The organism is Mammaliicoccus sp. A-M4, assembly GCF_022386955.1.
In the GTDB taxonomy this organism is placed as follows: Bacteria; Bacillota; Bacilli; order Staphylococcales; family Staphylococcaceae; genus Mammaliicoccus; species Mammaliicoccus lentus.
Map to the genome: position 1 here is coordinate 57,672 of NZ_JAJNHH010000005.1, position 57,671 is coordinate 115,342.

Below are 57,671 nucleotides of genomic sequence, written 5' to 3' on the forward strand. Positions count from 1 at the left end.
TAAAAAGAATATTAAACAAATAACTGTAAATGAATGTAAAGAGGCATCTATTAACCTCGAAGGTACTAAACAATTGAAGATGACAGATATTGTTTATACGATTTTTACTTCGGGGTCCACGGGGCTACCTAAAGGCGTTCAGATTACATATGATAGTTTATTAGATTTTACTGAATGGATGCTAAAACTCAATCAATTAGGCGAAGGTAAGAAATGGCTGAACCAAGCACCATTTTCATTCGATTTATCTGTAATGGCAATTTATCCATGCTTAATGTCAGGTGGTACTCTAGAGCTTGTTGATAAACAAATGATTGAGAAACCAAGAGAACTTTATGAAATGTTAAATGATAGACATATTGAGAGTTGGGTCTCTACGCCATCTTTTGTTGAAATGTGCTTATTGTTACCAGGGTTTGACGATAATACGTATCCTAACTTAAAACAATTTTTCTTCTGTGGTGAGATATTCAGTCACAAAACTGCTCAAAAACTTATAGAGAAATATAAAGAAGCAACTGTTTACAATACATATGGTCCAACAGAAGCTACAGTCGCAGTGACGAGTATACAAATAACTCAAGATATACTTGATTCATTTAACCCTTTACCAGTTGGGAAAGTAAGGGAACAATCAGAGCTTAAATTAGCTGATAATGGAGAGCTCATTATTAGTGGTAGAAGTGTTAGTAAAGGTTATTTAAAAGATAAGGAAAAAAATGAAAAAGCTTTTAGAATTGAAAGCGATACAAGACATTATTACACAGGAGATAAAGCAGAGTATAAAAAAGGTTATTGGTTCATACAAGGTAGAATAGATTTTCAAATAAAGATTAATGGATATCGCATGGAATTAGAAGAAATAGAATTAATTTTAGAACGTTTGCCACAAGTTAAGCAAGCTGTTGTATCACCAATTAAAAAAGGTGAGAAAGTTCAGTATTTATATGCGACGGTTGTTTTATTAGAAAAAAGTCTTGAAAGTGATATGGAATTAATACACAAGATGAAACAAGAACTTAAACAACATTTACCAGAGTATATGATTCCTAGAAAGTTTAAATTTACCGATCATTTACCGTTAACACCAAATGGTAAATTAAATCGAAATAAAGTATTAGAGGAGTTAGAATCATGATTCCATATGGCGATTTTACTTATTTCTTTATTACTTTATTGTTGATGTTACCAGTCATAATACTAGGGTTAATTGGTAAAAGAAGTCTTATATATAATAGGTTCATCACAATTGTTATGCTCGTTCTTATTTTCTCAGACGATAATAAGAATATATTTGATAATAAGTATTTGAGCTATCAACTTATTTTCTTTACTTTATATGTTATTTATCAAGTGCTGTTAATAAAAAGTTACATTAATATCACTAAAAAAGTAAACGAATTTAAGATGTTTGCTTTTATGGTATTTCTATCAATATTACCTTTAATACTCGTTAAAGTACTTCAAAGTAGTTGGCTAGGTGAATATCAAATAACGATACATGGAAATAAAGTGATAGAATTTATAGGTTTCTTAGGGATTTCTTATATCACATTTAAGACAGTCCAATTAATAATGGAAATACGCGATAAAAGAATTAAATCAATAGAAGTATTAAAATTAATAGATTTTATCACTTTCTTTCCAACTATTTCATCAGGACCGATTGATAGATACAAAAGATTTATTAAAGATGAAAATAAAATTCCATCAGGTGAGGAATACTATAATCAGTTAATCAAAGCTATCCATTTGGTATTTATGGGATTTTTATATAAATATATTATCGCATTTTATATAAATGAATTAGTCTTAAAAACGATACCAATTGAGACAGATCATACGTTTTTAAATTACTTATTTTATATGTATGGTTATAGTTTTTATTTATTCTTTGATTTTGCTGGTTATAGCTTATTCGCTATCGCATTTAGCTATATGTTCGGTATTCAAACACCTGTCAACTTTAATAAACCTTTTCAATCTAAGAATATTAAAGATTTTTGGAATAGATGGCACATGAGTTTGTCATTCTGGTTTAGAGATTGCGTTTATATGAGATTTGTATTCTTTGTTTCAAAAAAGAAACTAATTAAAGATAAATTGCTTATTTCTAATTTAGGATTTTTATTAAACTTTGCAATTATGGGTGTGTGGCATGGAATTGAAATAAATTACATACTATATGGTTTATATCACGCAATGTTGTTCATAGGTTATGGCTATTACGAACAATGGCGAAAAAAACATCCACCTAAATTTAATAATAAAGTAACCAATTTTATAGCGATACTAATTACATTCCATAGTGTTGCATTTGGATTTTTATTATTCTCAGGAAAGTTAATACATTAAAAAAAGGGAGTTAAATTATGAGTTTTGAAGAAAAAGTTTTAGATATATTAGCAGAAGTTGCAGAAAATGATATTGTTAAAGAAAATCCAGATATTGCAATATTCGACGAAGGTATAATAGATTCATTCGCTACAGTTGGATTATTAATAGAAATTCAAAATAATTTAGGGATTGACGTTACAATTACTGATTTTGATAGAGATGAGTGGGCAACACCAAATAAAATCATAGAAGTGCTTAAGGAATTACAATGAAAATAAAGCTAATATTACCATTAATTTTTAGTGGTATACTGTTTGGTCTATTTCTATTAATGCCAGTAGAATGGTTTTCTGCGTTTTCAAAAAGTGAAAATATCAATAAAGAAGCTACCTCATTAAATGATTCAATATTAAAAGGTGTACACTCGCAAACTGAAATGTTACAAAGTAGAAAATACTATCCCATTTTTGGTTCTAGTGAATTAGAGAAACAAGATATATTTCATCCTGCGTACATACTGAATGATAAAAATGCTAAACTCAAACCTTATTTAATTGGTACAGGCGGGTCTACTGACTTGATTCATGCTGTAAATATTGGGAGCCAATCTCATAACCTAAAAGGGAAAAAATTAGCGATTATTATTTCACCTCAATGGTTTACGAATTATGGTTTAACTAACGATAATTTTAGTGCGAGATTCTCTCCATTACAAGCAGATCATTTATTTGTTAGTGAAACATTAAGTCCTGAAATAAAGAATAGATTTGCTAAACGATTGATAGAATTTAAACAATTAAAATCTGATCCTTATTTAAAATCTATTATTAAATCGAAAAATCATCAATATAAAGAAGGCACTTTCATGAATAATTTTGAATACAGTATTCATGAAAAGCATGATGCATTGAAATCTCTTTTTGGTAAAGAAAAATCACCTTTACAGCACTCGCACAATAAACATTTTCAAAAAATGGATTGGGAAACAATGAAATTATATGCTTCTCAATATGGTGAGCAAAATTCAACCTCTAATAAATTTGGTATGAACGATCAATATTGGAGTTTATTAAAACAACAAAGGAAACGTTTTAATCGAAGTTATGAATTTAATAAAAACTCAGTAGAATTTGATGATTTACAGTTGTTAATAGATACATTGAAAGAAGCAAAAGCAGATCCGTTATTTATTGTTATACCTGCTAACGGTAAATGGTATGATCATATACACGTTGATAAAATGAAGAGAGAAGCGGTATATCAAAAAATAAATCATACAATCACTTCGAATAATATGAAAGTTTATGATTTAACTGACAAAGAATATGAACCTTATGTAATCACTGATGCAGTCCATATTGGATGGAAAGGTTGGGTTTATATTAATGAGCAAATGTTGAATCATATAAACGGAGAATACAACGAAAATGTGAGTAGAAAATACAATTAATAATTATGACAGAAATAATTATCACTACAAAAACAGTAGAAATTCATTATAAATATTGAATTTCTACTGTTTTTTTATTTAAAAAATATTTTGAAAGCTTGAAATTAAAAAAGGATTTATCCATTAGATATTCTAATGGATAAATCCTTGACTCTCTATAGATGTCTTATATATTTAGGTTCATTATTTTATGATTAAGTTAGAATACTTGTTCGACTTCAACGACACCAGGTACTTCTTCTAATAAAGCACGCTCTATGCCAGCCTTTAATGTAATAGTAGAACTTGGGCAAGTACCACAAGCTCCTAATAGGCGTAATTTAACAATACCATCATCCACGTCTACTAATTCACAGTCGCCACCATCTCGTAATAAGAATGGTCTTAATTTCTCAAGTACATCACTAACTTGATCAAACATTGTTTGTTGTTCGGTAGTCATATATTAATACTCCTCTCATCAAGTGTTATTAGATACATTAATCTTATTAATCTATTATAATAGAAATAACGTAAAAAATCTATTTATGGAACTAGGAGGATTTTATAAATGTCCAAAGCAAGTATTGTCGTATATGGTGCAGATGTTATTTGTGCCAGTTGTGTGAACGCACCCTCATCAAAAGACACTTATGAATGGTTGCAAGCTATACTAGGGAGAAAATATAATCATATAGACTTCGAATTTACGTATATTGATTTTATGAAACAAACTGAAAATTTAACCGATCATGATCAACAATTCATTGAAAGAATAAAAGAAGATGAATTATTTTATCCGCTTGTTACAATCAATGATGAATTAGTTGCAGATGGTTATATTCAACTCAAACCTATTACAAAATTCATAGATGAACACGTGGATGAGAAATAAAAAAGTAGCAGAATTCTGCTACTTTTCTTATCCGTTATGATATTTATATAACCATAGAACACCAGACTTAATAACTCTTGCTAATCGACCGGTAACAGTCTGTTCCATTAAGTAGGCAAAGCCTTGTTTTTCTCCTAATGAGCCCACAAATCCTTGTGGTTTAAGTTCTGGCATTTTTTCTGGTAATGGTTTATTTGCCCATTTTAGTTTCATTACTTCAGCAATTTGATCAGCTTGTATTTCTGCTAAATATGCACTCGGTGCATGTGGTAAAGCTGCACAATCACCAACAATATATACATTTGGATATGTCGGAATTTGATGATATTGATTGACGATAACTCTACGGCCGTCATTAGTATCGACCGGTAAATTTCGAACGATTTCTACTGGTTGAATACCAGCAGTCCAAACTACTAAATCTATGTCTTGAGCATCATCGTTATTGTATAATTTACCCGGCTCAACTTTCGTTATATTTGATTCAGGAATGACTTCAACATTATGTTTAGCAAACCATTTTTCTACGAATTTACTTAATTTTTCTGGAAATGCTGGGAGAATTCTTGCACCTCTATCAAATAATTTAATTTTGATATCTTCTCTGCTCTCACGTAGTTCACTTGCTAATTCAATGCCGCTTAAACCGGCTCCCACAACCCCAACAGTAGAACCACTTGGTAAGTCAAATATTGCTTGGTACGTTTTTCGTGCATTTTGGATAGTTTGAATACTGTGTGTGTATTCTTTTGCGCCAGGAACATTGTGATATTTATCTTCACAACCCAGACCAATTACAAGTTCATCATAGTCGACTCTTGTGTCTCCTACAGAAATAATTTGATTGTCTAAATCAATATCTGTAATTTCCCCATATACGGTATTGATTTTCTTGTCATTTGGAAAATTTACTCGAATTTCTTTGTCTGGTTTTGTACCTGCTGCTAAAGTATAAAATTCAGTTTTTAAACCGTGAAATGGCATACGATCAATCAGCGTAATTGAATAATCGGAAGGTAAAGCGTTAGGGATAATTTCCTTCATCAAACGCATATTACCGTATCCGCCCCCTAATAATACTAAGCTTTTCATCGTTATTCTCCTTTGTCCATAAATCAAATTTCTATAAATTTGTATGTATATATTTTATAATATATAAGTATACATTTAGTATAATCGTTTTTGGCATAAACTACAATGAATGTTAAAATAGATAATGAAACGAAAGTGAGTAGGTGAATACATTGAACCCGATTGTCGAATTTTGTATATCAAACTTGGCTAAAGGCGCTGATGTAGTGTTTAACAAGCTCGACAATGATCCAGATGTAGACGTACTAGAATATGGTTGTCTACAAAATTGTGGACCATGTGCAAGAGGGTTATATGCATTAGTAAATGGCGATATGGTCAAGGGCGAGACACCGGAAGAATTACTAGAAAATATATATAGTCATATAGAAGAAAATTGGATTTTTTAAGGAGGAATAAATTATGTCAACAGTAATTTTAACTGAAGCAGCAGCATATGAAGTTAAGGATATGATGGAAAGTAATGGTATGCCAGACGGTTACTTAAAAGTTTCTGTTAAAGGTGGAGGTTGCACAGGTTTATCTTACGGAATGTCAGCAGAAGAAGAACCATCTGAAAATGACATGGAATTAGAATTTTATGGTGTGAAAGTCTTAGTAGACAAAGAAGATGCACCAATTTTAAATGGCACTACAATTGATTTCAAAACATCATTAATGGGTGGCGGATTCTCTATTGAAAACCCGAATGCAATTGCTTCATGCGGGTGCGGAAGCTCATTCAAAACTAAAACTGTAACAGGTACACCAGAGAATTGTTAATCCCTTAATATTAATAGTGTGTGACACTTGAAATTATATTGATAAAAATATACAATATACTTTGTATGTAAAGAGTATTAGAATTGCTTGTGACAAAAAACACAAAGTGACACGACATCCCTTCAGGTGTCAAACAATATTTAGAAAGTATAGGTGAAAATAATGGGATTTGAACGCAAAAAAGTTCTTGTATTAGGGGCAGGATATGCAGGCTTACAAACTATAACTAAATTACAAAAATTAGTTTCTAACCAAGATGTTGAGCTTACACTTATTAACAAAAATGACTACCACTATGAAGCTACATGGTTACATGAAACTTCAGCAGGTACGTTAAATTATGAAGATGCTTTATACCCAATAACTTCAGTAGTTGATAGAAACAAAGTAAACTTCGTAAAAGCAGAAGTAACTAAAATTAACAAAGATTCTAAAAATGTTGAAACATCAAATGGTGTATTTGATTACGACATTTTAGTTGTTGCGTTAGGATTTGAAAGTGAAACATTCGGAATTGAAGGTATGAAAGAACATGCTCTTCAAATCGAAAACATTAATACTTCTCGTCGTATCGCGAAACATTTAGAAGATAGATTTGCAAATTATGCTTCATCTAAAGAAAAAGATGAAAATGATTTAGCTATTCTTGTAGGTGGCGCAGGATTTACTGGTGTTGAATTATTAGGTGAATTAACTGAGCGTGTTCCTGAGTTGTGTAAAAAATACGGTGTAGATCAATCTAAAGTGAAAATCACTTGTGTTGAAGCAGCACCAAAAATGTTACCAATGTTCTCAGAAGAATTAGTTGATTACGTTGTTCAATACTTAGAAGCTCGTGGTGTAGAATTCAAAATCTCAACTCCAATCGTTGCTTGTAACGAAAAAGGCTTCGTAGTAAAAGTAAATGATAAAGAAGAAACATTAGAAGCTAACACTGCTATATGGGCTGCAGGTGTTAGAGGTAGCAAACTAATGGAAGAATCATTTGATGGCGTTAAACGCGGTCGTATTGTTGTTAAAGACGACTTATCAATCGATAACTATGACGATATCTTCGTTATTGGTGACTGTTCAGCAGTTATGGTTGGTGAAGGCGACAACAAACGTCCATTACCAACTACAGCACAAATTGCTATGCAACAAGGTGAACACTTAGCAGAAAACATCAAAAACATCTTCAATGGTGAAAAAACTGAACCATTTAGTTACGATGACAAAGGTACTGTTTGTTCTCTAGGTAGCCGTGATGGTGTTGGTGTTGTTATGGGCCGTGAAATCACTGGTAAAAAAGCAGCATTCATGAAAAAAGTTATTGATACTCGTGCCATCTTCAAAATCGGTGGACTTGGTTTAGCCTATAAAAAAGGTAAATTTTAATTGCAAGATAATTAAGTAAGAGACCTGCATTAGGCGGGTCTCTTTTTTTAAAGGAGGTTAGCCATGATATCTTTACCACAAGTCATTATATCAATGGCATTGTTTTTCGTATTATTCTTTGGTATTGCTTTTATATTGAACATGCTACTAAAAACAACATGGTTGATGGTTATATTATATCCATTGGTTATATTTGCTATCGTTGATAAAATATCAACAACAATGTATTTCACTAATCCTTCTACAGCATTTTCAAAGTTATTAACTGGAATAACACATATACATACTGCAGATATTTTAATGCTAGGTTCTGGATGGGTTGGCGCAATAGTAGCTGGTTTTGTTATCCGTAATTTAAGAAGAAGCGGTTATTCAATGTTTTAAAAAAGGGGAAATATATATGAAATTACAAATTGAAAAACAGTATTCTACAAATAATCATCCGATTGTTATAGGTTGTCCGAGTCATTTAAATCAAATGCAAAATTTTGATGAAGTAAATAACATATTAAATAACCAATTAGATGATATGAAAAAACAACAAGTTATAAGCAGTGAATTAGGAGAAATTACGTCTTCTGCTGTCATCATCGATAATCAAATTGTTAAATTAATATCTGTTGGTTTAGGAAATTTAAAAGAAATCAAAGAGAAAGATTATCAAAAAATTTATGGTCAATTAAGTCGTTATTTAAGCTTGAATAAAATTGAACAAGTTAATTTATTAGATAACACATTCGTTTCTCAAAATGTCACGAATGAATCACGCTTATATCATCTTGGGTGGATGTCTCAACAATCAGTATTTAATTTTGATAATTATAAATCTAATAAATCTGCTCCAATTGAAACTAAAGTCACGTTTATAACAGAAACGAATGATGATATTTTAACGAGTTTCAAACAAGGAGAAGTGCTAGGAGATAGCATTAATTTAGCACGTACTTTCTCTCAAACACCTCCAAATATATTGACGCCTGAATATTTTGCTAATCAAATTAAAGTAAACTTTGAAGATACGAACGTAGAAGTTTCTATTAAAGATGAACAAGCTATTAATGAAGAAGGTTTCGGTCTAATAGACGCAGTTGGTAAAGGATCTATTAATCCTCCGAGGTTAGTAACGTTAGAATATAAAGGTTCAGCTGATGCTCCAATAGCATTAGTTGGTAAAGGGGTAACGTATGATTCTGGCGGTTACCAAATTAAATCAAAAACAGGTATGCCTTCAATGAAATATGATATGAGTGGTGCTAGTAATGTAGTTGCAATGGTGAATGCTGTAGCTCGTTTAGAATTGCCAATTCATATTGTAGCAGTGTTGCCATTAGCAGAAAATATGATATCTAATAAAGCTATGAAACCAGACGATGTATTTACATCCTTAAGTGGTGAAACGGTTGAAATTACGAATACCGATGCTGAAGGAAGACTTGTACTAGCAGACGGGGTCACTTATGCTAAACAATTCAAACCAGAATTAATTATGAACTTTGCGACGCTAACGGGTGCTGTTGTAGCTGCGTTAGGACTTGGTAAAACAGGTATATTCTCTAGTGATGCCGACCAATATTTAGATGCAGTTAAAGAAGCTTCTAAATATTCAAATGAAGTGAGCTTTGAGTTACCAATTACTGATGAAGAAAAGCAAGATATTCAATCTTCGGATGTAGCTGATTTAACAAACTGTGTTTTAAATAAACATGGTAAAGCGTTATTTGCAGCAGCTTTTGTGACGCATTTCAGTGAAGACGTACCTCATTTACATTTTGATATTGCTGGTTCTGCTGATACAGAAAAAGATACTTATCGTGGACCAAAAGGTGCAACTGGTGCTATGATTCCTACTGTACTTCACTTTTTGAAAAATAAAATAAAATAAAATAAATTATAAAAAGTAATCCTGTTCTATTAATTTGTCGAGCAGGGTTATTTTTTTATAGTATTTATCTGAAAATTTAGAATTAAGCAGCTGTTATTGACATGTTTTCAATCAACTGATATGATAAGTTCATCATTTTACTTTATCATGGTAGAGAGTTAAAGAACAGGAGAGGTTTTTTTGGAAATAAATGCAGTGTTAGTAGCAGTTATTATTATGATTATACTTTGTTTATTAAGATTAAATGTAGTATTAAGTATATTTATTGGTGCTTTAGTAGGCGGATTATTAAGTGGTATGTCTCTAGACAAAGTGATTGCTACTTTTGGAACGTCTATTGTTGATGGGGCTGAAGTTGCTTTATCATACGCGCTATTAGGTGGATTTGCAGCTTTAATATCATATAGCGGTATAACAGATTATATCGTCGGAAAAATCATACAATCAGTGAAAAAGGAAAATTCTAAAGATAGCAGAGTAAAAATAAAAATCATTTTAGTTGCAAGTTTACTTGTTATCTCAATATTGAGTCAGAATATTATTCCTGTTCATATTGCATTTATTCCAATTCTTATACCTCCATTAATCAGTTTATTTAATGAATTAGAAATGGACAGAAGACTTATTGCTACAGTAATTGGCTTTGGACTATGTTTCCCGTATATATTATTACCATACGGATATGGTCACATATTCCAGTCCATCATTTTTGATTCATTTGAAAAAACAAATATTGATATTGCTTTTAATGATATTTGGAAAGCAATGCTCATTCCAAGTATGGGATATGTATTTGGTTTAATTTTAGCCATAATCATATATTGGAAACCTAGAAAATATAAAAAAATTAAAGTCGAAGAAGACGAAGAAATTGGAAAATTAGAAACATACCCTCTAGTGGTTACGGTTATTGCCATTTTAGCTACTTTTATAGTGCAGACTTTTACAGAATCTATGATATTCGGTGCGTTAGCAGGTATTTTAATCTTCTTCTTCTCTGGATTATATAAATGGAGAGACTTAGATGCTAAATTAGTAGAAGGTATTCAAATTATGGCTTATATCGGTGTCGTAATTTTATCAGCAAATGGATTTGCAGGTGTTATGAATGAGACACATGAAGTTGGTGCGCTTGTTAAGAGTTTAGCGACTATTACAGGAGACAACAAAGCGTTTAGTATCATTATGATGTACTTAATAGGTTTAGTTGTAACGTTAGGAATAGGATCATCATTTGCGACAATTCCTATCATTGCAAGTTTATTTATACCATTTGGTGAAGAAATAGGATTAAGTGCAATGGCGCTTATAGCTGTCATAGGTACAGCAGGGGCATTAGGTGACTCAGGTAGTCCAGCGAGTGACTCAACATTAGGACCAACTGCAGGATTAAATGTAGACGGGGAACATGACCACATTAGAGATACGTGTATACCTAACTTCTTAATTTATAATATTCCTTTAATCATATTTGGTTTCATTGCTGCTATGGTATTATAGTGGTGAATGGGGGATAAAAATATGAATTTATTAGATCATCTTCAAATGAAGACATTAGATGTTAAACATGGATATATTGCTATTTCAATGCCAGTTACCGATAACGTTAAACAACCATTTGGATATTTACATGGAGGAGCTACAATCGCTTTAGCAGAAACTGCAGCCTCTATGGGAGCAAATGCTTCTTCTAAAGAAGATGAAATACCACTTGGTTTAGAGATTAATGCAAATCATATTAAATCTGTACAAAGCGGTACTGTAACTGCAATAGGAACAGCATTACACATTGGTAAGACAACACAAGTGTGGGATGTTAAAGTTACAGATGAAGATAATCAGTTAATTTCAGTCATTAGAGCGACTATCGCTATTAAAAAAATTAGAAAATAAAGAGAGCAAGACAGAAATCTTATTTAAAAAAGATTTCGTAGTTCTGCCTCGGCAAGGTTGACTATAATTGAAAAAGTCTAGTATAAGCTCAATTATAATTCAGTTAACTACTGCCAATATAACAAAAACGAGTCTGAGACATTAATTATGTCTCAGGCTTTTTATTATTTTAAAAAACGGGTATATAAATATTGTGGATGATATGTAGAATTCAAAGTAATTGTATTTCATTCATCTTTTAAAGGAGTGTTATTAAAATTATGAAAAGATTAGAAAATAAAATTGCAGTTATTACAGGAGCTAGTACTGGTATAGGTTTTGCTACAGCTAAACAACTAGCTTCTGAAGGCGCTGACGTTATTTGTATGGATATATCCGATGAATTAGAAAAATCAGTAAAACAAATTAATGATGAAGGATATAAAGCTACTTCAATGAAAGTTGATATTTCTAAAGAAGATGAAGTAAGAAAAGCAATAGATGAAATCAAAGAACAATATGGTAAAGTTCATATTTTATTTAATAATGCAGGGATTGACCATAAAGCAGGAAGAATTCATGAATATCCTGTAGAAGTATTTGATGATTTAATGAATGTGGACTTAAGAGGTACTTTCCTTGTTACGAAGTTCATGTTGCCATTAATGTTTGAAGAAGGCGGTTCTATTATTAATACAGCTTCGTTCTCTGGACTAGCTGCAGATTTAAATAGATCTGGTTACAACGCTGCTAAAGGTGGCATTGTAAACTTCACAAAATCAATTGCGATTGAATATGGTAGAGAAAATATTAGAGCAAACTCTATAGCACCTGGAACGATAGAAACACCATTAGTTGATAATTTAGTAGGTGATAAAGAAGATAAAGCAGGCGAAGAATTTAGAGAAAATCAAAAATGGGTTACACCTTTAGGTAGATTAGGTAAACCAGAAGAAGTAGCTAAACTCGTACAATTCCTAGCCTCTGATGACAGTTCATTTATTACAGGTGAAAATATAACAATTGATGGTGGCGTAATGTCATATACTTGGCCAGGTGATATGCTTAGCGATAAAAGTTGGAAAGAAACAACGAAATAAAAATTATTAATAAAGAGAGTCCGGCACATTAACAGTTGTATCGGACTCTCTTCTTATATTGGATTAAAACGTTATTGAATGTTGTTGGATTAATTAAGCTGAAAATCCAAGTAGAAGCTATTTTGTTGGATTAATTACGCTGAAAATCCAAGTAGAAGCTATTTTGTTGGATTAATTAAGTCAAAAATCCAATAAGAGCCTATTTAGTTGGATTAATTACGCCGAAAATCCAATAAAGCGCATTTAGTTGGATTAATTAAGTCAAAAATCCAATAAGAGCCTATTTAGTTGGATTAATTAAGTCAAAAATCCAATAAGAGCCTATTTAGTTGGATTAATTAAGTCAAAAATCCAATAAGAACGTGTTTAGTTGGATTAATTAAGTCGAAAATCCAATAAGAGCCTGTTTAGTTGGATTAATTAAGTCGAAAATCCAATAAGACCCATTTTGCTGAATTAATTAAGTAATAAACACATGAAATGAGTCTAGCAAAGTCAAATTCACATAATTATCATACACTTTGACAAAATCAGAAATAAATAACCTCACAACCTGAGATTTAACTCAAAGGTTGTGAGGTTTTATTTTAAGAAAAGTATTTATTTTGCGTCTTTTAAATCGTCTCTAACTGTTCGTTCTGTTGGTTTGACGCCCATATAATATGCGCTTCTTGTTACTAAGTGACCGGCTAGTGGTCCAGTAATAAAGATAAATATAATCCCTAACAACAGTTGAACATTAAAGTGACCTTCTTTACCGATAAAGTAAATGAGTACACCGGTTAATATTAACATGACACCTAAAGTAGAAGCTTTTCCTGATGCATGTGCTCGAGAGAATACATCTGGCAATCTTAGAATACCTAACGCAGCAAAGAAACTGAAACAAGCGCCTACGACCATCATAATAATTGAAATACTAATAATTATCGTCTCTATCATTTTCAATGATCTCTCCTTTGTCCATAAATTTCGCAAATGCTGCAGTACCTAAGAATGCTAAAATACCTATTAATAACAGAATAACGAATAAATATCTTGTATTCATCACTACGGAAAATAAAGCAATCATAGCCATTAAAGTAATACCTAATGCATCAAGAGCAATAACTCTGTCAGCTAAAGTAGGACCGATTATGACTCTGGTAAGTATGCCTATCATAGAAAGTGCGACGATGATGATTGCAATAATTACGAATATATTTATCATCGTACGCTCACCTCCTTGATTGCTTTTTCAAATGAATCTTTAATAGTACTAATTTCTGAATCAATATCAGAAAAATCTATTGAATGAATATATAGTGTTTTTTGATCATCTGAAATTGCAACTACGATTGTACCCGGCGTTAATGTTATTAGTTGAGAAAGTAATGTGATTTCCCAATCTTTTTTTAATTCTGTCGGATACGCAAAGAATGCGGGTTCATTTTTTATTTCTTTTTGGATGACAATTTTAATGACATCTATATTTGCTAATACTAATTCTTTCATGAATATACCGGCTAAAACTATCGCTTTCCAAACTGGTCTTAAATATAAATGTTTACCCGGTAGTAATGGTAAAGCAGCTAAAACGAATAAAATACCAAACAAATATCCAAATATAAATGCGCCAAATGTGTATGTTTCTGAAAGCATCATCCAAAGTGCAGCTAATAGAACATTAATGAGTACTTGTATAGCCATTAATAATCGCCTCCTAACGCATTTACATATGTTTCAGGATTGTAGAATGGTAAAGCAGCTTTTTCAATTAAAGGATATAACATGTCGGCACCAAGACCAAATAATATCGCGATTATTGTGATAGCAATACTTGATATCATTAATTTCTTCATTGGTAATTTTGGATTATACGTATAACCTTTTTCTTCTCCCCAAAATGCCATTAAGAAAATACGAACTACTGAATATAAAACAAATAAACTAGAAAGTAGTACGACGATACCACTTATATAATAACCATTATCAAAGGTCGACATGACAATCATGTATTTACCATAAAATCCGCTTAATGGTGGAATACCTGCTAATGAAAGTGCAGCAACGAAATAGAACCAACCTAATACCGGATAATTCTGTATAAGTCCGCCGAATTTTCTTAAATCAGGTGTTCCAGTAATTTTTATAATAATACCAATTAATAAGAATAAAGCAGCTTTAATGATCATATCGTGAAGTAAGTAATAAATACTTCCTATCATACCTGTTTTGTCCATCATAGCTGCGCCAATTAAAATTACACCTATTGCAATCATAATATTATAAATAATAATTTTCTTAACATCATAATAAGCAATTGCACCAATACAACCCATAATAATTGTAAGTATGGACAATACAATTAAAGTGTTAGTAATAAATTCACTATTTGCTGAATAGAATAGGCTAAATGTACGCATAATTGCGTATACACCTACTTTTGTTAATAAAGCTCCGAATAAAGCAATGATAGGTATCGGTGGAGCATAATAAGCTCCAGGTAACCAGAAGTATAATGGGAACATACCTGCTTTTGTAGCAAATACAAATAAAAACATTATAAAAGTGATAACAACGATGTTTAAATCTGTGTTCGATAGTTCTGCTAATTTAACATGCAAGTCTCCCATATTTAAAGTTCCAGTTATGGAATACAACATACCGACTCCAGTTACAAAGAATGCAGAAGTTAACACATTAACAAGTATGTATTTAATACTTTCTTGTAACTGAATCTTTGTTCCTCCAATAACTAAGAGTAGGTAGGAAGACATTAAGAATACTTCAAAGAATACGAACAGGTTAAATAAGTCGCCTGTCATAAAGGCACCATTAACACCTGTTACCATCATTGATATACCGAAATAATAGAAATATTTTTCACGATGCAATCCGATAGACTGATGAGAATATAATATTACAATTAGTGTTATTAATAAGCTGACACTTACTAATAATGCGCTGAGCATATCAACGTAAATGACAATGCTGTAAGGGACAGGCCAACTACCTAAGTTTAATGTTTGTGTCCCGTACAAATAAATCATGTTGATATTATATAAACTAACTAGAAACGCTAATACAAATCCAACTAAAACGATTTTTCGTTTTAAATATGGTCTGTGACCAGCAAAAATCAATGTTACAGCAGTTAAAAAAGTAATGACAAGAGGTACAATAATCATGTTACTTATCATCTTTCGGTACCTCCTTCATTTCTTCAAGATTATCAGTTCCTAGTTCTTTATAACTTCTGAAGGCAAGAACTAAGAAGAATGCAGTAACAGCAAATGAAATAACAATTGCTGTTAAAATTAGCGCTTGAGGAAGCGGGTCTACATAGCTTTTTATACCTGATTCTTCAATAGGTAATGCGCCTTTTTTTAATCCACCCATAGTTAATAGCATTAAATGCACACCGTGGGAAAGTAGGGTAGTACCAATAATAATCCTAATTAAACTCTTAGAGAGAACTAGGTATACTGATACAGAAATGATAATACCTGCAACGAAAATCATTAATATTTCCATTATTCATTCTCTCCAATCGATAATATGATTGTTATCGCCGTACCGACAACAGCTAATAAGACACCTAAATCAAAAATCATAGCAGTATGCCAATGTACTTCACCAAAGATTGGTAAATGTAATTCACCGAACGCATGTGTGAAGAATGTCTTACCATATGTCCAACTTAGGATAGGTGTTAGAACACATAAAAACAATCCAGTAGCTGTTATAATTTTAAAATCAAACGGAAACATCTTTTTTAATGTTTTAGTATCAAATGCGATACCAATGATGATGACTGCTGAAGATAGTAATAAACCACCAACGAATCCACCACCTGGTGTGTAATGACCACCAAAGAAGATAGAAACAGCATACATCATAAGAATTAGAAAGATGATAATGGCGTTAAACTGAAAGAATACATCATTCGATTGTTTCTTCATGTTCTTCACCTCCATCTTTACCTTTATCTCTTAATTTAATTAATGTGTATATACCTAAACCGGCAATACCTAATACTGCAGATTCAAATAATGTATCAAAGCCACGGAAGTCAACTAGAATAACGTTTACCATATTTTTACCTGCAGCAAGGTCGTATACATTATCTTTATAATATTGTGAAATAGAATCAAAGTGTCTATTACCGTAAGCAATTAAGCCAAGAATAATTACCCCAATACCTACACAAATTGAAATAATGAAATTACCTAATTTAAATTTACGATCCTCATCATGCCTACTCATCTTAGGTAAGTGGTAGAAACATAATAAGAATAAAGCAGTTGATATCGTCTCAATCGATAATTGAGTTAACGCTAAATCTGGCGCTCCGAAAAATACAAAGAATAATGCAACAGAATAACCTACTGATGCAAGCATAATAATGCTGAATAATCTTGATTTTGCTAGTACGATACAAAAAGTACTAATAAGTATTAAAGCAATTAAAATAAGTTCATAAGGTCTAATACTGCTTATATTATCAAATACAAAACTAACAGGATGTGTAAATAGTGTTAGAGCCGTGATAATAATAAAGAATGCAAAAATGTACATAAGATAAGATCTAACAAAACCTGTCATATAACTTTGTGTGATTTTGTTTGAGATATACGAACTAAGCTGAATACCTCTGTCGTAATAATAATTAAACGTTAAGTATTCAGGTTGTATATCATAAACACCAACCCATTTTTGAACATTTTTAAATAGTAAAAATCCTACAACAAACACAATAATCGTTCCGATTAGCGCTGGTGTAATACCATGCCAATATGAAATATGTACTTCAGGTTCACTTGCAAATGGAGCAATTGCTCTTACTGCTGGTGCAATAATAGAATTGCTTAAAATGTTTGGGAATAAACCAAATACAACAACTAGTAATGTCAATATACCTGTTGGTAAAAGCATTAAAATTGGTGCCTCATGAGCTTTTTTAGGTAAAGCTTCGGGTTTATATTCACCAAAGAAAATTTCATGAACATATTTGAACGAGTAAACGAATGTGAAAATACTTCCTACTATAGCAACAATCGGTAATAAATAACCAAGAGTTGAAAGTGAAAATACGTCTGCGCTATGTGCATCGAACATTGCTGTTAAAAATAGTTCTTTAGATAAAAAGCCATTAAATGGTGGCACGCCAGCCATGCTTAAAGCTGTAATAATCGTAAATGTGCATGAAATTGGCATAATGGTCATTAAACCACCTAATTTTTTAATATCACGTGTTCCAACTTCATGATCAATCGTACCTGTAACCATAAATAATGCGCCTTTAAATGTCGCATGATTAATAAGATGAAAGACTGCAGCAATTATACTCGCTAAAAATAATTGGCTTGATTCACCAGAATAGTGATAACTAACTGCACCAATACCTAGCATAGACATAATCATACCTAACTGTGAAACAGTAGAGAATGCAAGTATGCCTTTTAAGTCTTGCTGCTTTACAGCATTAAATGATGCCCAAAATAGTGTGATTAAACCTATTGCTGTAACAGTCCAAACAAATCCGCCACTAATGGCAAATATTGGTGTTGTTCTTGCAACTAAATAAATGCCGGCCTTAACCATTGTAGCTGAGTGTAAGTATGCACTTACAGGAGTAGGTGCTTCCATTGCATCTGGTAACCAGATGTGGAAAGGAAATTGGGCTGATTTTGTCATTGCTCCAATTAAAATAAGCACCATAGCTAAAATGAAGTAAGGTGACGATTGTATCGTGTCAGCATTCTGTATAAGTGAAGTAATACTCCACGAATTTCCTGCTAAATAAAGTGAGATAAACCCACCTAAAAGCATTAATCCTCCAAATACTGTTATTAATAATGATTTTTGCGCGCCATAAATAGATGATTGTTTATCTCTCCAATAACCAATTAATAAGAAACTTGAAATTGAAGTAAGTTCCCAGAATAAATAAAGCATGAGTAAATTGTCAGATAAAACAACGCCTAACATTGCACCCATAAACATTAATAAGTAACAATAGAAATTCCCTAAAGACTCACTTTTACTTAAATATGTAATAGAGTAGAGTACGACAAGGGCTCCAATACCAGTAATAAGTGATGCAAATAATAAACTAAGTCCATCTAGATGAACGGCAAAGTTCATTCCAATCCTGGGCATGAAATCCCAAATTACAATAAACGGTTTGTCCGAATCGGGTACATTTATGTATGACATGAAATAAATAAATATAATGACGGGAATCGGTAAAACAAACCAACCTAGATGAACGCCTTTGTAAAATCGATATATTATGGGTATAACGATTGCAAAGATTAAAGGTAATAAAATCATAATATGCATCAAACTCATTAAATAACCTCCCTTCGAAAATACCTAGTTATCATTATACACAATAATCTTAAAGCTTGAAAACACTACCGTTTCAATATTTCAGAATTTTTGTGTTATTTTTAAATATGAAGAAACACGTAAAAATATTTAAAAATTTCTTTTATAAAAAGTTTAAAAATCACTTTTATATTGTCGAGAATAATCTTTTTTTAATTGTTCGATACATTTTAAAGCTTGTTCACTATAAGCATTATTACGTTCTTTCATTTTTTCTTCTAATTCATACAAAGAATTTTTAAGAGATTCAATGTAAGAAGGAACATCTGCTTGATATTCTTTTAAAAATTGAGCTGTCGTATATCTTTTTTCGTATTGACTAAGCGCTTTTCTTTCATGGAAAAATACATTATCTACTTCATTTGGATTGTGTAAATCTCCTTGTCTAGGATGTTTGAGAACAGCAACGACTTTTACGAGCAGTTGATCTCCTTTTTCTTCAATAATTTCTACAATATATTTTCCGGTTTTGTGTGGGAATTGATATAACATGTATGTGTCCCCTTTCTATTAAATTATGTTATGATATCACTATTGTAATTATTTTAACATGAATGGAGAATTATAAATGACAAACTATCCTCAATTAACAAATGAAATACTTGAAGGTGAACGCGTAGTCGAAATGAAAACAACTAAAGGGAATATGACTTTTAAATTATTCCCAGAACTTGCACCTAAAACTGTTGAGAACTTTATTGGTTTAGCTGAGAAAAAATATTATGATGGTATTACTTTCCATAGAGTAATTAATGACTTCATGGTACAAGGTGGAGACCCTACAGGTACAGGAATGGGCGGAGAAAGCATCTTCGGAAGTGCTTTTGAAGATGAGTTTTCTTTACAAGCATTCAATCTATATGGTGCTTTATCAATGGCAAATGCAGGACCGAATACTAATGGATCACAATTCTTCATAGTACAAATGAATGAAGTCCCAGCAAATATGTTGTCACAACTTAAAGATGGTGGTTGGCCAGAAGAAATCATTGATAGATATGCAGAAAAAGGTGGCACACCATGGTTAGACCAAAAACATACTGTATTTGGGCAAATTGTTAAAGGCGAAGATGTATTAGAAGATATTGCAAATGTTAAAGTAGGCGCTAATGATAAGCCAGTTGAAGACGTTGTAATTGAATCAATAGATATTATTCAATAAATCGACATTCAATTGTCATAAAACATACGTTTTATTCGACTTAAACTTTGTTATAATCTAATTGCTAGGGGAGTGGTCGGATTATGATGGAATTTCTTTATTTTCCAGATAACAAATTAGAATATATTCCTGCTGTTGCTACGTTGTTATTGTTTATGGTTTTAGCTTTCATCGTATTTATGATGTTTCGCAAAAAATCAAAAAAAGACGAAGAAAAAATGAAGTCATTTGAAAAAGAAGTAATGAATCATTTAGAGCAAGAGGAGAAAAAAAGTAAAAAATAACAAAGTGAATATTGCATTGTATCAACTTCTCTCAGATTGGAATCCAATGGAATTTGAAAACCAATCACTTGAAGATAGTGAAGTTTATGATTGTATGCATGCAATCAATATACGAAATAGAAAATGTTACTGAACTCGCTCCAAAAACCAAGACATATATGCATTTTCTTTCAACACAACATTAGATAAAGATTCGTGCAAACAAATAGCCATCAAAACAACTGCATTACAAAGTAGCTGTGAAATGTAATATGATTAAGTATTAATAAGAAGATCTGTGAATTATTTTAATTGAAATAGTTCATAGGTCTTTTTGTGTGAAAAAATTAATGAATATTTTATGTATAATAATAAAATTTGATTAGATTACAAGCGTCAATTTACTTATCTATTATTTTCAGAATTATATATCAAATTAATGGTTTATTAAATTTAACTATGCTATGATATAAGAGTTAATAATAATAAGTACAAGGGGTTTTCTAAAAGTGAGAAAACATTATAAAGTCGGTCAATTTGTGAAAGTTAAAGTGACTGGCATTCAACCTTACGGTGCCTTTGTTGAAACCCCTGATCATGTGGAAGGTCTCATTCATATTTCTGAAGTGATGAATGATTATGTTCACAACCTTAACCAGTTTTTATCGGTCGGACAGATTGTAAAAGCTAAAGTAATCAAGGTTGAAAATGATGGTAAATTAAGTTTATCTCTTAAAGAAAATGAGTATTTCAAGCGACAAGAACGTAAGAAAGAAAAGCGTTCAGTATTAGATGAAATACGAGAGACAGAAAAATATGGGTTTCTACCTTTAAAAGAAAGGTTACCTAAGTGGATCAACCAATCAAATAAGCATTTAGAAGACGATTAAATGAACTTTTAATCGTCTTTTTGTATATTTATGTTTAATCTAAAAACCTATCCTAATATTTGTAAAAAAATAACTTGAAGTAATCTATTAAAATGTGTCATTATAGGAATGTAAGGGGTTTCTTTTTCTGCCCCGTATAAATATAGGGAGGTTTACTTTAATGATTCCATACAAACATGAACCATTTACTGATTTTACGAAAGAGGAGAATAAGGCTGCTTATTTAGAAGGTCTTAAAACTGTTGAAACTTACTTAGGTAAAGAATATCCAATTATTGTTGGAGGAGAAAGAATTTTTACTGATGATAAAACACGTTCTTATAATCCTTCAAATATTGAAGAAACTGTAGGTTTAGTTTCTAAAGCGAGTAAAGAGCACGCTGAAAAAGCAATGGAAGCTGCTAAAGAAGCTTTCAAAACATGGAGAGAAACTGATCCAAGCGTTCGTGCAGATGTACTTTTTAGAGCAGCTGCGATTACAAGACGTCGTAAACATGAATTCTCTGCATTACTTTCTAAAGAAGGTGGTAAACCTTGGAAAGAAGCCGATGCTGATACAGCTGAAGCAATCGATTTTATGGAATACTATGCTCGTCAAATGCTAGAACTAAAAGATGGCAAAAAAGTCGAAAGCCGTCCCGGCGAATATAACAAATATAATTATTTACCAATTGGTGTTAGTGTTGTTATTTCACCATGGAACTTCGCATTTGCTATCATGGCTGGTACAACTGTAGCGCCAGTAGTTACTGGTAACACAGTATTATTAAAGCCATCTTCAAAAACACCTGTTATTGCATATAAATTTATGGAAGTTCTTGAAGAAGCTGGATTACCAAAAGGTGTAGTGAACTACATCCCTGGTTCATCAAGTGAAATTGGTGATTATTTGATCGATCATAAAGATACAAGTTTAATTTCATTTACAGGCTCAAGAGATGTAGGTGTTTCTATATATGAAAGAGCTGCAAAAGTTCAAAAAGGACAAACACACTTAAAACGTGTTATAGCTGAAATGGGTGGAAAAGACACTATTATCGTTGATTCTGAAGGAGATTTAGATTTAGCAGCAGATTCTATCGTTCAATCTGCATTTGGATTCTCAGGACAAAAATGTTCAGCTTGTTCTCGTGTAATAGCAGTAGAAGATATTTATGATGAGTTATTAGATAAAGTAGTGGAACGCACAAATAAATTAACTGTTGGCGATTCGACAGATCATGAAAATTATATGGGACCAGTTATTGATGAGAATTCATTAAATAAAATTAAAAAGTACATAGAAATCGGTAAAAAAGAAGGTCGCATTGTTGCTGGCGGAACTACTGATGAAGAAAAAGGTCATTTTGTACATCCTACCGTAATAGCTGACTTGAAACATGATGACAGAGTGATGCAAGAAGAAATTTTTGGGCCGGTTGTCGGATTTAGTAAAGCAAAAGATTACGATGAAGCAATTGAGTTTGCTAATGATACTGAATACGGATTAACAGGTGGCGTTATTACAAATAACAGAGATAAATTAGAACAAGCACGTCGTCAATTTTTAGTAGGTAACTTATACTTTAACAGAGGTTGTACAGGCGCAATTGTAGGCTACCAGCCATTTGGAGGATTTAAAATGTCTGGAACAGACTCTAAAGCAGGTGGTCCTGATTACTTAGTACTTCACTTACAAGGACGTACTACTTCAGAAATGTTATAATAATGATGGAAAAAAATATAAAGACAGTAGGGCGATTTTGCTCTACTGTTTTAATAGGAGGCGTTTTAATATGACAAAATCACAAGAAATTATTGAACAAACGAATACATTTGGTGCTCCAAACTATTTACCGTTACCAATTGTTATATCAGAAGCAGAAGGTATATGGGTGAAAGATCCAGAAGGAAATCGTTATTTAGATATGTTATCAGCATATTCTGCTGTAAACCAAGGTCATCGTCATCCTAAAATCATACAAGCATTAAAAGACCAAGCAGATAGAGTAACACTTACATCACGCGCATTCCATAGTGATCAATTAGGTCCATGGTATGAAAAGATATGTAAACTAGCAGGTAAAGAAATGGTGTTACCAATGAACACAGGTGCTGAGGCTGTTGAAACAGCCATAAAAGCAGCAAGACGTTGGGCTTATGATGTGAAAGGGGTAGAAGATAATAAAGCAGAAATAATTGCGATGAATGGAAACTTCCATGGTCGTACTATGGCTGCAGTATCATTATCTTCAGAAAAAGAATATCAAAGAGGTTACGGTCCATTACTAGGTGGATTTAAACTTGTTGATTTTGGTGATATCGAACAAATCAAATCAGCAATTACACCTAATACTGCAGCCATCTTAGTTGAGCCTATACAAGGCGAAGCGGGTATTAACGTACCAGAAGATGGATACTTAAAACAAATTAGAGAAGTTTGTGATGAAAATAATGTATTATTCATAGCTGATGAAATCCAAGCAGGATTAGGTAGAACAGGTAAATTATTCGCTACAGATTGGGATAACGTTAAACCTGATGTATATATATTAGGAAAAGCCCTTGGTGGCGGTGTATTCCCAATTTCATGTATCCTTGGTGATAAAGAAGTATTAGAAGTATTTAACCCTGGTTCTCACGGTTCTACATTCGGAGGAAATCCATTAGCATGTGCTGTTTCGAATGCAGCCTTAGATGTTATCGTGGATGAAAATTTATCTGAACGTTCACTAGAATTAGGAAATTACTTTAAGTCAGAGTTAGAAAGTATAAATCATCCTGCCATTAAAGAAGTGAGAGGTAAAGGTCTATTTATCGGTATTGAATTAACTGAAGATGCAAGACCATATTGTGAAAAATTAAAAGATTTAGGTATACTATGTAAAGAAACACATGACACTGTTATTCGTTTTGCACCACCTTTAATCATTGATAAAGAAGATTTAGATTGGGCTATTGATCAAGTGAAATCTGTTTTTAAATAAAAAAACTGATAACGTTTACAAAAAACGGTTTAAGACCTTTTAAAAATAACCAATTATGTTACAATTATTTAGAGATTAAAAGTATTTAAAAAAGAGGCGAAGAGGATCATGAGCGAAAATTTAAATTTAGTTACATCGACACAAGAAATTGTTAGTGATGCCCTTAACAAATTAGGTTTTGACGAAGGCATGTATGATTTAATTAAGGAACCACTAAGATTATTAACAGTTCGTATACCAGTTAAAATGGATGACGGGTCTGTTAAGACATTTACTGGTTATCGTGCACAACATAATGATGCAGTTGGACCAACAAAAGGTGGGGTTCGTTTCCACCCAGATGTTGATGTTGAAGAAGTGACTGCCTTATCTATGTGGATGACTTTGAAATGTGGAATTGTAGATTTACCTTACGGCGGGGGTAAAGGTGGAATTGTTTGTGACCCAAGACAAATGAGTATTCACGAAGTTGAAAGATTATCACGTGGATATGTTCGTGCCATCTCACAAATAGTTGGACCAACAAAAGATATCCCAGCACCAGACGTATTTACAAACTCACAAATTATGGCTTGGATGATGGATGAATATAGTCAAATGGACGAATTCAACTCACCAGGTTTCATTACAGGTAAACCAATCGTATTAGGAGGCTCACAAGGTCGCGATCGCTCTACTGCTCTTGGAGTGGTTATCGCAATTGAACAAGCTGCTAAAAAACGTGGTAAGACTATTGAAGACTCAAGATTTGTTATCCAAGGTTTCGGTAATGCTGGAAGTTTCTTAGCTAAATTCTTATACGATAAAGGTGCTAAAATTGTCGGTATTTCTGACGCATACGGTGCATTACATGATCCTGAAGGGTTAGATATTGATTACTTATTAGACCGTCGTGACAGTTTCGGTACAGTAACAAACTTATTTGAAGATACAATTACAAATAAAGAATTGTTTGAAATAGATTGTGATATTTTAGTACCAGCAGCGATTGCTAATCAAATCACTGAAGAAAATGCACATGATATCAAAGCTGACATTATTGTAGAAGCGGCTAACGGTCCAACTACAATGGGAGCTACTAAAATTTTAAGTGAACGTGGAATCTTACTTGTTCCTGATGTTTTAGCAAGTGCTGGTGGCGTAACAGTTTCTTACTTCGAATGGGTACAAAATAACCAAGGTTATTATTGGACAGAAGAAGAAGTAAACGAAAAATTACGTGAAAAACTAATTAAAGCATTTGATACAATTTATAATCTCTCTGAAAATAGAAAAATTGATATGCGTTTAGCTGCATATATTGTAGGAATTAAACGTACGGCAGAAGCTGCTAGATATAGAGGTTGGGCATAATATTTTATCCCACAATTTATTAGTAAATAAAAAGGCTGAGACATTTATTGGTGTCTCAGCCTTTTTTATATGTAGTGGATTAGGGAGGCTTGAAAGAGGCTAACGTGCAAGAGTATGTAAACAAGCCCGTTAGAGCGCTAATTTCAGCAATTTCAATATGAATTCAGCCTGAATATAGACGATCAACTGCTCTAACGTGCAAGACAAAATAGACAAGATCGTTACAAATTCTAACGTGCAAGAGTCCAGAAACAAGCCCGTTAGAGCAAAGAATATATGATTCCGCATTAATTGAGTACTCATTTATTTTACCATGCTGTATTAATAATAAATGATTTTATAAAAAATAAGCATATCACTGTGATTACTGAGAGATTCAGTAGAGTGATATGCTTATTTAATTTAAGCTTATGTCTTAGTCTTACTTTAAATCTATAAAAGCTGTTTAGCTATTTTAATTTGGTGATAGACTGCTTCTTGGCCTGTAGAACCATAACTTTTTCTACGATTCAAACAGTTTTCAGGTTTTAAGTAATCGTAGACGTTATTATCTATTTTGTCATTGTAAGATTTGTAGTGTTCCAATGGTACATCTAATAAATATTTATTATTTTGGATACACCATAATACAATTTTACCTACTATTTCATGTGCTTCTCTAAATGGTATGTTTTGTTCTACTAGATAATCTGCTAACTCAGTTGCATTAGAAAAATCTTGATGTACTGTTTCATGTAATCTTTCTTCGTTAACAGTCATTGTTGAAATCATACCTTCGAAAATTCTAAGAGAACCTTTTATAGTGTGAACGGCATCAAATAAGCCTTCTTTATCTTCTTGCATATCTTTATTATAAGCTAGTGGTAAACCTTTTAAAGTCATTAACATACTCATTAAATGCCCAGTTGTTCGCCCAACTTTACCTCTAATTAGTTCTGCCATATCTGGATTTTTCTTCTGTGGCATAATAGATGATCCTGTAGAGAAACTATCTGATAGTGTAACGAAATTTGCTTCACTGCTAGACCAAAATATAATTTCTTCTGAGAATCTTGATAAATGTACCATCGTTAAAGAAATATTATGTAGTGTTTCTACGATGTAATCTCTATCGCTTACAGCATCTAAGCTGTTTTCGTATAGATTATCGAAGCCTAATAACTCTTGAGTACGATGTCTATCAATAGGATGTGTCGTGCCACTTAAAGCTGCTGCACCTAGTGGACTCATATCTATACGTTTAATACTATCGTTAAAACGAGATTTATCTCTTTCTAACATCCAAAAATACGTCATAACATGATGTGCAAATGAAATAGGTTGCGCTCTTTGTAAATGAGTATATCCAGGCATTATAGTATCTACATGTTCGTCAGCGATTTTTATAATAGCTTGTTGTAAAGATTCGACTAATTCAATAATTTCATGAACATGCTGTTTTGCATAAAGGTGCATATCTGTAGCGACTTGATCATTTCTGCTCCTGCCTGTATGCAATTTACCACCAACTTGACCGATTTTCTGAATAAGTGCATGTTCAATATTGAGGTGAATATCTTCTAGAGATTCTGATAGTTCAAGGTTATCGTTGTAATAATCTTGTTGAATTTCTTTTAATCCTTGAATAATTTGCTCAGCCTCGTGTTGGTTAATAATATTTTGTTCAGCAAGCATCGTAGCATGTGCAATGCTTCCTTGAATATCTTGATCAATTAAATTTTTATCAAAATGGATAGATGCATTGAATGCATCTACCCATGATTCGGGATTAGATTCGAATCTTCCTCCCCAAGCTTTTTTTATCATTTTAAAACACCCTCTGTTTCTAATAATGCATTTACTTTAGTTGGTAAACCAAAGATTTCTATGAAGCCAACTGCAGCTTCTTGGTTAAATGCATCTTCTTTAGTATAAGTAGCAAGTTCTTCATTATATAAACTATAAGGTGATTTACGTCCATTGACGATAACATTTCCTTTAAATAATTTAACACGAACAGTACCTGTAACTTGAGTTTGAGTTGAATCAATAAATTGTTTCAAACTTTCTGTTAAAGGTGAGAACCATAAACCGTTATATATTTGTTCAGCTAATTGTTTTTCAATAACTGGTTTAAAGTGTGCAACATCTTTAGTTAAAGTAATTGTTTCTAAAGCTTTATGAGCTTCCATGATTACTTTTGCACCAGGTGTTTCATATACTTCACGAGATTTAATACCTACAAGACGATTTTCAACATGATCTATACGACCAATACCATGTAAACCAGCTATGTGATTTAATTTTAATATTAATTCATCTAATGGATATACTTGATTATTAATAGAAATTGGAAGACCATTTTCAAATACAATTTCCATTTCTTCAGCTGTATCTGGTGTATTTTCAATTGGGTTCGTTAAATCGTATGCATCTTCTGGTGGTGTAGCGAAAGGATCTTCTAAAATACCACATTCATTACTACGTCCCCATAAGTTTTGGTCTATAGAGTATGGTGAATCTAAATTAATTGGAATAGGTATGTTATGTTTTTTTGCATAATCAATTTCTTCTTCACGACTCCATGACCATTCACGAACAGGCGCTAAAACTTTAATGTGTGGCGCTAAAGCTTTAATAGCTACTTCAAAACGTACTTGGTCGTTACCTTTACCAGTACAACCATGTGCGATTGCCATTGCATCTTCTTTTAACGCAATTTCAACAAGTTTTTTTGAGATTAACGGTCTACTTAAAGCAGAGACGAGCGGATAACTGCCTTCATACATAGTATTACCTTTAATTGCATAACCAACGAAATCTTCACTGAATTCTTTAGTAGCATCAATCACATAAGATTGTTCAGCACCCATATCTAAAGCTTTTTGTTGAACAAGTGCTAGATCTTTACCTTCACCAACATCTAAGCAACATGCAACGATTGTATAACCTTTCTCGATTAACCACTTAACTGCAACACTTGTATCTAAACCACCTGAATAAGCTAAAACAACTTTTTTCGACATAATTGAAAACCTCTCTTTGTATTAATATTTAATATCTTGTATATTTAATCGTTGTGTATACACTACCACATAAAAAATGTATTTTCAATAGTAATATTAAATAATTATGCATAAATAAGTGTAGTGTTGCATTTCCATTGAAAGCGTATGAAAACTAGAGTAAAATAGAATTGTTGTTATTCATAAGACAAATAGGAGGATATTATGACACATATTCAATTTGATTATAAAAAAGCGTTAGCATTTTTCGGTGAACATGAACTTGAGCAAACGCACGAAGCAGTAAAAAATATACATCATGTTATACATGATAAAACTGGTGCAGGTAGTGACTTTTTAGGTTGGGTTGACTTACCAGTCGATTATGACAAAGAAGAATTTGATAGAATTCTTAAAGCTTCTAAACGTATTAAAGAGCAATCAGATGTATTGTTAGTCATTGGTATTGGCGGTTCGTATTTAGGTGCAAGAGCTGCTGTAGAAATGTTGAATTCTACATTTGCTAATTATGAAAAAGGTGAAAACCCACAAATAATTTTCGTTGGTCATCATTTATCATCTTCTTATGTACATGATTTAATTCAATACTTAGATGGAAAAGATTTCTCAGTAAATGTTATTTCTAAATCAGGTACAACGACTGAACCAGCTGTAGCATTTAGAATTTTCAAGAAGCTTCTTGAAGAGAAATACGGTAAAGATGAAGCTAAAGAACGCATCTTTGCAACAACTGATAAATCTAAAGGTGCATTGAAAGATTTAGCTACTGGTGAAGGTTACGAAACATTTGTTGTTCCTGACGATGTTGGCGGTAGATATTCTGTATTAACAGCTGTTGGTTTATTACCGATTGCTGCGAGTGGTATAGACATTCAAGAAATGATGAATGGCGCGAGTGCAGCTAGAGAAGACTTATCATCTTCTGATTTAAATGAAAACATTGCATATCAATACGCTGCTATACGAAATATTTTATATGCAAAAGGTTATACAACAGAAATGTTAATCAACTATGAACCTGCATTACAATACTTCAGCGAATGGTGGAAACAATTATTCGGCGAATCTGAAGGTAAAGATTTCAAAGGTATTTATCCTTCAAGTGCAAACTTCACTTCTGATTTACACTCTTTAGGACAATATGTTCAAGAAGGGCGTCGCTTCCTATTTGAAACTGTAGTAAAAGTAGATAAACCTAAACATGATATTACAATTGAAGAAGATAAAGACGACTTAGATGGCCTTAACTTCTTAGCTGGTGAAACAGTCGATTATGTTAATACTAAAGCTTTCCAAGGTACACTATTAGCACATACTGACGGTGGGGTACCTAACTTAGTCGTAAATGTTCCGCAATTAGATGCATATACATTCGGTTATGTTGTATACTTCTTCGAATTAGCATGTGCGATGAGCGGGTACTTATTAGGTGTTAATCCATTCAACCAACCAGGTGTTGAAGCATATAAACAAAATATGTTCGCTCTATTAGGAAAACCTGGATATGAAGATCTTAAAAAAGATTTAGAAGACAGATTATAATATGATGAAGAATCGTGAAAAAAGCCCCCGAATTTTATTCGGAGGGCTTTTTTTATTTTCTTAATGCAAAAATTGAAAAAATGAGGTGTATTTTTTATGAATTTGCAAAAGCCCTTAATTATTAATTATGTAGATGCTTTGAGAGGAAGAATAGATAAAATACCTGATCAACTAGAAGAGTTATATGCAATTTGGAAACAAGGTTATATAGGAGAAAAGGAATTTAGCGAGATATTAAATGAGCAAAAATCTGAGACATGGTTGCATGATTTACAATTTAAAAATTATAATCAAGTTCAGCTAGATTTTATAGTGGTTACAGATGAAGCAATTATTCAATTTGAAATTAAAAATTATACTGGGGATTACTATTATGAAAATGGTAAATTATTCAGAAGCACTGGTTACGTAGCAAAAGATTTAATTCATCAATTTGAAGTATCTGATGAAACATTAAAAAGAATAGTAAAGAAATATAAAATCGACAGAAAAGTTATAAGTTATATTGTCTTTATTAATCCAACATTCACTTTATATGGAGACTTAAGATCACGAATAAATATATTGCTTTATAGTGAATTACATAAACTGAAGGATATGTTTGGCGCAAACTTTAAATATGATGAAAATGTATGGATATGCAAAAAGTTAAAATCATTACATCAACCATTCATTACAAGTTATTTATATTTTGAAAAGGTTGAATTCTCGAAAGTTATTGGTGGGCTCAAATGTATTAGCTGTAATAAGATAATAGAACCATCAGAAATTTTTAACGTTCGAAAGTATGTAAAATGTAAAGAATGCGGAACTATCTCTTCAAGATATTCAATTGTTCTTCAATCTTTAAAAGAATTATATTTATTAAAAGGAGAACCATTTTCAATAAACGAAGCAGAGAAATGGACTGGTGTATCAAATAGCGCAATCAAACGCATATTATATAAAAAGTTTAAAAGAATTGGTAACTATAAGAATAGTAAATACGTTGATGAAGATGCGGTCTGATAAAATAAAATTAACGAACCGCAAATACAAAATACAGGTCGATAAATAAAAATTATAGAACTGCAAACGTAAAACCTCTCCAAATCATAAACAAAGTATCATTTCTACTGAATCGCATACCTACGACTTTTGTATGATGCCAATTTACTTTAATAAATACGAAATTATGAGTATAATTAATATAAATTTTCAGAAAGAAGTTGCGTTAAATGATATTTCAAGATATTATAAATTGGTTTAATGAGGAAAATATTACGGGATTAATTGAAACATTTAAGTCATTCGGTATATTTATAGCTTTTTTACTACCTTTTATAGAGGCGTTTATCCCATTTTTACCTATTATTTTATTTGTTATTGCAAATGTTAATGCATATGGGTTGTTAGTCGGGTTTCTCATTTCATGGGCGGGCACTGTTACTGGTAGTTATTTTGTATTCTTAATATTAAGGTTAATTTCTAAAAAGAAATTTATGAAAAAGGTAATCGAGCATAAAAAAGTCGTAAAATTTATAAAATGGATCGATAATCACGGATTTGGTCCTTTGTTTATATTACTATGCTTTCCGTTTACACCAGGTGCATTAGTAAACATGGTTAGTGCCTTTTCTAATATTAGTAAACAAGTATATTTATTAGCGCTTATTTTGTCGAAAGCAATTATGATTTTTACGTTAAGTTTTATCGGTGCAGATATAAATTCCTTTTTTGCAAGTCCTAAAAAGAGTATAATAGTATTCGTGATTATCTTTGTGCTATGGTTAGTAGGAAAATGGCTCGAAAAATACTTTGATAGTCGTCTAGACAATAGGAGTTAATTATGAGAAAGATATATGAATGGTTGATTGCGATTATAATTGCGTTTGCACTATTATTTTTAGTTAGAGCGTTTTTATTTGTTGGTTATGTCGTGAACGGTGAATCGATGGAACCAACATTTTACGATAAAGAACGTGTTATCGTAAATAAGCTTGTTAAGAACATTGGACAAATTGATAACGGTGATGTGATTGTTTTCCATGCTAATAAAAATGAAGATTACATAAAACGAGTTATTGGTTTACCAGGTGATACTGTTGAAATGAAAAATAATAAACTGTATATTAATGGTACTCAAGTAAATGAAAGTTACCTAAAAGATGGTGAAAAGACACCAAATTTCAATACTAGAACAATACAAGGTTCTAAGAGTGATGTTATTCCTAATGATGAATATTTAGTCTTAGGAGATAATCGTAATAATAGTAGAGATTCAAGAGAAATAGGCTTTGTATATGAGAAAGATATTGTTGGAAAGGTCAATTTAAGATATTATCCATTTGACCGTATAGATACAAATTTCGATAAATAACGATAATGAGGTGGCATTTTTGAAAAAAGAATTATTTGAGTGGGCTGTGGCGATAGTCGTCGCTGTTGTAGTAGTATTACTTATACAAAAGTTTTTATTCACAACATACACAGTTTCTGGTGACTCGATGTATCCAACATTAAAGAACGGTGAAAAAGTAATTGTTAATAGAATAGGGTACAAAGTAAGCGATATTGATAACGGTGACGTGATAGTATTCCATGCGAATGCGAACGATGATTACGTTAAAAGAGTTATCGGTAAACCAGGCGATACTGTAAAATATAATAATGATCAATTATATGTAAATGACAAGAAAGTTCCAGAAGAATACTTAAAAGAAAACAAAGAAAATAAATCACGAGATTTATTAACTGAAAACTTTGAAGTAAAAGACCTTGTTAATTCTAACGGTGCTAAAGAAATACCTAAGGGCAAATATCTCGTTTTAGGGGATAACCGTGAAGTAAGTAAAGATGGTCGTTCATTTGGACTTATTGATGATGACGTAATTATTGGTGAAGTATCATTGAGATTCTGGCCACTAAATCAATTCCATTACAATTTTGATCCTGCAACAGACTAAATTTTAATATATACACCTTACTTAGAAAATACGATACAAAAGTTAGAATTAGATTTTAACTTTTGAAGTATATCTCAAACTAAGTAAGGTGTTATTTTTATGTTAAAATATAACTATTAGATTAAACGAGGGAGGTCGAATAAATGCAACTTAATGTATGGACTGGCCGAAGTGGTACCGGGAAAACACATCAGATGATAAAACAGATGACTGATGCAATGATACAAGATCCATTAGGCGATGACATTATCTTTTTAACACCTACGCAAAACACTTTTCAGTATGAACAAGCATTCGTTCGAAACCCGCAATTAAAAGGGAGTATACGAACTTCTGTATTTGGTTTTGAAAGATTAAGTTGGAGAGTATTAAGTGAAGAAGGCGGGTTAATTGAACAGCAAATTTCCGACGAAGCGTTAGCAATGCTGACTTATCACTTATTACATAAGAATAAAAAGCAACTGAACTTATATCAATCAACCATTCAACATTATGGCTTTAGTCATAAAATGATGAATGAAATTAAAGACTTTAAAAAATATAATGTTCAGCCAGAAGATATAGAATCTTATATTGAAAATGAAAAAAGTATTCCTAAGAGAATGCAAGATAAATTAAGCGATATTAAAACAATATATAAAGCATTAGAAGAACAATTAGATGGTCGTTACGTTCAAGCTGAAGATGTATTATACAAACTTATAAATAAAATCCCAGATTCAAATTATATTAAGCATGCTGATATTTATATAGATGGATTTCATAACTTTTCAACATTAGAATATAGAGTTATTGAAGCACTTGTGAAACATAGTCGTTCAGTAACAATTGGCCTCACAACAGATGGGGATAAAGATCCATTTAGCTTATTCAGAAAGACATCAGAAACACTTAGTCATATTGAAGACATCGCTAAAGATTTAAATATAAAGATTCAGAACAAACATTTCACAACACAAGAACGTTTTAGTGAAGAAAGAGATTTAAGACATTTAGAAAATCAATTTGATGCAACATTACCAAATCAAATTGATAACGGTAATTTAAAAATTATTGAAGCTTCTAATATGCGTGATGAAGTACAATATGTAGCAAGAGAAATTTTGAGAAAGACGAGAGAAGAAGGTGTGTCTTTCAAAGATATAGCTATCCTTTATCGTGATCCTAGTTATGAACAACTCATTGAAACAGTATTGCCTCATTTTGATATCGCATATAATCATGATGCTAAAAAGAAAATGGCTTATCACCCATTTATAGAATGTTTAAGATCAATGTTAGAAGTGATTCAAAGTGGTTGGCAATTTGAACCTGTGATGAGAATGTTGAAGACTGGCATTTTAACAAGTCATATATCTGACGACTCATATTTAATTGATATACTGGAAAACTATGCTTTTGAACGAGGAATTTCAGGAAAAAGATGGACTAGTCCTGAATTTTTCACAGTTGAATCTTTTGAAAAATTAGGTAAAAAAACTTTAAAAAAAGATGGCGCGACATATTCAGAAGAAGATAAAGAAACGATTAAACGTGTTATTCATTTAAAAGAATATGTTGTAAAACAAATTGAAACATTAAATCAAACGCTTAAAGAAAGTGAAACGGTAGAAGCTTTTACAATGAGATTGTATGAAGTGCTTGAACAATTTGAGTTACCAACACATCTTATGACAATGAGAGATGAATTAGAACTTAAACAGCATTTTGAAGAAGCTGAACAAATAGACCAAGTTTGGCAAGGTACTATAAGAATATTTGATGATATTGTAGAAGTGTTAGGCGATGTGTCATTATCTCTAAATGAATTCATTGAAATATTAGATAGAGGTCTAGATGAATTAAACTTCTCAATGGTTCCTCAAACACTAGATGAAGTGACAGTAGGTAATATGGACTTAGCCAAAGTAGATAATAGCGATACTGTGTTTTTACTAGGCATGAATGATGGTGTATTACCAGCAGTTTCAAATCAAGTTATGTTGTTGACTGACGATGAGAAGAAAGCTTTAGCAGAAACAAGTGGATTAGAATTAAGCCCAACAAGTGACATTTTACAAATGGATGAAGCATTTGTTTGTTATATTGCAATGACGAGAGCAAAGCGTAATGTCGTCTTTACATATAGTTTAATGTCAGATGGTGGCGAAGTAAGAGACAAGAGTCCGTTTCTTAATACGATTCAATCACTGTTTACAGACTTAGAAGTAGAATCACTCAAAGCGAGTGTCGAAATAGAACCTATACAGTTAATGGAACATGAACACCAAAGTCAAATTCATATATTCCAACACTTAAACGATTATTTGAATGATGAAATAGTAAACGATATTTGGCTAGATGCTTTTAAAGCTGTACAAGAAATGCATCATCTAGATTCAACAATAGAATATCTAACTTCAGCATTAACTTATAAGAACGATTCTGTTCAGCTCAATACTGAAGTTTCAGAGTCATTATATGGCGAAAAAATTAACGCAAGTGTTTCTAGATTCGAATCTTACAATAATTGTCCATTCCAACATTTTGTTCTGCATGGTTTAAGATTGAACGAGCGATCTAAATATCAAATACAAAGTGTAGATATCGGGAATATTTTCCACCAAACATTGAAATACATTTCTGACGAAGTTAATGGCGATTTTAGTAAATTATCTGCACAAGCGATGACGAAATTAATCAATGAAGCAATTGATGAGAGCTTACCAAAAATTCAGTTTGATGTTTTACATCGAACAGCTCACTATCGTTATTTGAAATTGAGAATTCAAAATATCCTTAAATCAACACTTGAGGCGATGAAGTATCAAACAAGTAACTCTAAATTTAGAGCATATCAGTTTGAACTTAATTTTGGTGCGACTTCTAAACACGAACTGAAGACTACGCCTTTAAAAACTAATAGAAATATTCCAATTCAAATAAGAGGGCAAATTGACAGACTAGATGTATTCAAGAGTAGAGAACGTGATTATGTTTCAATTATTGATTACAAATCCTCTGAAACAAGCCTTGATTTAACTAAAGTATTGTATGGTAAACAAATGCAAATGTTTACTTATTTGGACGTAGTATTGCAAAATAAAGAACTTCTAAACTTAAGCGAAAATGTTTCACCTGGAGCGCTACTTTATTTCCATGTACACGAACCTAGACTTAAAGCTACAAACTGGGGTGAAATACCTGAATTAACAGATGTTAACAAACAAACATTAGAAAAATTCAAAATGGATGGTTATGTTAATAGAAATCCAGAAGTTGTAGATGCGCTAGACAGTAAGCTATTAGACGAACTTAAATCAGATATGATACCAGTTACTAAGAAAAAAGATGGCGACTTAAATAAAAATAGTAAAGCGCTAGACGAAGAACTGTTCTATAAATTAATTAATAAAAATAGATCTAACTTCGTAGAAACTGCCTCACAGATTATGGATGGGCACACAGAAGTAGCTCCGATTGAATATAGAGGAGAACTACCTTGTAGATTCTGTGAATTTAAGTCAGTTTGTCATATCGATCCTATTACGGACGCACATCAATATAGAAGAATTGATCATACTTTAAGTAAAGATGAACTTATAAATATGTTAAGAGAGGAGGAAGAAGACGAATGATATCTATTCCAAAAAAGCCACATGATGCACAATGGACTGATGATCAATGGAATGCAATATACTCTGAAGGTCAAGATATACTTGTAGCCGCTGCAGCCGGAAGCGGTAAGACAGCTGTACTTGTGGAACGCATCATTCAAAAAATCATGCGTAATAAACAAGATGTTAATAGGTTGTTAGTCGTTACTTTTACAAACGCAAGTGCTAGAGAAATGAAAGCGAGAGTAAATGCCGCTATTCAAAAAGAAAGTACTAAACATCCAGAAGATGAGCATTTAAAATCACAAAGAATTAAAATTCACCAAGCACAAATATCGACACTTCACAGCTTTTGTTTATCTCTTATTAAAGCTCATTATGATGAGATTGATATTGATCCAAACTTTAGAACAGCTAACGAAGTTGAAGGAATAGTGCTTTTAGAACAAGCGATTGATGATGTATTAGAAAGTTATTATGAAAAAAATGAACAATCATTTATAGATTTAGTTGAACATTTATCGAATGACCGTTCAGACGACCAACTGCGAACAATTGTGAAAAGTTTATATCGATTTAGCATTGCGCATGCTAAACCATTTGAATGGTTAGCTTCATTAGATGAACCATATTACAACTTAAATAAAGATCATTTATACTTTCAAATGATGGATGAAATGATAAAAAGGAAATTAAACAGTGCTAAAAATGTTCTATATCAATCTATAGATTGTTATCAAAATTTAAATGCTGTTGATGCGCACATGACATATCTTGAAGGAGAGCGTGTGTGGATTGATGAAGTAATCGAAGGTACGAAATCATTAGAGAGTATTAGCAACGATTTGAAAAAGAAAAAAATACCTATGAACTCTAGCAAAGTTAAAAAGGAAAATGAAGGCGACGAACAACTACTTGAATTAGGGAAAGATTATCATAAAAAATATATTAATGAGTTAAACGACTTGAACAATAACTATTTAAGTCGAGAAAGAGATTATTTAATCCAAGATATGCAAAGTATCGCACCTCGTGTTGAAATACTTGCTGAAGTGACTAAAGATATTATTCGATACTTTAGAAAACTGAAACAAAATAAACGTATTATAGATTTTTCAGATTATGAACATTTAGCGTTAGATATTTTAACAAATGAAGATGGAGAACCTTCTGAAATAGCTCTACAATACAGAGAACATTTCGAGGAAATACTTGTCGATGAATATCAAGACACGAATAGAGTACAAGAAGCTATCATTAATTGTATAAAAACAGGTGACGAATCCAATGGTAATTTATTTATGGTTGGTGACGTTAAACAATCAATTTATAAATTCAGACAAGCAGAACCTGAGTTGTTTATAGAAAAATATAAACGCTTCAATTCTGATGGAAATGAAACTGGAAAAGTTATAGATTTATCTAAAAACTTTAGGTCTAGAAGAGAAGTGTTAGATAATACCAATTTTATCTTCTCTCATATGATGGACGAAGAAGTTGGGGAAATAGAATATAACGATGAAGCTAAACTTTATTATGGTGCAGATTATGACGAGCAAGAAACACCATTAGAAATGGATATTTTAGTTGAAGAATCCTTTGAAGAAACAGATAATAATTTAATTGAAGCTAAACATGTAGTAGAAAAAGTCCAATATATACTGGAAAATAAAAGCGTATATGATAGGAAAACGAAAGAATATAGACCTGCAACTTATAAAGACATCGTCATTTTAGAACGTGGTTACGGAAATGCTATGCATTTACAACAAGTGTTTAAAGACGCTAATGTTCCATTTTATGTTCAAACTAAAGAAGGTTATTTTGAACAAAATGAAGTTAGATTAATGCTTTCGTTCTTAAGAGTTATCGATAACCCGTTACAAGATAAATATTTAGTCGGACTTATGCGTTCTGTTGCTTTTCAATTTAAAGAAGATGAATTAGCAGAAATAAGAAATAAAGCACCACAAGAAGTCTATTATCTAGATTCTATACATCAGTATGTTAAGCACCCAGAAGCAGACGAGCAACTTGTAGAAAAACTCAATCAATTTTTATCTCAGCTTAAAGGTTACCAAACGTTAAGTAAGTCTATACCTGTGTGGCAATTATTAGATCAGTTATATAACGATTATTATTTGATAGCATATTATAGTGGTCTAACAGGTGGAGTTCAGCGTAGACAGAACTTATACGGTTTACTAAATAAAGCGGTACAATTTGAAGCTTCAAGTCTTAGAGGGATATTCCAATTTATTCGTTTTATTGATGAACTAATTGAACGTGGACAAGATTTTGGCCAAGAGAGTGTTATCGGTCCTAACGATGATGTTGTAAGGATGATGACAATTCATAGTAGTAAAGGGTTAGAATTTCCATTTGTTATTTATTCAGGTACGAAAAGAGAGTTTAATCGTAAAGACTTAAGTAAGCCCGTTATATTAAACAATCGATATGGTATGGCGTTAAATTACTATGATGTTGAGAACGAAATAATCTATCCATCACTTGCTTCGATTATTTTCAAAAACATTAATGAAACTGAAATGATTTCAGAAGAAATGAGATTAATTTATGTTGCATTAACTAGAGCGAAAGAAGGTCTATATTTAATTGGTCGCGTTAAAAATGAAGAAGCAATAGATAAGTTAGGTCTTATTCAAGCGAACCAACATGGTATGTTGGACCCTGGCTTCAGAATGAGCGCTAAATCTCCCTTTGATCTAATTGGTACAATACTAGCAAAGTCAAAACAAAAAGGCCTATCTAATGCTATTCCATTTACAACTGATCAAAGTGAAAAATTTAATATAAACATCATTAAAGAAGAAGAAAATGTAGACGAAGATATCGCAGATGAAGATAAACCAACATTAGAAAACTTATTAAACTATAGACCTTCAGATAAGAAGGACCAAATATTAGAACAAATTAGTTATGAATATCCAAATAAAGATTTATTAAATATTGCCGCTAAACAGTCAGTTTCTGAAATAAAGCGTCAAAAAGAAACAGAGGAAGCGGGGACCGACTATCAAATTGTAAGACAATATCAAGTTGGTGTTAGGTCTTATGATCGACCTAAATTCTTATCAAAAGAAAAACGGGATAGTGCTGAAATTGGTACATTAATGCATGCAGTAATGCAACATCTTCCACTTCAAAAAGGTGGTTTAAAAGAGGATGAAATAAAACCATTTGTACAATCATTAATTGATCAAGGAGTGCTACCAGAAGATGCGATCGGTGATTTAAGGTTAGATCTTGTTCATGCATTTACACATTCCAATTTATATGAATGTTTAGTAGATGCAGATAAAGTTATAAGAGAAGTACCATTTGTAGTTGGCCAAAATGATATTGATCAAGATGTTAAGTTAAATATTAAACAAGATGATAATAAACCAATTATCCAAGGGATGATAGACTGTATTTTTATCAAAGATGGGAAAGTTTCATTTATAGACTATAAGACAGATGCATTTATTGTACGTCGAGGAAAAACTAAAGAAGAAGTAGCAGAAACAATGATGAAGAAATATGAAGTACAAATGCAATACTATAAAAAAACATTAGAAACAATTTTACAACAACCTGTTGAAGGATATTTATATTTCTTCCAATATGGTACGAAACACATCAAGGAGAGCAATTAATGGCGAAAGAAAGAATATTTAGTATAGATGCGTTGAGAGGTTTTAGCTTACTAGGGATTATATTAATGAACATTTTAACATTTGCATATCCTTATCAAGTGATTAATCCATTTGAGTTTTTCCAACATCAAGACGGTGCTTTGTTTAAAGTAAGTTCATTATTTATTATTGCTTCATTTTATCCAATATTTGCGTTTTTATTTGGATATGGTTTATCAATTATGTACGATAATAGTATAAAAAGAAATATTGATTATTATCCAATGATTATAAGAAGATTACTATTCTTACTGTTGCTAGGTGTTATTCATGGTATTTTTCTATTCTATGGAGACATACTCGCAACATATGCTTTACTTGGTTTTATAGCGATTATATTTGTTAGACTAAAACCAAGTTATTCATTAGTAGGATTATCAATAGGTTTTGGCATACTTGCGCTATTGTATATCTTACCTATGGTGTTATTGCAAGATGTTGCAGAACTAGAAAATTTTGTTGGTTTACAAGAATTAGAACGTGTAAATAACATATTAATAAGTAGTGATTATTTATCAATTATGGGATTTAATTTAAAATATTTTGGTATGAATATTTTAAATGTTATTTTAGTAGGACCTTTTAGTATTTTACCTATAATGCTATTTGGTATTTATGCACATAAGAGTAATTGGTTTAACAAAATTACACAACATAAAAATCTCTATATTATCGTAGGAATAGTGGTATTTATTTTAGGACTATGTGTTAAAATGATTCAAATTATGCTTGCTGGTTCAACGATTTCACAATTAATCAGTCAAATGTTAGGTGGACCGATTGTAGCATTGAGTTATATTATCTTCTTCGTATTATTGTGTGAAGATAAAACAGTTCGAAAAATATTATCACCACTTCAAAATATAGGTAAATTAAGTTTAACAACTTATATTACACAAAGTATTATTTGTATGTTTATATTTTACGGCATTGGTTTTAGTTTATACGGTAAATTATCAGTATCTACAATTTATCTGATTGCACTAGCTATATTCGCTGTACAATTGGTTGCAAGTTATTTTTATTTAAAAAAATTCAAGCAAGGACCAATTGAAAAAGTATGGAGAAAAGTAACATATTTAAAATAATAGTTTGAAAATAATGCGATTTATCAAAAAATTCGGTATAATGGGTCACAAGAACAAGAAGGAGCTGACAGAGTGGATGAAATTTTTAACTTTTAAATATAACGATATTACTTCATATGGTGTTAAAGTAAAAAGAGAAGATGCAGTATGGGATTTACGCAAGGTGTTCCAAGACTTTGGAGAAGAAAAATTTAATCCAAAAACATTATTAGAAGGCTTACAAGAAAATGTTAATGTTGATTTTCAAGAAGCGGTAAGAAAAGCTGTAGTTAATGTAGAAGAAACTGCTCAAAAAGCCGATTATAAATATAGCTTTGAAGACATTGAGTTTTTACCACCCGTTACGCCAACAAATAATGTGATTGCTTTCGGACGTAATTACAAAAAACACGCTGAAGAATTAAATAATGAAGTAAATAGATTATATGTATTTACTAAAGCAGCATCATCATTAACTGGTGATAATGCAACAATTCCAAATCACCAAGATGTAACAGAAAAATTAGATTACGAAGGTGAACTAGGAGTTGTAATAGGTAAATCAGGAGAAAAAATACCACGCGGTTTAGCATTAGACTACGTATATGGTTATACGATTATTAATGATATTACTGATAGAAAAGCTCAAAAAGAACACGATCAAGCATTCTTATCTAAATCATTAACAGGCGGTTGCCCAATGGGTCCATATATCGTAACTAAAGATGAGTTACCAATGCCAGAAGACGTAAACATTGTTACGAAAGTAAATAATGAAATTAGACAAGATGGCAATACAAACGAAATGATTTTAAAAATTGACGAATTAATCGCAGAAATTTCTAAATATGTTGCGTTACATCCTGGAGACATTATTGCTACAGGAACGCCAGCAGGTGTTGGCGCTGGTATGAATCCGCCACAATTCTTACAACCAGGTGATGAAGTAAAAGTAACGATTGATGGTATCGGTACTTTAACAACATTTATAAGCGAAAAATAATTTATAAATACTGGCATAGAGTCTGGGACATAATTAATGTCTCAGGCTCTTATTATTTATAATGGTAATCGAAATTTTAAAGATTTTTGTTAAATTCGAATTTCATGAAATTTAATTTTGTATAAAATGTGAATTATAAGTGAAATTTAAATAAGGACGCTAAATTTTAGATGTTTCTTTTAGTTCCTATGTTATAATGCTTATTGGAATAGAAATATTAATATTTAGGGGGAACTTAAATTGACACATTTCCATATTTTTAGTTGGTTAGTAACAATTATTTTATTCTTCGTAGTCTATGTTAAAGTTACAAATAAACCAGTTCATATGGTCTTAAGATTGTTTATGGTATTTACACTTGTTTCTGGTGTTGTATTATTTATTCAAGCTATGGGTATCGACGGCATGCTATACGGTATTAAATTATTATTAGGACTTATCGTAATTGGCTTAATCGAAATGACTATTGCTAAAAAGAAAAAGAACAAAAACAGTCAAGGTTTCTTAATAGCCACAATTATCGCTATGGTACTTACAATTCTACTTGGTAGTTACTTACCAATGGGCGTATTACATTTCGGATAATTTTATTTAAAAGATTGCTAGTTACTAGCAATCTTTTTTTATGACAATTTCATGATGGGCTATCAGTAAAGTAAACGTTTTAGTATAATAGAGATAATTGGGTAATAAAGAGGGTTGAGTATATGAAAAAATGGACAAAGTTAGTTTTAAGTGTCATGTTAATGGCGCCAATTTTTAGTGGATATGTTTTTGCTGAAGAAGAAGAATATGAAGATGTAAAATATCCTAGAATATATAGTTTAGTCGTAGATAGATTTATGAACGGCAACAATGAGAATAATAAAATGATAAAAAATAATGATAAATCTAACGATCTTCCTTTAGGTGGAGACTTTCAAGGAATATCGTCTAAACTAGAATATATACATGATATGGGATTTAATACGATACATATATCGCCAGTATTTGAACACGATAAAAATGACTTTTTAGGTTATAAAGTAAAGAACTATGATGGTATTGATAAAGTGTTAGGTGGGGAGAAAGCCTTTAAATCACTAATCGATAAAATACATCAAAAAGATATGGAAATTGTAGTAGACATGCCTGTTACTTATACGTCAGAATTCAATAAATCTATTGATGGCGATTTAAATAATATACAAAAATCATATTTCAAAGATGATAAATTTATAGATTTAAAAGATCCTGAAAACCAAGGACTGTATAAAGCAAAAGTAGAATCTTTTGTTGAAGAATATCAAGTTGATGGGGTATCTATGAATATTGTTCAAGATGGTATAGATGCAGAAGAGTTTATACCTGAAGGTGTTGAATCTTACGGTATTATCAATAAAGACGGTATAAAAGCTAACAACTTTACACATTTATCATCAAATAACATGAGAACCTCTTTGCAAGACGCTTTTAAAAATGTAAATACTGATATACCTACATATAATAAAAGTAATGAAGTACTAATGGCAGATACTTGGTTCACAGAACGGTTTACTAAACATGCAGCTGATGAAAATATGTTCCCTGGCACACGTATAAAACAATTAATGACTTATATGTGGGGATATAAAGGCCCAATTATGATGAATTACGGGACTGAAATAGCTGCAAACGGTAGTAAAATAGAAACAATCAACCAACTGCAGAACTTTAGAACGGATAAAGAAGTAGTAGAATACTTAGAAAAGGTTTCAAATACTTTTAAACAATATCAAGAATTATTTGAAGGAACAGTTAAAGTATTACCTCATGATAAAGGAACGATGTTGTATTATTATGATACAAATACAATAGATTATATTCTTAATGTTAATGACTCAAGCAAATCTAAAAAAGTAACAATATCAGGGGAAGATATTGAAAAAAATAAAATGCTCTCTGGATTAATTGTAGGAGATAACATTAAGAAGAAAAACAATGAATATAATTTGATAACTGATCGTGAAGAAACAGAATTATACGCGATAATAAAAGAGCGAGGTTTAAATAACACTTACTTCGTAGCTGCAATAATGGTTGTCTTATTATTTGGTTTATTTATATATTTAGTATCCCGAAAAAGTAAAAAACAAAAAATGAATAAATAAATTTAATAAGAAAAAGGACCTTTACGTTTGCGAATCCAAACGAAAAGGTCCTTTTTAATGTATATATTTGTAAGTATTGAATAACGAGGTAAAAAGTCGGGTGATGTTGTGAACGAAGTATAAGATAGGGCGTTGTTATGATGTTGTTGTGATATTATTGTTGACACGTTTGGCAAGAAGTGACAATAAGAGTGTCGTTGTTGACACGTTTGGTGAGAAGTGACAATAAGAGTATCGTTATTGACACGTTTAGCGAGAAGTGACAATATGAGTATCGTTGTTGACACGTTTGGTGAGAAGTGACAATAAGAGTATCGTTGTTGACACGTTTGGCTAGAAAAGGCAATAAGAGTACTGTTGTTGACACGTTTGGCTAGAAGTGACAATAAGAGTACCCGAATGTTGCAAGACGAGTCCCACGTGCAACATAGCGCCTCCGAATGTTGCAAGACGATGTCCACGTGCAATATATCGCCCATATTATAAGCGATTTATATCCCGACTCAAATATATAACCACATCGCTATAATATAAAACCCCCCACTAAAGTGCAGTTATACTAACTTTAGTGGGGGATAACGTGTTTATTTAAATTTTATTAATCATCATACGCTCGATTAATTCGCTCTAGTTACTTATTTATTTTGTGCTTTGTATCCTATCATATTCACGATATCTTTTGGACTAGAGAAAGGTGGGGCATATGCAATTTCAATTTCTTTTAATTCATCTACTGTTAAACCACCGATAATAGCTGTTGAGAGAATATCGATTCGTTTATCGGCTCCGTCTTTACCAACCGCACAAGCTCTTAATATTTTACGAGTTTCTTTATCGAAATAAACGCGCAATGTTAGTGGTTCAGCATTTGGGTAATATCCTGCATGCTGTTTTTGAGTTTGTTCTACTACTGAATAATCGTATTGTTTTAATTCCGCTTCAGTAACACCGACACTTGCTAACGCATAATTAAAGAAGCGAACGATATTCGTACCTAAAAGGCCTTTAAATGAAGCTCTATCATTCTGTTTATTAATTTGTAAGTTTTCAGCAATCAATCCTGCCGCTCTATGCGCACCCCATGCTAGTGTGATACTTGTACGTTTTTTAGTATGGCGATAAAATGTTTCGATGACATCACCAAGCGCATATACATCTTGAACATTTGTTTCGAAAAATTCATTTACTGGAATATATCCTTTATCGTTTAATTGAACTGAGGAGGACTGTAACCAGTCGCTATTAGGTTTAATACCAACTCCAGCAATGATTAAATCGTATTCTTCTACTTTTCCAGATTTAAATGATACCGTGCGATCTTCTACATTTGTTACTTCTTCATTTAAACGGTAATTGATAGCGCGATCTTCAATTTCATCAAATATAGACTGGTTCAAGTCTTTATCCATACTTTTATTAATATGATCGCTTCTGTGAATCCAAGTAACATCAATACCTCTGTAATAAAGATTTTCTAATATTTCTAAACTGACATAACCTGCACCAATTATAAGAGCAGATTGAACATTTTTTTCTTCTATAAATTGTTCGATTTTATCAGTGTCTACTAAATTTCTTAACGTAAATAATCTATCAGATTGAACAGGTAGTCGATTAGCTTTACATCCTGGACTTAATATAAGCTGGTCATATTTATCTTCGAATGTTTCGCCTGTTTCATGATTTTTAATCGTAATTGTTTTTTCTTTATCATTTAAAGCAATGGCTTCATGAAAAGTTTTTACGGTTATATTTTTCTTTTCTTTGAATTGTTCTGGTGTTGCAGATAACATGTAATCTCTATCTTCAACGACTTGACCTAAATAATAAGGTAAACCGCAATTAGCGAAGCTCATGTCTCTATCTTTTTCGTATACGACGATTTCACTTTCATTATCAAGTCTTCTAATTTGTGATGCGACAGTTGCGCCACCAGCAACAGCACCTATAACTATAATTTTATTCATGTCGGTCACTCCTTATAATAGAAAATGGCAACAGTACCACTTCCAGTATGTGAACTAATAACAGGACCAATGTCAGATATATTAACATCTTTTGGTTTTAATGATTCGACCATTAATTCTTTGATTTTCTCCGCTTCTTCTAAATCATCAGAATGTGTTATATAAATAGTTTGATCACTATAATCGCTATTTTCGTTTTTCATTTTTTCAATTATCGCATGCCATAACTTTTTTGAACCGCGATACTTTTCAATTGGTACAAGTTTACCTTCTTCAACATGGAGTAATGGTTTAATGTTTAGTAATGTACCTAAAAATGCTTGTCCTTTAGATAATCTACCACCACTTGCTAAATATTTTAAATCCTTAACAGTAAATAAATGTCTAATTTTTTCTAGTTTGTTTTTAATATATTCATCAATTTCTTCAAATGAATAATCTTGATTAATTTTATCTTGCACATCTAAAATCATTTTACCAAGACCCATAGAAGCACTTAATGTATCATAAATTGTAAGGTCTAAATCAGGATATTCATCTTTGATTTGTTCTTTGACTAAACATGCTGTTTGATATGTACCACTTAAAGCACTGCTGAATGCTAAGTAAATAGCTTTTTCTTTCTTTTCTGCTACTTCAGTGAAAACTTTAGTCATCTGTTCCATAGTTGCTTGGTTTGTCTTAGGGTGTTTATTTTCTTTTATAGCTGCTAATACTTCATCATTAGATATTTCATATTGATCGACTTTACTTTCATCATCAATCACGATACCGTATGGTAAAAAGTAAAAATCATGCTCTTTAATTTGTTCTAATGTTAAATCAGAACCACTATCAACTATCATTTTCATTTATATAACCCCCTACATATTTAAATCAAAATAATTATTTAAGTATTTTCCAATACCATCAGCATTATTCGTGTCTGTAACGTCATTTGCTATTTCTTTTAATTCAGGTATCGCATTTCCCATAGCCACACCATAGTTAGCAAATTGTATCATTTCATAATCATTATCTTCGTCTCCAAAAGCGATAATATTATCAAAATCAATGTCTAAATATTCAGCGACATATTTTACAGCTTTCCCTTTATTAATTCCTTTTTTAACGATTTCAATTACAGGGAAGGGTGCACCCCAACGACGATGTTCTATATGTTCAGCATAATATTTGCTTAAATGTCTTTTAATTCGAGGAATCTCGTCATCTTCCGCTTGTATTAATAAACTTGTCGGAGATTCAGGTAATAATTTATCTAGTTCTCCATATTTGATTTCTGGGTCGCCCATGCTAAAACCTTCGAATAAAGTTTGATCATAGTTATTAATATAAACTTGATCACGCACTTCAGCGATTATATTTTTTATATTTAATTTACTCACATCGTTGAAAATTTTTGTCGCAATTCGAGCGTCTAATTGTTCATGTACGGATTCGAAACGATTGTCATGAGGATGATGAATAAGTGCGCCATTAAAATTGATGATAGGTGTATTCATCTGCATAGCATTATAATAATCTATACTCGCTCGATATGGTCGACCAGTGGAAATGATAATTTCATGACCAGATTTCTTTAAATATTGTAATACCCTCTTGGTATAAGTTGGGATTTTCTTTTCATCTGTTAATAAAGTACCGTCTAAATCTAAGCAGATTAAATGTTTGTCCATACCGATAACTCCTATCTTTTTTTCTATCTTCTTACACTATAATATCATATCATTTTCTTTATCGTACGCTTTAAATTTGATATATTATATATAGTAACTTTTAGAATGAGGTGAAAAACATGGAAGAAGCAATGAAAGAAAGCATCTTAGGAGCATTGGAGAATGTTATTGACCCAGAGCTTGGAATTGATATCGTTAACTTAGGTCTTGTTTATAATATTGATTTAGACGACGAAGGATTATGTACAGTAGAGATGACATTAACTTCAATGGGTTGTCCAATGGGGCCGCAAATCGTTGATATGGTTAAAACAGCATTAGCTGAATTACCTGAAATCAAAGAAACTGAAGTAAATATTGTTTGGACACCACCTTGGGATAAAGACAAAATGTCACGCTATGCTAAAATAGCACTGGGCGTTAGTTAATATTATAAAAGAAAAACAGGCTGAGATATATAAATGTCTCAACCTGTTTTTTTATTCTATTCTACAAATAGATAGGGGACAATTATCGCAGTTAATAGCGTTTTTTAAATAATTTAAATCTTTAATGATAATCGTTTTATGTTTAACAGATACAATATTTTCTTTTTTTAAATGACTTAACATACGATTAACGCTTTCTCTTGTGACATTACAAAAATTCGCTAATTCATGATTAGTTAATTCGACATTTATTAATATGCCTTCTTCGTCTGCGACACCATAAGTATTTGCTAGTTTAATAAGAACAGAATAGAATCCTCCTGTTTTGCCAAGTGTATAAATATCTCTAATTTGATATTCATGTTTTTCATTTTCGTTTTGCACCCATAGCAACCATTCATATTTAAGCACTTCGTCATTTAAAATAGCTTCTTCAAAATCTTTTTTCGGTAATTTAATAATGGTTGCATTTTCTTTTGTTTTTGCGGATAGAGTGTGAGTCTTTCTGCCACAAAATAGTGTAGTAGAACCGAATATGCTCCTCGGACCAATTAATTTCGTGTTGAACTCTTTTCCATCTTCCATAATACGGTGAAGAATAACTTTTCCTTCAATTACAACATAAATGTGATTACTTAGGTCTCCAGAATGGTATATATAATTGTGAGCATTAAAATGCATACGCTGACCATGAGATATAATATACTCAATTACTGAAGTTGCTTCTGTGTATGTCGTTTGCAAATGATCACTTCCCGTAAGTATTATTCAATTATATTTTACCATATAATGTAATTGTAAAGGTTGGAAAATTTAAAAGCTTTATATTTGTCAAAGAAGGTCAAACAGTATATAATAAAAATAGGTCAAAGATAGTCAAACTATATTGACCGTTAAAAATTAAAGAGGTGATACATTTGGATATTAATCAAATGACATATTCAGTGCAAAGTGTTATTGAAAAAGCACAACAATTATCTCAATCTCAACAACTACAAAATATTGAAATCGAAGCTGTATTATTATCAGCATTAAATGAAGACGAAAGTATTTTTAAAAGAACTTTAGATAGAGCAAATATTGATACAGAAGATTTGGAAGAAGCATATAATAAGAAATTAAATCAATATTCTGTAGTGAAAGGTGACAATATTCAATACGGACAATATATTTCACCTAAACTAAATGAGTTATTTAATAAAGCAGATAAAATTAAAGAAGAAATGCAAGATGATTTCATGTCTATGGAACATCTATTAAAAGCAGCAATTGAAGTTGATCAAACGACTCAAGAATTTGTCGGAAACAAAAAAGAAGTTGTAAACGAAATTATAAATAAAATCAGGGGAGGAAATCGAGTGACATCACAAAATCCAGAAGTACAATATGAAGCATTATCAAAATATGGAAGAGATTTAGTAGAAGAAGTCAGAAAAGGCAAAATGGATCCAGTTATCGGAAGAGACGAAGAAATTAGAAATACTATACGAATTTTAAGCCGTAAAACTAAAAACAACCCAGTATTAATCGGTGAACCAGGTGTAGGTAAAACAGCAATCGTTGAAGGGTTAGCTCAACGTATTGTAAAAAGAGACGTTCCTGAATCACTTTTAGATAAAACAATTTTTGAATTGGACTTATCAGCATTAGTAGCTGGTGCAAAATATAGAGGTGAATTTGAAGAAAGATTGAAAGCTGTCTTGAAAGAAGTTAAAGATTCTGAAGGGCGCATTCTATTATTCATCGACGAAATCCACATGTTAGTCGGCGCTGGTAAGACAGAAGGTGCTATGGACGCAGGTAACATGTTAAAACCTATGCTTGCTAGAGGTGAATTACATTGTATTGGTGCAACAACTTTAAACGAATATCGTCAATACATTGAAAAAGATTCTGCATTAGAACGTAGATTCCAAAAAGTAAATGTTAGTGAACCAGATTTAGAAGATACAATTTCTATTTTAAGAGGTTTAAAAGAAAGATATGAAGTTCACCATGGTGTTAGAATCCAAGATAGAGCAATAGTGGCAGCAGCAGAATTATCTGATCGTTATATTACGGATAGATTTTTACCTGACAAAGCGATTGATTTAGTAGACCAAGCATGTGCAACAATTAGAACTGAAATGGGATCTAATCCAACTGAATTAGATGCTGTAAATCGTCGTGTAATGCAACTTGAAATTGAAGAAAATGCATTAAAATCTGAATCAGATCAAGCAAGTCAAATAAGATTAGAAGAACTTCAAAAAGAACTTGCTGATGAAAAAGAAAAACAACAGCAATTACAAAGTAAAGTTGAAGAAGAAAAAGAACAAATTAAATCATTACAAGATAAAAGAGCAGAATTAGATGAAAGTAAAAAAGCATTAGAAAATGCAGAAAATCAATATGATTTAGGTAAAGCTGCTGAACTTAAACACGGTAAAATACCACAAATTGAAGCGGAATTAAGAGAATTAGAAGATAGTTTCGCTGAAGAAAATGGCGATGACCACGATCGTTTAATTAGAGAAATCGTAACAGACGAAGAAATCGGTTATATCGTAAGCCAATGGACAGGTATACCTGTATCGAGATTAGTAGAAACTGAAAGAGAAAAACTTCTAAAATTGTCTGATATTCTACATGAACGTGTAGTAGGTCAAGATGAAGCAGTTGATTTAGTAGCGGATGCAGTAGTAAGAGCTAGAGCAGGTATTAAAGATCCAAACAGACCTATCGGTAGTTTCTTATTCTTAGGACCAACAGGGGTTGGTAAGACAGAACTTGCTAAAACATTAGCAGCAACATTGTTTGATTCTGAAAAACATATGATTCGAATTGATATGAGTGAGTACATGGAGAAACATTCTGTCGCTAGATTAATTGGTGCGCCTCCAGGTTATGTAGGATATGAAGAAGGCGGTCAATTAACTGAAGCTGTTAGAAGACAGCCATATTCAGTAATACTACTAGACGAAATTGAAAAAGCGCATAATGACGTATTTAACGTGTTACTACAATTATTAGATGAAGGTAGATTAACTGACGCAAAAGGAAGAAGTGTTGACTTTAAAAACACAATCATTATTATGACAAGTAATATTGGTTCTCAATTCTTATTAGATGGCGTAACTGAATCTGGAGAAATAGAAGAATCAGCTAAAAAACAAGTAACAGATAGTTTACATGCTCATTTCAAACCGGAAATCCTAAATAGAATGGATGACATCGTATTATTCAAACCATTGTCTGTTAAAGATATGAGCTTTATCGTTGATCACATTATCACTAATTTAAATATTAGATTAACAGATCAACATATTAAGATAAATGTAGATCAAGATGTTAAAGAATGGATTGCAAAAGAAGCATACGAACCACAATTTGGTGCAAGACCATTGAAACGATTTGTTCAAAGACAAATTGAAACACCTTTAGCTCGACTAATGATTGGTAAAGAATTAAAAGAAGGAACTCAAGTTAACGTACATCTTGAAAATGAAGAAGTAAAATTTGAAGTAAATGAATAATTAATAAAAAGTCCCACCAATAAATTGCATTGGTGGGATTTTTTGATGTAAAATTATTGGTGATCAACCTGTTCTTTAGGTTCAGATTTGCCTATTGTTAGGCTGAATAATATAACTACAACTGTAAAAACGATAGCATAAATAGTAGGGTTAAGAACATTAATAGATGCTTCAGAACCGCCTAAACTATGTAATACAAAGTTAATCATTTGTGATAACAAGAATGCCCATATAAACGTCATAATATAATGCATATCTTTTCCTCCGTTACATTTAGTATCATACATTTCATTATAATTAACTTTTTATAAAATGTATACCTTTAATCATGAAAACGATTTAAATATTTGGGTAAAGTTAATTGACTTGTATGTAATAGTAAAAGTATGATAAATTAGTACCTGATAATAATAACAGATTATAAGTAGGTGTCTCTAATGGATATTGGTATAAAAGGTTTTGGTGCATATTCACCAGAACGTGTAGTAACAAACGCACATTTTGAAAGTTATTTAGATACTTCAGATGAGTGGATTAGAAAAATGACAGGTATTAAAGAAAGACGTTTTGCTGCGGAGGACGAAGATACAAGTGATTTAGCATATGAAGCTGCAGTGAGAGCTATTGAAGATTCTGGTCTTGATAAAGATGAAATTGAAATGATTATAGTTGCTACTTCTACTGGAGATAAACCATTTCCAACTGTAGCTACAACATTACAAAAAAGATTAGGTTTAAATAAAATCCCTTCAATGGATCAATTAGCAGCATGTACAGGCTTCATTTATGGAATTGTTACAGCTCAACAATTTGTTAGTTCAGGACTTTATAAAAATGTCTTAGTAGTAGGTGCTGATAAATTAACAAAAATAACAGACATGAATGATCGTAGCACAGCGATTCTTTTTGGAGATGGAGCTGGAGCAGCTGTCATTGGAGAAGTATCTGAAGGAAGAGGTATACTCGGTGTTGAATTAGGTTCTGATGGGAATGGAGGACCATATTTATACCAAGATATGGACGCTAATACGATACAAATGAACGGCCGTGAAGTATTTAAATTTGCAGTGAGAATTATGGGGGAAGCATCTACTAAAGTTGTAGAAAAAGCAGGTCTTGAACCAGAAGATGTTGATATGTTCGTGCCTCACCAAGCGAATATTAGAATTATGGAGTCAGCAAGAGATCGATTAGGTATTGAGAAAGAAAAAATGAGTGTAACTGTTGATAGATATGGCAATACTTCAGCAGCTTCAATACCCTTAAGTATTGCATATGAAATAGAACAAGGTAAAATAAAAGATAATGATACTTTAGTCCTAGTAGGATTTGGTGGCGGCCTAACTTGGGGTGCCATAACGTTACGCTGGGGTAAATAGGAGGAAATTTAATAATGACAGAAAAAAAACGTGTTGTAATGACTGGTTTAGGAACGTTAAATCCTTTGGGTAATGACGTCCCTACAACATGGAAAAATGCAATCAACGGCGAAAACGGAATAGATGAAGTCACAAGAATTGATGTATCTGAATTTCCAGCTAAATTAGCAGGTGAATTAAAAGACTTCGATATTGAAAATCACATTCCTAAAAAAGAATACCGTAAGATGGATAGATTTACTCAATATGCGATTGTAGCTGCACGTGAAGCTTTAAAAGATTCTAAATATGAAATTACTGATGAGAATAGCAACCGTGTAGGAGTATGGATTGGTTCTGGTATAGGTGGTATGGAAACTTTCGAATACTCTCATAATATGTTGTTAAAACGTGGACCAAAACGTGTAAGCCCATTTTTCGTACCTATGATGATTCCAGATATGGCTACAGGACAAGTTTCTATTGATTTAGGAGCTAAAGGGCCAAATGGTTGTACTGTTACAGCATGTGCTACAGGTACAAATTCAATTGGTGATGCTTTCAAAATCATTCAACGTGGAGATGCTGATGTTATGATAGCTGGTGGAACAGAGGCACCAATTACTGAAATGGCTATGGCTGGTTTCAGTGCTAACAAAGCATTATCTACTAACCCAGATAGAGACTCAGCATGCCGTCCTTTCCAAGAAGGAAGAGATGGATTCATTATGGGGGAAGGCGCTGGAGTTGTTGTATTAGAGTCATTAGAATCAGCTAAAGCTCGTGGCGCTCATATTTATGCTGAAGTTGTTGGCTACGGTTCAACAGGTGATGCATACCATATTACAGCACCATCTCCAAATGGTGAAGGCGGTGCTAGAGCAATGCAAGCGGCTATTGAGGATGCAGGTATTAAAGCCGCAGACATTCAATATTTAAATGCTCATGGTACAAGTACACCAATTGGTGACTTATACGAAGTATTAGCAATCAACTCTACGTTTGGCGAAGCAGCTAAAAACCTTAAAATAAGTTCTACAAAATCAATGATGGGTCATTTATTAGGCGCAACAGGAGCAGTAGAAGCTATTTTAACAGGCTTATCTATACAAAATGGTATCGTTGCACCAACAATAAATGCAACTTCACCAGACCCAGAAATTAACTTAGATATTACACCTAATGAAGCGGCTAATTTAGACATTGAATATGCAATGAGTAACAGCCTAGGATTTGGTGGACATAACGCAGTATTAATCTTTAAAAAATTTAAATAATATAGAACGCTGAGACATTTTTTAACGAATGTCTCAGCTTTTTTGTGGATAATGTTTATGAAAGTTGCAAGACAAGGCCCACGTGCAACATACGAGGTCAGAATGTTGCAAGTCAGGGTCCACATGCAACATAGAAGGTCAGAATGTTGCAAGACAAGGTCCACGTGCAACATAGAAGGTCAGAATGTTGCAAGACAGGGTCCACGTGCAACATACGAGGTCAAAATGTTGCAAGACAGGGTCCACGTGCAACATAGAAAGTTATAATGTTGCAAGAAAAGCTCCACGTGCAACATAGAGCCTAACAGTTGTTTACTAACATTATAATGAAACAGGCTGAGACATGATTTTGTCCCAGCCTGTTTTTTACGTATGTATTGAATTTTGGTGTGTACTACATAAGGAAACGCACTAGACAACTTACGGTAATTTATTGACCATATTAATTAACACGAACAATCAGCTAAACTAAAAATCCTATTATAATAGATATGATAAAAAATACAGTACTAACAACAACAAACGGTATTACCCAATCATATACATTTCTTTCTTTAAGATTTATATCCTTCATATTTGGATTCATTACTTCATCGTCTTCTAAATATGATTGTGAAGCTTTAGATTTCATGTGAAAGTTAAATTTACGTATTGCTTGTCTAGATACTTCTCCAACACCATCCTGTTTCATTGCAATAAGCCAACTAATTGCAAATAAAATAGTCATCATATAAAAGAAAATATTACTCGCTTGATCTAAATCCTTCATAAATACTAAACATAAAATTAAAAATATGCCTATGTAACTGAAGGTAAAAATACTCCAAAATTTCATAATTACCTACCTCTAACGTTAAGAATTAATTGTATTATAACAGATTGAAAAATATTTTTTATATTTTAAGGAACTTAATAAAAATATTTGTGTAATTTTACATATGTATATTTTATGTATGCAAATACATATAAAATAATCCTTTACTTGTAAAAATAGGTAATTATTATACTAGTATTGTATATTTATACCTATTAATTGAATAATCGGGTCGCGTTGTCGCTTTATTGTGATAAAACAACAAGTAGATATTGGGTAATGCTTATTCAAAATTCAGAATATTCGTGTTGATTTAAGTTGAATAAATTCTGTATAATGTATATAAATATTTCTGAATATTAAAAGAAATATGAATTCGATAAGGGGATTGGAGGCAAAACAATGGTTAAGTACACTTTGAAACGTATTCTTTATATGTTCATATCATTGTTTTTAATTATGACGATAACATTTTTCTTAATGAAATTGTTACCGGGTTCACCGTACAACGATGAGAAATTATCAGAAGAACAAAAAGTTATTATAAACGAAAAGTATGGTTTGAATGATCCTGTATCAGTACAGTATGCAAATTACCTAAAAAATGTAGCTAAAGGTGATTTCGGTATTTCATTCCAATACGATAACAGAGAAGTTTGGAGTTTAATAAAACCAAGACTAGGACCATCTGTTGAAATGGGTACATACGCGATGATTTTAGGTACAATTACCGGACTATTGCTCGGTATAGTGGCTGCAATCAAGCAAAATACGATTATTGACTATGGAGCAACCTTCTTATCAGTTATTTTCATTTCGGTGCCGTCATTCGTTCTGGCAGTGTTGCTACAATATGTATTTGCTGTTGAATGGCAAATCTTCCCTGTAGCAGGTTGGAGTGGATTTATGACTGCAGTGTTACCATCCTTAGCTTTAGCAGCAGGTGTAACAGCAACAATTGCACGTTATATACGTTCTGAAATGATTGAGGTATTGGGCTCTGATTACATAGAATTAGCGAGAGCTAAGGGGATGTCCAGTTCAAGAGTAATATTCGGACATGCTGTACGTAATGGTTTAATTCCAATTATTACAATTATTGTTCCAATGTTAGCTGGGATTTTAACTGGTACATTGACAATTGAAAACATCTTTGGAGTGCCAGGACTAGGTGACCAGTTCGTACGTTCAATTCAAACGAATGACTATCCAGTTATTATGGCATTAACATTACTATTCAGTTTCTTATTTATAATTTCAATCTTTATTGTAGACGTATTGTATGGTCTTATTGACCCTAGAATTCGTGTTGAAGGAGGTAAAAAATAATGGCTAATAACGATCATGAGAAAGATAAATTAAACAATAGCGGTTATGACAATGCCTCAATCACACATTCTACACAAGGGGTGCCGGCTGAAAAGTTTGTTCTTCACGGTAGAGACAAAGTGGTTGAAGAGAAATTTGAAAGAAAGAGTCGTACATTCTGGCAAGATGCTTGGGCTCAACTAAAAAGTAATAAATTAGCAGTAATTGGTTTAATAGGGTTAGTACTACTTACTTTATTATCACTAGTTGGTCCACTTATGAATGATCATAAGTTTAGTGACCAAAACGTGTCACACGCTAACTTGCCACCAAAAATACCAGTATTAGATCAAGTTCCTTTCTTGCCATTTGATGGTACAGATAGAGACGGCTTCGATGTTTACGAAGGATCTAATGTAAATGAGAACTATTGGTTTGGTACAGATGAATTAGGACGTGACTTATGGACACGTACATGGAGAGGTACGCAAGTATCATTATTCATCGGTGTAATAGCAGCAGCATTAGATATATTTATTGGGGTAATATATGGTGCTTTATCTGGCTACTTCGGTGGTAGGACGGATG

The 57,671-nt window shown here is 32.0% G+C and carries 54 protein-coding genes (2 of these 54 cut by a window edge); 36 read left to right on the forward strand and 18 right to left on the reverse strand.

Annotation, left to right across the window (positions count from 1 at the left end):
• The 4 genes in view from dltA to dltD are tightly spaced (at most 17 nt apart) and all read left to right on the forward strand, a layout consistent with a single transcriptional unit that may run on beyond the window.
• Window positions 1–1,138: the 3' portion of a D-alanine--poly(phosphoribitol) ligase subunit DltA gene (gene dltA / locus LQ682_RS06055; RefSeq protein ID WP_147641136.1), read on the forward strand. It extends 323 nt beyond the left edge of the window; 1,138 of the gene's 1,461 nt are visible here — the last part of the coding sequence; the start codon falls outside the window, past its left edge; the stop codon is at window positions 1,136–1,138.
• Window positions 1,135–2,355, forward strand: a complete 1,221-nt coding sequence (gene dltB, locus LQ682_RS06060) for a D-alanyl-lipoteichoic acid biosynthesis protein DltB (RefSeq protein WP_239724023.1) — start codon at window positions 1,135–1,137, stop codon at window positions 2,353–2,355. The genes dltA and dltB overlap by 4 nt, the downstream gene beginning before the upstream one ends.
• A 17-nt stretch (window positions 2,356–2,372) precedes the next feature.
• Window positions 2,373–2,609: a D-alanine--poly(phosphoribitol) ligase subunit 2 gene (gene dltC / locus LQ682_RS06065; protein ID WP_064205348.1), complete on the forward strand. Its 237-nt coding sequence runs from the start codon at window positions 2,373–2,375 to the stop codon at window positions 2,607–2,609.
• Complete coding sequence (dltD, locus tag LQ682_RS06070; RefSeq protein WP_064211449.1) at window positions 2,606–3,787, forward strand: D-alanyl-lipoteichoic acid biosynthesis protein DltD; 1,182 nt, start codon at window positions 2,606–2,608, stop codon at window positions 3,785–3,787. Before dltC ends, dltD begins: the two co-directional genes overlap by 4 nt.
• Before the next feature lie 199 nt (window positions 3,788–3,986).
• On the opposite strand, the gene LQ682_RS06075 is transcribed toward dltD, so the two are convergent.
• Window positions 3,987–4,229 carry a NifU family protein gene (locus LQ682_RS06075; RefSeq protein WP_017001072.1) on the reverse strand — a complete coding sequence of 81 codons (243 nt, stop codon included), beginning with the start codon at window positions 4,227–4,229 and terminating at the stop codon, window positions 3,987–3,989.
• A 108-nt stretch (window positions 4,230–4,337) separates the two neighbouring features.
• Here LQ682_RS06075 and LQ682_RS06080 point away from each other — a divergent pair, with 108 nt between their 5' ends.
• A complete protein-coding gene (locus tag LQ682_RS06080; protein WP_064205346.1) occupies window positions 4,338–4,661 on the forward strand; it encodes a YuzD family protein in 324 nt (107 codons plus the stop codon).
• Window positions 4,662–4,688: 27 nt separating this feature from the next.
• On the opposite strand, the gene LQ682_RS06085 is transcribed toward LQ682_RS06080, so the two are convergent.
• Complete coding sequence (locus LQ682_RS06085) at window positions 4,689–5,753, reverse strand: NAD(P)/FAD-dependent oxidoreductase (protein WP_017001041.1); 1,065 nt, start codon at window positions 5,751–5,753, stop codon at window positions 4,689–4,691.
• A gap of 152 nt (window positions 5,754–5,905) precedes the next feature.
• Here LQ682_RS06085 and LQ682_RS06090 point away from each other — a divergent pair, with 152 nt between their 5' ends.
• The 8 genes from LQ682_RS06090 to LQ682_RS06125 all read left to right on the forward strand — a co-directional run bounded on the left by LQ682_RS06090 (window position 5,906) and on the right by LQ682_RS06125 (window position 12,746).
• The gene (locus LQ682_RS06090) at window positions 5,906–6,142 is read left to right on the forward strand and encodes a YuzB family protein (protein ID WP_017001040.1); all 237 of its coding nucleotides are present in this window, start codon (window positions 5,906–5,908) and stop codon (window positions 6,140–6,142) included.
• A gap of 13 nt (window positions 6,143–6,155) precedes the next feature.
• Entirely contained in the window at window positions 6,156–6,515 is a 360-nt protein-coding gene (locus LQ682_RS06095; RefSeq protein WP_017001039.1) for a HesB/IscA family protein, read from the forward strand.
• A gap of 162 nt (window positions 6,516–6,677) precedes the next feature.
• A complete protein-coding gene (locus tag LQ682_RS06100; protein WP_017001038.1) occupies window positions 6,678–7,892 on the forward strand; it encodes an NAD(P)/FAD-dependent oxidoreductase in 1,215 nt (404 codons plus the stop codon).
• A 63-nt stretch (window positions 7,893–7,955) separates the two neighbouring features.
• Complete coding sequence (locus LQ682_RS06105; RefSeq protein WP_017001037.1) at window positions 7,956–8,276, forward strand: YuiB family protein; 321 nt, start codon at window positions 7,956–7,958, stop codon at window positions 8,274–8,276.
• A gap of 16 nt (window positions 8,277–8,292) precedes the next feature.
• Window positions 8,293–9,774 (forward strand): leucyl aminopeptidase family protein, encoded by a 1,482-nt coding sequence (locus tag LQ682_RS06110; protein WP_070044947.1) that lies wholly within the window; start codon window positions 8,293–8,295, stop codon window positions 9,772–9,774.
• Window positions 9,775–9,954: 180 nt separating this feature from the next.
• Window positions 9,955–11,274 (forward strand): Na+/H+ antiporter family protein, encoded by a 1,320-nt coding sequence (locus LQ682_RS06115; RefSeq protein WP_082892526.1) that lies wholly within the window; start codon window positions 9,955–9,957, stop codon window positions 11,272–11,274.
• A 21-nt stretch (window positions 11,275–11,295) separates the two neighbouring features.
• Window positions 11,296–11,667, forward strand: a complete 372-nt coding sequence (locus LQ682_RS06120) for a PaaI family thioesterase (protein WP_017001034.1) — start codon at window positions 11,296–11,298, stop codon at window positions 11,665–11,667.
• A gap of 260 nt (window positions 11,668–11,927) precedes the next feature.
• On the forward strand, window positions 11,928–12,746 hold the full coding sequence (locus tag LQ682_RS06125) for an SDR family oxidoreductase (protein WP_070044948.1): 819 nt from the start codon (window positions 11,928–11,930) through the stop codon (window positions 12,744–12,746).
• Between the two features lie 600 nt (window positions 12,747–13,346).
• Here the strand turns inward: LQ682_RS06125 and mnhG are convergent.
• The 8 genes from mnhG to kapB form a co-directional block, all read right to left on the reverse strand.
• Window positions 13,347–13,688 carry a monovalent cation/H(+) antiporter subunit G gene (gene mnhG / locus LQ682_RS06130; protein WP_017000045.1) on the reverse strand — a complete coding sequence of 114 codons (342 nt, stop codon included), beginning with the start codon at window positions 13,686–13,688 and terminating at the stop codon, window positions 13,347–13,349.
• Window positions 13,666–13,956, reverse strand: a complete 291-nt coding sequence (locus LQ682_RS06135) for a Na(+)/H(+) antiporter subunit F1 (RefSeq protein ID WP_017000046.1) — start codon at window positions 13,954–13,956, stop codon at window positions 13,666–13,668. Before LQ682_RS06135 ends, mnhG begins: the two co-directional genes overlap by 23 nt.
• On the reverse strand, window positions 13,953–14,435 hold the full coding sequence (locus LQ682_RS06140; RefSeq protein ID WP_147641138.1) for a Na+/H+ antiporter subunit E: 483 nt from the start codon (window positions 14,433–14,435) through the stop codon (window positions 13,953–13,955). The genes LQ682_RS06135 and LQ682_RS06140 overlap by 4 nt, the downstream gene beginning before the upstream one ends.
• Window positions 14,435–15,928, reverse strand: a complete 1,494-nt coding sequence (locus tag LQ682_RS06145) for a Na+/H+ antiporter subunit D (RefSeq protein WP_064205105.1) — start codon at window positions 15,926–15,928, stop codon at window positions 14,435–14,437. Before LQ682_RS06145 ends, LQ682_RS06140 begins: the two co-directional genes overlap by 1 nt.
• Window positions 15,918–16,262, reverse strand: a complete 345-nt coding sequence (locus tag LQ682_RS06150; RefSeq protein WP_017000049.1) for a Na(+)/H(+) antiporter subunit C — start codon at window positions 16,260–16,262, stop codon at window positions 15,918–15,920. Before LQ682_RS06150 ends, LQ682_RS06145 begins: the two co-directional genes overlap by 11 nt.
• Entirely contained in the window at window positions 16,262–16,690 is a 429-nt protein-coding gene (locus tag LQ682_RS06155) for a Na(+)/H(+) antiporter subunit B (RefSeq protein ID WP_017000050.1), read from the reverse strand. The genes LQ682_RS06150 and LQ682_RS06155 overlap by 1 nt, the downstream gene beginning before the upstream one ends.
• On the reverse strand, window positions 16,671–19,082 hold the full coding sequence (locus LQ682_RS06160) for a Na+/H+ antiporter subunit A (protein ID WP_064205104.1): 2,412 nt from the start codon (window positions 19,080–19,082) through the stop codon (window positions 16,671–16,673). The genes LQ682_RS06155 and LQ682_RS06160 overlap by 20 nt, the downstream gene beginning before the upstream one ends.
• A 153-nt stretch (window positions 19,083–19,235) precedes the next feature.
• Window positions 19,236–19,613, reverse strand: coding sequence for a sporulation phosphorelay system protein KapB (gene kapB / locus LQ682_RS06165; protein WP_017000052.1), 378 nt, complete (start codon window positions 19,611–19,613; stop codon window positions 19,236–19,238).
• A 76-nt stretch (window positions 19,614–19,689) separates the two neighbouring features.
• Here kapB and LQ682_RS06170 point away from each other — a divergent pair, with 76 nt between their 5' ends.
• The 6 genes from LQ682_RS06170 (at window position 19,690) to LQ682_RS06195 (ending at window position 25,755) form a co-directional block, all read left to right on the forward strand.
• Window positions 19,690–20,283, forward strand: a complete 594-nt coding sequence (locus tag LQ682_RS06170; protein ID WP_017000053.1) for a peptidylprolyl isomerase — start codon at window positions 19,690–19,692, stop codon at window positions 20,281–20,283.
• Window positions 20,284–20,366: 83 nt separating this feature from the next.
• Window positions 20,367–20,567, forward strand: a complete 201-nt coding sequence (locus tag LQ682_RS06175; RefSeq protein ID WP_064205102.1) for a hypothetical protein — start codon at window positions 20,367–20,369, stop codon at window positions 20,565–20,567.
• Between the two features lie 488 nt (window positions 20,568–21,055).
• Window positions 21,056–21,436 carry a S1 domain-containing post-transcriptional regulator Ygs gene (gene ygs, locus LQ682_RS06180; RefSeq protein WP_017000055.1) on the forward strand — a complete coding sequence of 127 codons (381 nt, stop codon included), beginning with the start codon at window positions 21,056–21,058 and terminating at the stop codon, window positions 21,434–21,436.
• A gap of 160 nt (window positions 21,437–21,596) precedes the next feature.
• Entirely contained in the window at window positions 21,597–23,141 is a 1,545-nt protein-coding gene (pruA, locus tag LQ682_RS06185; protein WP_017000056.1) for an L-glutamate gamma-semialdehyde dehydrogenase, read from the forward strand.
• Between the two features lie 70 nt (window positions 23,142–23,211).
• A complete protein-coding gene (locus LQ682_RS06190; protein WP_064205101.1) occupies window positions 23,212–24,402 on the forward strand; it encodes an ornithine--oxo-acid transaminase in 1,191 nt (396 codons plus the stop codon).
• Between the two features lie 108 nt (window positions 24,403–24,510).
• The gene (locus LQ682_RS06195; protein ID WP_017000058.1) at window positions 24,511–25,755 is read left to right on the forward strand and encodes a Glu/Leu/Phe/Val family dehydrogenase; all 1,245 of its coding nucleotides are present in this window, start codon (window positions 24,511–24,513) and stop codon (window positions 25,753–25,755) included.
• 432 nt (window positions 25,756–26,187) lie between these two features.
• Here LQ682_RS06195 and argH read toward each other — a convergent pair whose 3' ends face one another.
• Window positions 26,188–27,561 carry an argininosuccinate lyase gene (gene argH / locus LQ682_RS06200; RefSeq protein WP_147640926.1) on the reverse strand — a complete coding sequence of 458 codons (1,374 nt, stop codon included), beginning with the start codon at window positions 27,559–27,561 and terminating at the stop codon, window positions 26,188–26,190.
• Window positions 27,558–28,760, reverse strand: a complete 1,203-nt coding sequence (locus tag LQ682_RS06205; RefSeq protein ID WP_017000060.1) for an argininosuccinate synthase — start codon at window positions 28,758–28,760, stop codon at window positions 27,558–27,560. Before LQ682_RS06205 ends, argH begins: the two co-directional genes overlap by 4 nt.
• Window positions 28,761–28,964: 204 nt before the next feature.
• Between LQ682_RS06205 and LQ682_RS06210 the strand changes: the two genes are divergently transcribed.
• From LQ682_RS06210 to LQ682_RS06260, 11 genes are all read left to right on the forward strand, one after another.
• Window positions 28,965–30,302, forward strand: a complete 1,338-nt coding sequence (locus tag LQ682_RS06210) for a glucose-6-phosphate isomerase (RefSeq protein WP_017000061.1) — start codon at window positions 28,965–28,967, stop codon at window positions 30,300–30,302.
• A gap of 96 nt (window positions 30,303–30,398) precedes the next feature.
• Window positions 30,399–31,310 (forward strand): nuclease-related domain-containing protein, encoded by a 912-nt coding sequence (locus tag LQ682_RS06215; RefSeq protein WP_147640927.1) that lies wholly within the window; start codon window positions 30,399–30,401, stop codon window positions 31,308–31,310.
• Between the two features lie 209 nt (window positions 31,311–31,519).
• On the forward strand, window positions 31,520–32,128 hold the full coding sequence (locus LQ682_RS06220) for a TVP38/TMEM64 family protein (RefSeq protein ID WP_016999932.1): 609 nt from the start codon (window positions 31,520–31,522) through the stop codon (window positions 32,126–32,128).
• A gap of 2 nt (window positions 32,129–32,130) precedes the next feature.
• The gene (gene lepB / locus LQ682_RS06225) at window positions 32,131–32,661 is read left to right on the forward strand and encodes a signal peptidase I (RefSeq protein ID WP_082892517.1); all 531 of its coding nucleotides are present in this window, start codon (window positions 32,131–32,133) and stop codon (window positions 32,659–32,661) included.
• Window positions 32,662–32,680: 19 nt separating this feature from the next.
• Window positions 32,681–33,247 carry a signal peptidase I gene (lepB, locus tag LQ682_RS06230; protein ID WP_016999934.1) on the forward strand — a complete coding sequence of 189 codons (567 nt, stop codon included), beginning with the start codon at window positions 32,681–32,683 and terminating at the stop codon, window positions 33,245–33,247.
• A 143-nt stretch (window positions 33,248–33,390) separates the two neighbouring features.
• Window positions 33,391–36,864, forward strand: a complete 3,474-nt coding sequence (gene addB / locus LQ682_RS06235) for a helicase-exonuclease AddAB subunit AddB (RefSeq protein ID WP_064205096.1) — start codon at window positions 33,391–33,393, stop codon at window positions 36,862–36,864.
• Window positions 36,861–40,502, forward strand: coding sequence for a helicase-exonuclease AddAB subunit AddA (gene addA / locus LQ682_RS06240; RefSeq protein WP_147640928.1), 3,642 nt, complete (start codon window positions 36,861–36,863; stop codon window positions 40,500–40,502). The genes addB and addA overlap by 4 nt, the downstream gene beginning before the upstream one ends.
• Window positions 40,502–41,629, forward strand: a complete 1,128-nt coding sequence (locus LQ682_RS06245) for a DUF418 domain-containing protein (protein ID WP_147640929.1) — start codon at window positions 40,502–40,504, stop codon at window positions 41,627–41,629. Before addA ends, LQ682_RS06245 begins: the two co-directional genes overlap by 1 nt.
• A gap of 76 nt (window positions 41,630–41,705) precedes the next feature.
• Complete coding sequence (locus LQ682_RS06250; protein ID WP_016999938.1) at window positions 41,706–42,611, forward strand: fumarylacetoacetate hydrolase family protein; 906 nt, start codon at window positions 41,706–41,708, stop codon at window positions 42,609–42,611.
• A 240-nt stretch (window positions 42,612–42,851) separates the two neighbouring features.
• On the forward strand, window positions 42,852–43,196 hold the full coding sequence (locus LQ682_RS06255) for a YisL family protein (protein WP_016999939.1): 345 nt from the start codon (window positions 42,852–42,854) through the stop codon (window positions 43,194–43,196).
• Window positions 43,197–43,318: 122 nt separating this feature from the next.
• A complete protein-coding gene (locus LQ682_RS06260) occupies window positions 43,319–44,740 on the forward strand; it encodes an alpha-amylase family protein (protein WP_135022309.1) in 1,422 nt (473 codons plus the stop codon).
• A gap of 635 nt (window positions 44,741–45,375) precedes the next feature.
• Here LQ682_RS06260 and LQ682_RS06265 read toward each other — a convergent pair.
• Genes LQ682_RS06265 through LQ682_RS06275 form a run of 3 tightly spaced genes read right to left on the reverse strand, consistent with a single transcriptional unit; the run spans window position 45,376 to window position 48,383 of the window.
• Complete coding sequence (locus LQ682_RS06265; protein WP_147640930.1) at window positions 45,376–46,707, reverse strand: CoA-disulfide reductase; 1,332 nt, start codon at window positions 46,705–46,707, stop codon at window positions 45,376–45,378.
• Between the two features lie 5 nt (window positions 46,708–46,712).
• Entirely contained in the window at window positions 46,713–47,558 is an 846-nt protein-coding gene (locus tag LQ682_RS06270) for a DegV family protein (RefSeq protein WP_147640931.1), read from the reverse strand.
• Window positions 47,559–47,570: 12 nt separating this feature from the next.
• The gene (locus tag LQ682_RS06275; protein WP_064205093.1) at window positions 47,571–48,383 is read right to left on the reverse strand and encodes a Cof-type HAD-IIB family hydrolase; all 813 of its coding nucleotides are present in this window, start codon (window positions 48,381–48,383) and stop codon (window positions 47,571–47,573) included.
• Between the two features lie 119 nt (window positions 48,384–48,502).
• Between LQ682_RS06275 and LQ682_RS06280 the strand changes: the two genes are divergently transcribed.
• On the forward strand, window positions 48,503–48,811 hold the full coding sequence (locus tag LQ682_RS06280; protein WP_016999318.1) for a metal-sulfur cluster assembly factor: 309 nt from the start codon (window positions 48,503–48,505) through the stop codon (window positions 48,809–48,811).
• A 51-nt stretch (window positions 48,812–48,862) separates the two neighbouring features.
• On the opposite strand, the gene LQ682_RS06285 is transcribed toward LQ682_RS06280, so the two are convergent.
• A complete protein-coding gene (locus LQ682_RS06285; protein ID WP_064205092.1) occupies window positions 48,863–49,555 on the reverse strand; it encodes a Crp/Fnr family transcriptional regulator in 693 nt (230 codons plus the stop codon).
• Between the two features lie 173 nt (window positions 49,556–49,728).
• Between LQ682_RS06285 and clpB the strand changes: the two genes are divergently transcribed.
• Window positions 49,729–52,326 (forward strand): ATP-dependent chaperone ClpB, encoded by a 2,598-nt coding sequence (gene clpB, locus LQ682_RS06290; RefSeq protein WP_135031716.1) that lies wholly within the window; start codon window positions 49,729–49,731, stop codon window positions 52,324–52,326.
• Between the two features lie 53 nt (window positions 52,327–52,379).
• Here the strand turns inward: clpB and LQ682_RS06295 are convergent, their stop codons facing one another.
• On the reverse strand, window positions 52,380–52,580 hold the full coding sequence (locus tag LQ682_RS06295; protein ID WP_016999321.1) for a YjzD family protein: 201 nt from the start codon (window positions 52,578–52,580) through the stop codon (window positions 52,380–52,382).
• Window positions 52,581–52,763: 183 nt separating this feature from the next.
• Between LQ682_RS06295 and LQ682_RS06300 the strand changes: the two genes are divergently transcribed.
• Together LQ682_RS06300 and fabF are read left to right on the forward strand one after the other, a co-directional pair.
• Complete coding sequence (locus tag LQ682_RS06300) at window positions 52,764–53,705, forward strand: beta-ketoacyl-ACP synthase III (RefSeq protein WP_064205090.1); 942 nt, start codon at window positions 52,764–52,766, stop codon at window positions 53,703–53,705.
• Window positions 53,706–53,719: 14 nt separating this feature from the next.
• The gene (gene fabF, locus LQ682_RS06305) at window positions 53,720–54,961 is read left to right on the forward strand and encodes a beta-ketoacyl-ACP synthase II (RefSeq protein ID WP_064211097.1); all 1,242 of its coding nucleotides are present in this window, start codon (window positions 53,720–53,722) and stop codon (window positions 54,959–54,961) included.
• A 463-nt stretch (window positions 54,962–55,424) separates the two neighbouring features.
• On the opposite strand, the gene LQ682_RS06310 is transcribed toward fabF, so the two are convergent.
• The gene (locus LQ682_RS06310; protein WP_218707340.1) at window positions 55,425–55,796 is read right to left on the reverse strand and encodes a DUF3899 domain-containing protein; all 372 of its coding nucleotides are present in this window, start codon (window positions 55,794–55,796) and stop codon (window positions 55,425–55,427) included.
• 381 nt (window positions 55,797–56,177) lie between these two features.
• On the opposite strand from LQ682_RS06310, the gene opp3b reads away from it, so the two are divergent.
• Both opp3b and opp3C read left to right on the forward strand, forming a co-directional pair.
• Complete coding sequence (gene opp3b / locus LQ682_RS06315; RefSeq protein ID WP_016999393.1) at window positions 56,178–57,104, forward strand: oligopeptide ABC transporter permease; 927 nt, start codon at window positions 56,178–56,180, stop codon at window positions 57,102–57,104.
• Window positions 57,104–57,671, forward strand: partial view of an oligopeptide ABC transporter permease gene (opp3C, locus tag LQ682_RS06320; protein WP_064204848.1) — the 5' portion only. Its footprint extends 509 nt past the window's final position; only the first 568 of its 1,077 coding nucleotides appear in the window; it begins with the start codon at window positions 57,104–57,106; the stop codon falls past the right edge of the window. The genes opp3b and opp3C overlap by 1 nt, the downstream gene beginning before the upstream one ends.

Bases quoted from the DNA above. Each gene is read 5' to 3' on its own strand.
- pruA (WP_017000056.1), top strand. From the start codon at position 21,597: ATGATTCCATACAAACATGAACCATTTACTGATTTTACGAAAGAGGAG.
- kapB (WP_017000052.1), bottom strand. From the start codon at position 19,613: ATGTTATATCAATTCCCACACAAAACCGGAAAATATATTGTAGAAATT.
- lepB (WP_082892517.1), top strand. From the start codon at position 32,131: ATGAGAAAGATATATGAATGGTTGATTGCGATTATAATTGCGTTTGCA.
- opp3b (WP_016999393.1), top strand. From the start codon at position 56,178: ATGGTTAAGTACACTTTGAAACGTATTCTTTATATGTTCATATCATTG.
- LQ682_RS06135 (WP_017000046.1), bottom strand. From the start codon at position 13,956: ATGATAAATATATTCGTAATTATTGCAATCATCATCGTCGCACTTTCT.
- LQ682_RS06250 (WP_016999938.1), top strand. From the start codon at position 41,706: ATGAAATTTTTAACTTTTAAATATAACGATATTACTTCATATGGTGTT.
- LQ682_RS06310 (WP_218707340.1), bottom strand. From the start codon at position 55,796: ATGAAATTTTGGAGTATTTTTACCTTCAGTTACATAGGCATATTTTTA.
- LQ682_RS06075 (WP_017001072.1), bottom strand. From the start codon at position 4,229: ATGACTACCGAACAACAAACAATGTTTGATCAAGTTAGTGATGTACTT.
- LQ682_RS06140 (WP_147641138.1), bottom strand. From the start codon at position 14,435: ATGGCTATACAAGTACTCATTAATGTTCTATTAGCTGCACTTTGGATG.
- LQ682_RS06175 (WP_064205102.1), top strand. From the start codon at position 20,367: ATGATGGAATTTCTTTATTTTCCAGATAACAAATTAGAATATATTCCT.
- LQ682_RS06080 (WP_064205346.1), top strand. From the start codon at position 4,338: ATGTCCAAAGCAAGTATTGTCGTATATGGTGCAGATGTTATTTGTGCC.
- LQ682_RS06275 (WP_064205093.1), bottom strand. From the start codon at position 48,383: ATGGACAAACATTTAATCTGCTTAGATTTAGACGGTACTTTATTAACA.
- LQ682_RS06260 (WP_135022309.1), top strand. From the start codon at position 43,319: ATGAAAAAATGGACAAAGTTAGTTTTAAGTGTCATGTTAATGGCGCCA.
- fabF (WP_064211097.1), top strand. From the start codon at position 53,720: ATGACAGAAAAAAAACGTGTTGTAATGACTGGTTTAGGAACGTTAAAT.
- LQ682_RS06300 (WP_064205090.1), top strand. From the start codon at position 52,764: ATGGATATTGGTATAAAAGGTTTTGGTGCATATTCACCAGAACGTGTA.
- addB (WP_064205096.1), top strand. From the start codon at position 33,391: ATGCAACTTAATGTATGGACTGGCCGAAGTGGTACCGGGAAAACACAT.
- LQ682_RS06190 (WP_064205101.1), top strand. From the start codon at position 23,212: ATGACAAAATCACAAGAAATTATTGAACAAACGAATACATTTGGTGCT.
- LQ682_RS06100 (WP_017001038.1), top strand. From the start codon at position 6,678: ATGGGATTTGAACGCAAAAAAGTTCTTGTATTAGGGGCAGGATATGCA.
- LQ682_RS06270 (WP_147640931.1), bottom strand. From the start codon at position 47,558: ATGAAAATGATAGTTGATAGTGGTTCTGATTTAACATTAGAACAAATT.
- LQ682_RS06245 (WP_147640929.1), top strand. From the start codon at position 40,502: ATGGCGAAAGAAAGAATATTTAGTATAGATGCGTTGAGAGGTTTTAGC.
- LQ682_RS06215 (WP_147640927.1), top strand. From the start codon at position 30,399: ATGAATTTGCAAAAGCCCTTAATTATTAATTATGTAGATGCTTTGAGA.
- LQ682_RS06155 (WP_017000050.1), bottom strand. From the start codon at position 16,690: ATGAAGAAACAATCGAATGATGTATTCTTTCAGTTTAACGCCATTATC.
- LQ682_RS06295 (WP_016999321.1), bottom strand. From the start codon at position 52,580: ATGCATTATATTATGACGTTTATATGGGCATTCTTGTTATCACAAATG.
- LQ682_RS06220 (WP_016999932.1), top strand. From the start codon at position 31,520: ATGATATTTCAAGATATTATAAATTGGTTTAATGAGGAAAATATTACG.
- LQ682_RS06110 (WP_070044947.1), top strand. From the start codon at position 8,293: ATGAAATTACAAATTGAAAAACAGTATTCTACAAATAATCATCCGATT.
- LQ682_RS06105 (WP_017001037.1), top strand. From the start codon at position 7,956: ATGATATCTTTACCACAAGTCATTATATCAATGGCATTGTTTTTCGTA.
- LQ682_RS06195 (WP_017000058.1), top strand. From the start codon at position 24,511: ATGAGCGAAAATTTAAATTTAGTTACATCGACACAAGAAATTGTTAGT.
- dltD (WP_064211449.1), top strand. From the start codon at position 2,606: ATGAAAATAAAGCTAATATTACCATTAATTTTTAGTGGTATACTGTTT.
- mnhG (WP_017000045.1), bottom strand. From the start codon at position 13,688: ATGATAGAGACGATAATTATTAGTATTTCAATTATTATGATGGTCGTA.
- LQ682_RS06145 (WP_064205105.1), bottom strand. From the start codon at position 15,928: ATGATAAGTAACATGATTATTGTACCTCTTGTCATTACTTTTTTAACT.
- LQ682_RS06085 (WP_017001041.1), bottom strand. From the start codon at position 5,753: ATGAAAAGCTTAGTATTATTAGGGGGCGGATACGGTAATATGCGTTTG.
- argH (WP_147640926.1), bottom strand. From the start codon at position 27,561: ATGATAAAAAAAGCTTGGGGAGGAAGATTCGAATCTAATCCCGAATCA.
- LQ682_RS06150 (WP_017000049.1), bottom strand. From the start codon at position 16,262: ATGGAAATATTAATGATTTTCGTTGCAGGTATTATCATTTCTGTATCA.
- LQ682_RS06095 (WP_017001039.1), top strand. From the start codon at position 6,156: ATGTCAACAGTAATTTTAACTGAAGCAGCAGCATATGAAGTTAAGGAT.
- LQ682_RS06160 (WP_064205104.1), bottom strand. From the start codon at position 19,082: ATGAGTTTGATGCATATTATGATTTTATTACCTTTAATCTTTGCAATC.
- dltB (WP_239724023.1), top strand. From the start codon at position 1,135: ATGATTCCATATGGCGATTTTACTTATTTCTTTATTACTTTATTGTTG.
- dltC (WP_064205348.1), top strand. From the start codon at position 2,373: ATGAGTTTTGAAGAAAAAGTTTTAGATATATTAGCAGAAGTTGCAGAA.
- LQ682_RS06205 (WP_017000060.1), bottom strand. From the start codon at position 28,760: ATGTCGAAAAAAGTTGTTTTAGCTTATTCAGGTGGTTTAGATACAAGT.
- LQ682_RS06125 (WP_070044948.1), top strand. From the start codon at position 11,928: ATGAAAAGATTAGAAAATAAAATTGCAGTTATTACAGGAGCTAGTACT.
- LQ682_RS06265 (WP_147640930.1), bottom strand. From the start codon at position 46,707: ATGAATAAAATTATAGTTATAGGTGCTGTTGCTGGTGGCGCAACTGTC.
- addA (WP_147640928.1), top strand. From the start codon at position 36,861: ATGATATCTATTCCAAAAAAGCCACATGATGCACAATGGACTGATGAT.
- LQ682_RS06120 (WP_017001034.1), top strand. From the start codon at position 11,296: ATGAATTTATTAGATCATCTTCAAATGAAGACATTAGATGTTAAACAT.
- LQ682_RS06170 (WP_017000053.1), top strand. From the start codon at position 19,690: ATGACAAACTATCCTCAATTAACAAATGAAATACTTGAAGGTGAACGC.
- LQ682_RS06280 (WP_016999318.1), top strand. From the start codon at position 48,503: ATGGAAGAAGCAATGAAAGAAAGCATCTTAGGAGCATTGGAGAATGTT.
- LQ682_RS06210 (WP_017000061.1), top strand. From the start codon at position 28,965: ATGACACATATTCAATTTGATTATAAAAAAGCGTTAGCATTTTTCGGT.